Genomic DNA, 55882 nt, shown 5'->3' with positions numbered 1-55882 from the left:
CGAATAGGTGTTGACGTCGGTCTTTTTCTGCGACACCATTTTCTTAGTGATCGTTCCCCTTGAGGGGTTGGAAGTAACGAACGAACAAAGAAAGCGGCTCCCTTGTGGGCCGCTTTTCTTTTCTGCGTCCGAGCCAACCAGCAGCGTTGCGGTCATGGCTGCGAGAGCGAGTTGACGTCCTGGGCTCTTGCCTCTGCTGGTGTTAAAATCGTGCCAGAAGATGCCTGTCCGGCTCGTCCTGTCCGCAAGCGGCCCGTGGTTCGGCTATCGCCTGCACCCGCGCCAGCCACTTGCGCCCGTCTCGCCGGAAGGGCTGAAAGAGGCAGATTTTAACACCCAGCCGAGGAGGCTCACATGAACGGTTTCGCTACTGCCGCCCTGATCTGCGGGCTTCTGAATGTCGTCGGCTGGGCCGGCGCGCTCGCCTACGTCGGTATCCGCTACATCGGCGGCTTCTGACTTCCGAATCCAGCCAGTGACAAACAAGGCCCCTTGCGGGGGCCTTCTTCATTTCTTGCGGTCGGTGATACCGCCGATTGCAGGCTTCCCCTTGCCTCCGGACCCGTCATCTTTGGGGTCCGCCTTCGGTATGCTAGGAAGTCCTGGCATGCCCCGGCCTAGAACGGCAGCCAGCCCACCGGCTGTCGCCACGAACAACGACTTGTCGCTGAATCCGTGGGAGGGCGCCCCGAACCATGCCATTACCCGGTCGGGAATGTGGAAAATTTGCCCGAGGACATGCATGACGAGGTAGAGCGTCAGGAACGTTATCAGGACGTACCCGACGAGCAGCGCAGAGGGACCGATGAGTTGTCCGCCCGTCTGCCCGAAGAATGCTGTCGCCCACATGACCTCTAGTCCTCCCACGATGAGCGGGAGCAGGATGAACGCGGCTTCAAAAGCGAGCAGGCCGAGAACAGGCATCAGAAAAACCTGAAAGAGCAGCATCCCGCCCATTTTCGACTGCTGGGCAAGCAAGTCCTCGCCGTCCATCCGGATGAAGCCGAAGGCCCATACGATCAGGGAAATGGCCGCTTCTAGCACCGCGAGCAGCCACAGGCTCATGAAAACCCACACATAAACGAACGGCAAAATCGGCAGTACGTATGCGCGAACTGCCCCGATTATCCAGAGCGTCCCGAGGATGGGTGCCGACCATCCCATTGCCCAGAAAACCGCTCCCCACGCCCCGGTCACCATGCCGGGCGCGGACGAGGCGAGGGCGATGGGGGCAAGGGCGGCGAGGATGCCTGCTTCCGCGATCCCCATGAAGAAATGGCCGCTGGATATCTGGTCGCCGATCGGATCGCTTTTGAGCATCTTCTGGACCGTAGAGGCGTTGGGATCGCCGGAGGTGAGCGTCCATTCGCCCAGGTCGCGAAAGACCGGGGAGAGCAGCCGTGTGAAGATGCCCGCAGCCTCGTCACCCCCAGCCGCGAAATCGTTAGCGCTGAGTTGAATTTCGGCCTCCTCGCCTGCGACAAGGTTCCTCACCGTCGCCAGCGCGGCCTCGATATTTTTCTTACCCGCGCTGCCGTCTTTGCCAAGCCGGATGGCCGTGCGCTCATGCCTCGCCCCGGTGAGTGCCGATACCGCTCGCGATCGCTGTGAGATGTGCGCCCACCACATGCCTGCCGTCGCCACCCCTTGCTGACGAGCCGCATCCACGAGACGCTGCCGCCTCGCGGCAGCGTCCTTGTCCAGCGACATTTCCTTGGCCGTGGCTGCGGCAATAGCTTGGTCGTACTGCCGCCCGATCTGTCTGACTGCTTCCGAGAGCTGGGGTAGTCTGCCAGCGCGGATCGCGGTCAGCGCCTGTTCAGCTGACAGTGGTTCGTCGTGGACGCGGAAGACCTCCCCGAATTGCTGGGCGCCCGCGCGCACGGTCGCTACGATCTTCGCAACCGCCGCTTCCCGGTCGGCCGTGAAGCCAAGCTTATCGGGAATCACGGGCAGGGCGATGCGGCCGCAATCCGCCCCATAGTTCCACTCCGTGCGCTCGTTCACCGTGACCGGATTCCACCAGCCCAGAGTATCGCCCTTCCGCTGTCCGGAGGCGGGCGGGACCCGCGTCGTCGGCAGCCCCCACGGCTCCGCCATCCGGCTGTGCACGGCTGCGCAGATTTCCGATTCCAGGATGTCTAGGACGAGCGTTGAACCGCCCGGCGACAGCGGCGCAATTTTTACTTCCTTGCCCGCCGCATAATCGACGAACGCAGCCCAATTTGCGTCAGCCAGATTGATCGCGGCACGGCCGACAACGTCGCGCAGCAGGTAGTGCGCACTGGAAAAACTCATCGCGATCGGGACGAGGAGACCGAAGCCGATCACGAGCCGCAGCGGCGCATAAATCTGGTGGTACTTGTCGCCCAGGACCTTGCCCGAGGAAGCCGAGGAAACAATCGCTGTGATGAGGTGGAAGCCCAAAAACAGGGCTCCCGCAAACGTCAGCGTGGAGGAGAAAACCGCCATGGCGAAGCCCCACGGACTCGACGCATCCGAGGGCAGTAGGGCATTGAGCCAAGCCCAGAGAATGTTGTGCTCCGATGGCGTTGCGAGGAGATCGAGGGGCATGATTTCTCACTCCCTCGCATCTGTATCTGGCGCATCCGGCGGCACCGATTCCGTGCTCGCTCCAGTGACGGCCAGCGGTGACCCCTCGAACAATTTTTTGTCCCGGTCAGTGACGAAACGCGCCACCAGCATCCGTCCGATTCCAGACGGCGCCGCACCGGATTCCATCGCCGCAAGCAGCGCCCCGCCCAAGACGATTTTTCGCCTCGTGTCGTCGCGCCGAGCGGCGTTCTTTTCACGTGCCCGCAGCTTCGCTAGGTCCGACTCCAGCTTCGCCTTGCGCTGGAGCAGCCCCCTCTCCCGAGCCCTCAGTTTTCCCAGGTCGAGCATTCTGAATCCTCCTCCTCGAATCCGCCGGCGGCGCACGTGCAAACCGCCTTTCTTGCCGAATCCGCATCCCCAAAAAAGTTGAAGCCGCGAGCATTTTCGGCCCGAAACTTCACCTTCAAATAGCGACGTCAAAACAATCGTTTGGCGGGGCCTTGCTATAGTCAAGCCGTCACACAAACATCGTGTGAAGCCGCAGGCATGCCTCCCTGGCATGAAGGGCGCGCATAAGCAAACTGACGTTTGCAGCGCGCCCCACAGGGGCGGGAGCCTGGGCGGCAGGAGGAGGAGTGATGAATCAAGTCTGGCTCATGTGGCGCAGCCACCCCGGCGCCGAGATCCTGTCCGTCGAGGCAGGCGGTCTCAGCCGCGCGCAGCTTCGACATTACGCGCGACAGGCCGGGTTCCTGGACTTCAGGGATGACGACGGCGACCCCGTGATCGTCGGCACCCATGCACAGCGTAACGGACTCCGCTGCGCGCTGGAGGCCGCAGGTTACGAGATCACGGACGACGCGGTGCTGCTGTGACGGAGGAAATGACCATGAACGCTGAGGACTTCACCTACGAAAATTTCGGGGGCGAGCTTTCGTTGCCGCCTGAGCCGGAATGCCTCCCTTGCGACGAATACAAATACGTCGTGCCTGTCGTCACCGAGCACGAAGGCGAGAGGCTGACCGGACGCCTAGCAGTCACCCGCGACCCGTCAGGCTGGGAAGGCGCGCTCTTTTTCCGCCACCATCTGCGCATGGACATGGACCAGGTTTCGACGCCACACAACGGCGGCTTCTGGCACATGCCCCATGAGCGCTTCTTGCGCCACGTGCAGCTTGTTTTCAGCTTCTCCGGCGGCGCCGATTTCGAATTCGCCACGGACGATTTCGAGCCCTTCTTCGCCGACGAGGAGGACGGCCCCTTGTGGGTCAAGCACGCGGGCGCGGAGGCTCGTCACTGACATGCCTCCCGTTGTCACCTTTGGCCCCGACAGCCCGCAGTTCCGCGACGGCTGGGGCGCTTTCGTCGATTATGAACGCGCCTTGTCCGACATCGGTGTTCCCCCGATCCAGATTTACGAGATGGCCCGGAGCGTCACCGGGCGAAGCGCCCGCCGAGGCTTTCGTGCCCATGCAGCCGCTTACTACGCTTCATACCGCGCAGCCATGCGTCGGAGGCATCTGCCATGACCTCCCTGCCGGACGGATTCGCCCTCTACCACATGACCGCGAAAGTCTTCCAGCGGAGCAAGGGCCGCTCGTCCGTCGCCGCCGCTGCCTACCGTAGCGCCTCATGTCTCACCGACGAGCGCATCGGCGAGACTTTCGACTACACCCGCAAGCATTGCGTTGCCGCCTTCATCTTGGCTCCCGCCGACGCGCCCGACTGGACCCGCGACCGTGAGGCCCTATGGAACGCGTGCGAGGCCGTCGAGCGCGCCAATGGTGTCGTCGGCAGGGAGGTGGAAATCAGCATCCCGAGAGACATCCCGGAATCGGAATGGCAGGCCTTCGCCGAGGAAATCTGCCGTCGCTACGTCGAGGCTGGGGCAGTCGTGGACATCGCCATCCACGCCCCGACCGCAGCCGACCGAAACTTGAATCCGCACATCCACGGCATGCTCACCACGCGCGCGCTGGACGCATCGCGGCCCCACGGATTCGCGGCCGTGAAGAACGATTCCCTCACCCGGATTTTCGAGTCCGGAGGCCGCCACGGAGGCGGCAAGCGCGGCGATGCCCTGAAAGCCGAACGCGAGCGCATCGCTGGCATCGCCAACGCCTTTCTTGAGCGCGCCGGCTCCACCCGCCGGGTGACGCATAAGAGCTGGGCGGACCTCGGCATTGACCGCGTTGCGGAGCCGGACATCGGGGAGGGGCGCAAGCGCGCCGTCACGAAACGCAAGCACCACGACCGCAGGACGCAGCTTGTTTCAAGCATGCGCGCGGCGAGGATCGCAGAGAACGAGTTGCAGAACATCGAGGAGGAACTAATGAAAACGAACCCGAAATTCCAGGCCAGCAAGGGCATCCGACGGAAGCACCGCCAAGACTTCAAGCGCGGTCTGCTAGCCGATCGCTTCCCCGATGCTCGCGGCATCGACGCAGACAAGCTCTACATGATCGACGTTGCCCGGCCTCATATCGCCAGAATCCAGACCCGCGACGGCGGTTGGGTGGAGGTCGAGGGCCGCCGCATCCGGACCTACGGCAAGTACGGCTACGCCGATGAGGTCGCGAAGGCGATTTTCGACGCGGACTACGCGGACGACATCGAGCGCCTTGAAGAGCTCAAGAGCCTTCAGCGCCGGGGTTCCGGCATGCGCCAGCGCCGCAGACGCAACGAGGTTCCTGCCGTCCCCGCCGCCCAGGTCGAGTCCCTTGCCGATCGGTGGCGGTCGCGCGGATACCACCAGGTCACCGAGGCCCCTGACGGCGTGTGGGTGACGATCGGCTCCTGCCGACTCCAGGATCTCGGCGACGAGATCCGTGTTCATGGCCCGTCCGCGTCCGACGCAGCAGTCAGGGCGCTAGTGGAAAAGGCCGCAGCGGAATGGGGCAGCGAGGTTGAAGTTTTCGGCGACAGGGCATTCAAAGATTCGTGCTGGCTGGAGGCCCAACGTCAGGGTGTGCAGGTCTATGACCAGAGCACGGGCGAACTCTATCAGCCTTCCGAGGAGGTGCGTAGGAAGTTCGAGGCTGACCGCGCCCGAGCGCGGGACGAAGACGAGGAGATGGACGAGATCAAGCGCCGCAAGGCCATCGCGAGCCTCCTGTTGGAGGCGGCTGCCGGCGACCGCGAAGCGCTCACCCGGCTCCAGACGAACGATGAACAGCTTGCCGATTTCGTCACCCTTCACCTGGACGACGAGCAGCGCGGCAAGCTGGTCGGCAAGCCTCAGGCGGAAATCCTCGCCGCCCTCGACCATTTTCGTGAGTACGGCCGCGAGGCCCGCGAGGACGAGGACGAGAAGAACCGTGACCGCGCCGTTCGGCCCCCGCTCGTCTTCGAAGTGCCGGAGCCGGAGGCGTCATCAGCACCGAGGCCTGAATGATTTCGTCACGTCACGAAAATGCCGACGAGGCCCACGCCTTGCGCCGCTACGTCGCGGCCAGGGCGGCAGGCCGAACGTACCCGGAGTACAGCCGCTACGACGCTGCTTTGGGGTGCTGGGTCGCGTCCGACGCGGCCGAGGCGCGCGGCCGCTGCGACGGTAAGGCTTTCCGACAGATCCGCCGCCCCGGCCTGCCGTGGTGCGCATGGCTAGGGCAGGATGTCCGGATCGCCGAGGACCACGCCCTACAATCCTTCTTCGAGGCCTACGCGACCGAGGGGCACGACTGGCAGCGCCTTCTTCACGAGGTCTCCCGTAACCGCCACGCGGCTCTCCGCGACTGGCGTCGCAGCGGCCGCGAGGTCATCGCCCGCGTCAGCAAGCAGGCCAAGGTCGGGCCGGACGTGCGCCTACCATCTGCCCTGGCCGAAGAATTCCGAATCGCTGGAAAAGGCATGAGGAGTTTGAAGAAAGCTTAAGGAATGCGCTGTATATTTCGCGGCGGGTAAACTGGGGCTTGGGCAATGAACTTAAATCCTGAAATAACTACGGTATCTGGCGTTGTAGAAGAGATAGGGCCTACCATTGCAGGCAAGCAATTAGAGCGCGACTCCTGCTCTAAATATTCGTTCCTTCTGGTGAAGAAGGATGACGGGTCATTTATCAGAATAAATAATGCAGTGCTTGAGTCGGATATGTCAACCAAAATACAGCTCGGAAGCATGGTCACCTTCTACACAAGAAAATTCCGATACGCTTCGATGCCATGGAAAGGGAAAGACAACCTCATATTGGCCCTTGAAGATCATAGAGGAATACATGTTTCCTCATTTCCAACAAAGAAAAGCATAGCTTTGACGATCATAGGGTTAGTAATATTTTCTGCACTCTGGTATGGAGCCGCATCTATGTTTGGTGCGTTTCTTTATGACAAGGGTAATCGTGATCCGATTTGGGAATTTGGAATGGCGTTCTCAACCGGGCTCTTGGCGATCATGTCGTTGATGTTGCTATCAATCGCAGCAACTCTTTTTAGCCTTGTCCGTCTCAGGGCCGATACTGTCAGTCTTGGGGCGCAGCTTTCTCCCGCTTCCAGGTCGAGTTATGGGAACTCAAATCTGAAAGAGATTTGATGGAGATCGCGGTAGGGTCACGGTCACCTATCGGGGACTAGGGCAGCAGCCGCCACAGCAGGAATGCTCCCACTGCCGTCGCCGCCCCGGCGACGACGTATCGCCAGCGCTCCCATTGCCATGATAGGTACTCGCGCCACGTCAGCGAGGCTTTCCACTTCCGGAAAGCCCGCTCGCGTTCCTCCTCATACGCTTGATCCGCCCGCCCGCCCATATGTCCCTCTTACGCCTCGGCCTCTGTTTCCTCGCTTCTGGAAAGCCCTGCCAGCGACAGTCCTTTACGCTCTTCCTGCTGCACGCGCTCCATGAGGACATACCACGGCGCCTCCGGCGAAAAAGCCCCCTTGCGCCGCGCGTCCTCGACCTTGGCGACCACCGCCGCCAGCGGGGGCGGGGGCGCTCGAAATGACAAGGGTGGTGCTGGCCGGTTCGCTTCCCACTCCGCTTCCACGGCCTCGAAAACCGCTGTACACCATGCCTCCACGGCTTCCGCTTTAACCGCCAGCCGCTGACTGTAGTCGTACGCTAGCCGTGTCACGTCGGCTGACCGCAGCATTTTTTGCCCGGTTTCCAGCCCCGCATGGTCGAGCACGGCGGAAATCGCGTCCGGCCTCACCTTGCGATCGCTGCATACCGTCGCGAAAGTCCGCCGCAGATCGTGGGCGCTGAAATGCGGCACCCCTTCCAGGTGGTTGACCAGCCGCCCCTTGAGTTCTTGCGCCTTCCGCTTCGCGTCTTTCCGTTTCCGTCCCTTCGGCGATTTCGGCGGTACACCACGCAGCCGCGTCAGGTAGTCCCGTGTCGCCGTGGTCGAAATTGGCTTGTCGGCATCCCCTGCCTTCTGCGCCAACCGGGGGAAAACAAACTGCGATTCCCGGGGCGCGACGGCAATCGCCCGTTCCGTCAGCAGGACGAGGCGCGGCGGAATCGGCAGCGCGTGGAACCGCTTCGATTTCATCTGCGCTTCCTCCCACGCTGCTACTTTCCATCCTGCCGGACCTTCCGGCCACGGCAGGATTCTCGCCCGCTCTACCGCCATGGCCGCGCTGGACCGCTGGGCGGTCAGGATCAGCCACCACATCGCGCACACGGTCACTTCCGACGTTTCCCGCGCTGCCTTCCGCCCGCCTGCCACACGGTGCTTTTCGGCGACATACAGCACCCGCCCGATGTCCCGTAGGGACGGCATCCGGGTACGTGGCTGGGTTGCCGTTTCGTCCAGCGGCTGGACTTCCATCCACCAGCGTGTAACGCCGTGCAGACCTGATTTGCCCGCGTGCTTCCGCTTCGCGAAGGACAAGGCGGCTTTGGCATTTGCCACGAACGCCCGCGACGGAGTTTTCCCCCGCAGCGCGGCAGCGTCCCGAACTCCCTCAAGGTCAGGGATGTCCATTTCCGTCAGAAGCTTCTCCTTGAGCACGTCTGCTTCCGGAATCGACAGCGCGTCCCGCGCCGTGCGGACACTTCCTTCCGATGGCGGGCGCAGCGTCCCGCGCACGATTCGAGGCTTCGCGAGATAGCCGTCCGTGTACTCCGCTACGAGCGTTTCCCACGTCCATCCGCCAGCTGCGACCTTCGTCGCCTTCTCGGCTGCTGCCGTCGCCTCACCATCAGATTTACCGACTGCCTTCCCCGTCAGGAAAGCTTTCGGGTTCACGCCGTCGCGCAGCAGGTCGCGTACCTTCCGCGCCGTCTCCCTCGCAGCCTTCGCATTCTTGAGCTTGTCGAGCCCGCCGAGGCTTTTTGTTTTATTACCCCAATTCAGTTGCCAGCGGACGGAGTGCCCCTCGACAACAAGTCGCAAGCCCTTCTCAACCGTGTCAGAAAACACAAAGGGCTTTGCCTGTCCGGCCTTCGCCAATTCCTTTGCTCCTGCTACCTCTGAAGGCCCGATTTCCGTGCGAATCGTCGGCATTTTCTACCCCGCCTCAAATTGTTGACACGGGCGGTTTCTACCGACTTTCTACCGACCTGTAAACGGAATTTCTGGACTGGCAAATTGCCGATTGTAATGATTTCAATAACTTACGGTGATAAAAAATGTTGACAGAAAAATTCCTAATCTGAGGGTCACTGGTTCGAATCCAGTCGGGATCACCAATTAAATCAGGTCCGTTCGGGACACATAGGTTACGGTTTATACCGGAGACATGGGCAACACTTTCGGCCCGATATGGCTGGAGGCTGCGATCCCCACCCGAACAGGCGCCAACTTTCGATTTTCCAAATTATGATCAGAAACGTCTTGGCCTTTGGTATTATTGACCGCTTTGTATTATTTGCATGACAAAAGCTGCTCGCGGAAAGATACTCCCAAAAAACCGGGGAACGAATGAACCGCTGCTTCCTTTTGATCACGCGTTGATTTCAGCAGCCGGCTTGACTAAAGCAAGTCCCGGGAAAAAGCGGAAACTGCCTTTCCCATCCGACTTGCGTGAAAACAAAGACGCTTTCGAAGACGCTTAAAAACAGGGAGATTTTCATGCGTTCGATTGTATTGGCACTGCTCGCCGCTACCGTTCTTGCAACACCATCCGTAGCGCGCGACGTGACCGTGGCCGTGACGGCCATTGTCGAACATCCCGCTCTCGACGCCACCCGCGACGGCGTGAAGGAAGCCTTGGCCGAAGCCGGTTTCAAGGAAGGTGAAAATCTCAAATTCGTCTATGAATCCGCCCAGGGCAATGCCGGCACCGCTGCTCAGATCGCCCGGCAGTTCATCGGCGACAATCCGGATGTGATCGTGCCGATCTCCACACCGTCCGCTCAGGCAGTGGTCTCCGCGACACGTGACATACCTGTCGTGTTCACCGCCGTATCCGATCCCGTCGGCGCGCAGCTCGTGAAGGAATTCGACAAGCCGGGCGGCAATGTCACCGGTCTTTCCGATATGTCGCCGGTCGTCGACCACGTGGCGCTGATCAAGGAAATCTTCCCCGACGCCAAAACCATCGGCTTTCTCTATAATTCCGGCGAAACCAATTCGGTCTCGCTTCTCGCCGCTTTGAAGGAAGCCGCCGAGGCGGGCGGCCTTTCCGTGATTGAATCGACCGCGACCCGTTCCGCAGACGTACAGGGTGCGGCGCGTGCGCTTGTCGGACGTGCCGACATTATTTATGTCCCGACCGACAATACCATCGTTTCGGCGCTGGAAGGTGCGGTTGCCGTCGCGGAGGAAAACAAGATCCCGCTTTTCACCGCCGATACGGATTCCGTCAATCGTGGCGCGATTGCCGCCCTCGGCTTCAACTATCATGATGTCGGCAAGCAGACCGGCGCCATCGTCGCCCGTGTTCTGAACGGCGAAAAGCCGGGCGACATCCCGGTCAAGATCGCCGCTGGTACCGATCTCGTCGTCAATCTCGTCGCCGCGAAGAAGATGGGCGTGGAAATCCCGCAGGCCGTCGTCGATCGCGCCACCAAGGTCATCAAGTAAACGCGACACCTCCAGGGCCAGTCGACATTTGCAAGATCATTTTTCAAGAACGCGGCGGCGGATTTTCCGCTGCCGCGTTCTTGGATAACCGGACGCGGTCCGCTAAAAAGGACATGCTCGGGAGAGGCAGAAGCGATTTTCCGCCCGCATCCCGCCCTAACCCGTTGGAATCGATCGTTGATGATTTTGGATTGCTTCAAGCCAAAATCATCATGATCTAAGGAAACCATACCGTCTTGAAGGATCGTTCACTGTGAGCCAGATCGCCTTTTGGGGTGCGGTCGAGCTAGGCCTCGTCTTTTCCTTTGTCGCGCTCGGCGTTTATCTGGCGTTCCGCGTGCTTGATTTTCCTGATCTCACCGTCGACGGTTCATTCCCGCTCGGCGCCGCCGTCACGGCCGTTCTGATCCTCGCCGGTTTCAATGCCTGGCTTGCGGCTGGGATCGCCATGCTGGCAGGCGCCGCCGCCGGTCTCGTCACCGCCACGTTGAACGTTCGCTTCCGCATCCTCAATCTCCTCGCGTCGATCCTGACCATGATCGCGCTCTTCTCGGTCAATCTGCGGGTAATGGGCCGCCCGAACATCGCGCTGATCAATCAGGAGACGATGATCTCGCCCTTCTTTGGACAGGGCCTTGCGGATTTCTACGTGCGCCCGCTTTTCGTCGCTGTCCTTGTCGCAGTTGCGGTCGTTCTGGTGTGGCGCTTCCTGGAAAGCGACATGGGTCTCGCCATGCGCGCGACCGGCGCCAACCCGCGCATGGCCCGGGCCCAGGGCGTCAAGACCGATCGCCAGATCTATCTCGGCATGGCGCTTTCGAACGCCCTGGTCGCGCTCGGCGGATCGCTTTTCGCCCAGACCAACGGCTTTGCCGATGTCACCGCGGGCGTCGGGACGATCGTCGTCGGCCTGGCGGCGGTCATCATCGGCGAAACGCTGTTCCGCAGCCGTCTTCTCCTGATCGCACTGCTCGGGTGCGTCGGTGGATCGATCCTTTACCGCATCGCTATTCAATTCGCCTTGTCGAGCGATTTTCTCGGCCTCAAGGCATCGGATCTCAATCTGGTTACCGCCGTTCTCGTCACCATCGCGCTGATATTGCCGCGCCTTCGCCGTGGAGGAGCCGCCGCATGATCGAAATTTCGAAGCTTGGCGTCACCTTCGGGCGTGGCACGCCATTGGAAAAGCAGGCCCTCTCGGACGTCAATCTGACCATTGACGAAGGCGCCTTCGTCACCGTCATCGGTTCCAACGGCGCCGGCAAGTCGACATTGCTCGGCGTGTTGGCAGGCGATATCCTGCCGACGGAGGGCAAGGTCCTCATCGGCGGCAAGAACGTCACCCGCAAACCGACGGCAGATCGGGCGGGACTTGTCGCGCGCGTGTTCCAGGATCCGCTGACCGGCAGTTGCGGTGCGCTCACCATCGAAGAAAATCTGGCTCTGGCGGCAGCGCGCGGCAAAAGGCGTGGTCTGGCGCCGGCGCTCGGCGGAAAACGCCGCGCCAATTTCCGCGAGCGCGTCGCCGCACTCAATCTCGGTCTCGAAAACCGGATGCAGGATCGTATGGAACTGCTTTCCGGAGGGCAGCGGCAGGCGCTGTCGCTTGTCATGGCGACACTGGCAGGCTCGGAAGTCCTGCTTCTCGACGAGCATACGGCAGCACTCGATCCCGGAATGGCCGAATATGTCATGGAGCTGACGCAGTCGCTGGTCAACGAAAACAGGCTGACGACATTGATGGTGACCCATTCGATGCGCCAGGCGCTCGATTTCGGCACCCGCACGATCATGTTGCATGGCGGCAGCATCGTTCTCGATGTCGCCGGCGATAGCCGGAAGACACTCGGCGTCGAGGATCTCATCCAGATGTTCCGCCGTGTCCGCGGCCAGAATCTGGACGATGATGCGCTGCTGATGGAATGATCAGGAACCTCGCCAAGCCAGGCTTTCCGAGACCCGAAACGGTTCCATTCGACCGCGACTTGTTCTAAGCAGAAGCCATGGCGCAGAAGAAATCCCACGAAGTCGACGCTTTTCTCGGCCGGCCCGACAAATCGTCGGTGATCGTGCTTCTCTATGGACCCGACAAGGGGCTGGTCAGCGAGCGTGCCACCGTCTTCGCCCGGTCGACGGGCCTTGCGCTCGATGATCCCTTCGCCGTCATCCGGCTGGAAGCCGACGATGTCGATTCCGATCCGGCCAGGCTCTCCGACGAAGCGCGGACCATTTCCATGTTCGGCGGCGAGCGGCTGTTATGGGTACGCAATGCGGCGGGCCAGAAGGGATTGGCCGACGCGGTGAAGATACTGGCGGCGGAACCGCCAACGGATACCCGTATCCTGATCGAAGCAGGCGATCTGAAGAAAAGCGCCGCCCTTCGCACCATCGTTGAAGGCGCCCGCCCCGCCATGGCACTGCCCTGCTATAGCGACGACTCGCGTGGAATAGACGCCGTCATCGATGATGTCCTTTCACGCGAAAAGCTCCAGATCACGCTCGATGCGCGTCAGATGCTGCGTGACAGCCTCGGCGGCGACCGCCTGGCCACACGCGGCGAATTGGAAAAACTCTGCCTTTACGCGCACGGCAAGGAGCGCATAACCGCCGATGACGTCCGCGAAGCCGTAGGCGATGTCAGCGCGCTCTCCCATGACGAGATCGTTGATGCCATTCTCATCGGCGATATCGCACGCTTCAGCACCGCGTTCGATCGCGTCGTGAAGTCAGGTTCGCCGCCTTTTCTCATTCTCAATACGGCCATGCGCCAGTTCCAGCAGATGCAGATTTTGCGCTATGCGATCGAGCAGGAGCGTAAACCGATCGCCACGGCGGTTGCCTCGGCCAGGCCGCCGGTCTTCTTCAATCGCCGCAAACTCGTCGAGAACGCGCTCGGTCGCTGGACCGGCGAAAGTCTGGTTCGTGTCATGGAACGGCTGCAGCGGACGATCCTGGAAAGCCGCCGCAATGCCGCGCTTGCAATCCCGATCATCCGCCAGGCATTGCTTGCGTTCACCGTCGAAGCAGCCCGCGCCGGCCGCAATAAATAGACCTTCCGCTTCGGCGATCGATTTTCATTCCGGAATCGAATCGAAACAAGCTAGGTGTTCACTTTCAGACGGAAACGATACGTTCAGTCATTCCTCAATCTTGACGGTGGCAAACACCCTATTCCAACCGTAGCAACAGCGGCATCGGTGAGGCATGGATTCCTGTGACAAACACAGGCCCGGGCACAGGAATGACGGAGATGGAAATGATTTCGCCCCTGTAAGCTACCGTTCTGCGGGCGAAAACGCCCGCGATTGGCCGACAAATAGTCAATCTTCCGTCATTCCTGTGCTTGTCACAGGAATTCATGCCTCGTCATCTCCACAATTCCGACGGTGCAGAATGGTAAGGCTGGACGATTCCATCAAAACAGGAACCTCTCTAACCTATTCAATCAATTGGGATATTTGTCGGACAACAGCATCAGCTTTGCAGCCGGCGACAGACTTCGTCAAGCTGTTCCAGCGAAGCATAGCGGATACGCACTTCGCCGCCCTTCTCGCGGTGATTGATCTCGACCTTCATTCCCGTGACGTCCGACAGAAGTTTTTCCAGCGCCTTCGTATCGGCATCTTTCTCGACAGCCGGGGTCTTCTCGGCCCTGCGCTCGGAGCCGCCGTTCCCCTCGGACTGCGCCAGGGCTTCCGCCTGACGTACCGAGAGTCCGTCGCGAACGATCCGTTCGGCGAGGACAGCAGGATTGTCCGCCGTGACCAAGCAGCGGGCATGACCTGCCGACAATGCGCCGTCCGTAATCATACCCTGAACATTGTCGGGCAGTTTCAAGAGCCGGAGCGTGTTGGCGACATGGCTGCGGCTCTTGCCGATAACCTGCGCCAGATCGGCCTGTGTATAGTCATGGTCCTCGATGAGCTGCTGGTATCCTGCAGCTTCTTCGACCGGGTTGAGGTCGGCGCGCTGGACGTTCTCGATGATCGCCAGTTCCAGAGCGACCCGGTCATCGACATCCCGCAGGATGATCGGCAGGGTGGTCAGCCCCGCCCGCTGTGCGGCACGCCAGCGGCGCTCACCTGCGATCAGCTCGAAACGGTCTGGCAAACCGGGAGCCGGCCGCACGACGACCGGCTGCACGACGCCATGCTCGCGTATCGACTGCGCCAGATCTTCCAGCTCGATATCCTTGAAAGCCCGGCGCGGATTGCGCGGATTGCGGCTGATGAACTCGATGGGAACATGGCGCTCGAGCGGGATCGGCGCCTTCTTGCCTTCCGCCGGACGGTCCATCTCGCCGATCAAAGCCGCCAATCCACGGCCGAGGCGTTTTTTTGAGGGATCATCGTTCATCTGCAGTAACTTTCCACGATTGTTTCGTATTCGAATCGAATTCTCAGGCGGCTCTCAGCTGCCGCTCCCGCTGGATGACTTCCGAAGCAAGCTGGAGATAGGCCTGGCTGCCGGCACATTTCAGATCATAGAGGATCGCCGGCTTTCCGTGCGAGGGCGCCTCGGAAACACGCACATTGCGCGGAATGACGGTCCGATACACTTTTTCCCCCATAAACGACCTGACATCATCGACCACTTGCGAGGCCAGATTGTTGCGGCTGTCGAACATCGTCAGAACGATGCCTTGGATCGACAGGTCGGGGTTAAGCGAATTTCTCACCTGATCGACGGTCTCCAGAAGCTGGCTGAGCCCTTCCAGAGCAAAGAACTCACACTGTAACGGCACCAGAACGGAATCGGCGGCCGCCATGGCATTGAGCGTCAGCAGATTGAGCGATGGCGGGCAATCGACCAGGATATAGGTAAAATGCTCGGCAACCTCTGAATCGAAGCGCAGCGCATTGCGCAGCCGCCGCGTGCGGTCTGGCGCCTGCGCAATTTCCATTTCAATTCCCAGGAGATCGAGCGTCGAGGGGACGATAGAGAGATTGGGGACATCCGTCGCGACAGCCGCATCCATTACGGATGAAGCCTGGGTCAGAACGTCATAGGATGAATGCGCGCGGTTGCGCCGGTCGATCCCGAGGCCGGTGCTGGCATTGCCCTGCGGATCCAGATCGACGATCAGCACCATCTCGCCAATGGCCGCAAGAGCGGTCGCCAGGTTGATGGCGGTCGTCGTCTTGCCAACCCCGCCCTTCTGGTTTGCAATCGTTATGATACGGGTCTTATTCATCATCGCTGTCGCCTTGGCTACTGCTCTGCTTTCGGAAGTTCAGCGGAATTTGAACCGCTGCGCCGGGTATTCCTCAGATTTCTGATCTCGAGAATAACCGACTCTTCTCCGACAGCACTCGGATGTTCTACCAGATCGAATGCCCAACCGTCATGGCTTTCCTCAATTTCCCGCCGATAATCCCGTCCTTTTTGAAAAAGTGCGGTAGCGCCTGAGATCAACCAGGGTTCGGACAGCGAAAGCAGATCATTCAACGGAGCAAGTGCTCTTGCCGTGATGATATCGGGCGCCTTTATCTCGGACCACATCGATTCAATGCGCTGCGCATGCACGCGCCCTGAAGCCTTCGTCTGTGCGATGGCCGTCCGAAGAAATGCCGCTTTCTTCCCATTGCTTTCGACGAGATCGATGGAGGAATCCGCCCTCTCCTTGAGGAGAATCGCCAGAACCACGCCCGGAAATCCGCCACCGGACCCGAGATCGAGCCATTTCCGCGCTTCAGGAGCCAGCGGAAAAAGCTGCGCGCTGTCGAGGATATGGCGTTCCCACAGATGAGAAAGCGTCGAAGGCGATGCGAGGTTGATCGCTGACGACCATTTTCGAAACAGCGATTCGAATGCGTCAAGCGATTCGAATGTTTCACGTGAAACAACCGGAACGAGATTCCGCAACTGCAGGAAACGCTCTTCCCTCACGCGACGTCCCGCCCGCCTGGCGCGGTATCTTCCGCTACGGCTTCATTACGCCTCGGACCCTGGCGGCGAACCTGCGCTATAACAAGCGCCAGCGCCGCAGGGGTCATGCCGTCGATTCGCTGCGCTTCGGCTATGGATTTCGGCATCCTCTGGAGAAGCTTCTGCTTCAGCTCGTTCGACAATCCTGCCACAGAAGCGAATTCGATATCACCTGGGATCAGAAGACGCTCCTCACGCTCCATGATAGCGATATCGGATTGCTGCCGCTCCAGATAAACCGCATATTGCGCTTCGACCTCAAGCGCTTCCCGCGTTGCCGGATCGACTGCCCCCAGCTCCGGCCAGATCGCAACGAGCCTGTTGAGATCGATATCGGGATAGGCGAGCAAACCATAGGCCGAACGCCGAACGCCATCCTTGTTCAGATGTAACCCATGCCTTTCGGCCATATTGGGCGTCAGCGACAATTGCTGTGCCAGATCACGCGCGGCATCAAGCCTTGCCTGGCGCTCGGCAAAGCGGGTCCGGCGCGCCTCGCCAAGGATGCCAAGCTTGTCAGCCAGGGGTGTCAGGCGCTGGTCGGCATTGTCGGCACGCAGCGAAAGCCGAAACTCCGCCCGCGACGTGAACATGCGGTAAGGTTCGCTGACGCCGCGTGATGTCAGATCATCGACCATCACCCCAAGATAAGCTTCGGTGCGGTGGATAATGCTAGGTTCGGCATCGCCCGCCCGCCTGGCTGCATTCAGCCCCGCCAGAAGCCCCTGCGCCGCCGCTTCCTCATAACCGGTGGTTCCGTTGATCTGCCCGGCAAGGAACAGTCCGCGGATTCTCCGTGTTTCCAGACTGCGTTCAAGCTCGCGGGGATCGATGAAATCATACTCGATCGCATAGCCGGGCTGCAGCATGATTGCCTGCTCCAGGCCCGGAATGGTCTTCAGCAGCGCCAGCTGGACATCCTCAGGCAAGGACGTGGAGATGCCATTGGGATAGACCGTATGATCGTCGAGCCCTTCCGGCTCCAGAAAGATCTGGTGACCGTCACGATCGCCGAACTTGACGATCTTGTCCTCCACGGAAGGACAGTAGCGCGGGCCAATACCTTCTATGGATCCCGAATACATCGCCGAACGATGCAGATTGTCACGAATGATCGCGTGCGTCTCCGGCGTCGTACGGGTAATGCCGCAATCAATCTGCGGTGTGGTGATCCGATCTGTCATCAACGAAAACGGCACCGGCACCTCGTCCGGCTTCTGCACGTCGAGCCCTTTCCAATCGATGCTACCGCCGTCGAGCCGCGGAGGCGTGCCGGTCTTGAGACGACCGAGCGCAAAGCCCTGCGCCTTCAATGTGTCCGATAGACCAAGCGCCGGCTGCTCGCCCATCCGTCCCGCCGGTATCTTCCTTTCGCCAATATGGATGAGGCCGCGCAGAAAGGTTCCTGATGTCAGCACCACCGAACCGGCGGCAAGATTCCGTCCATCGGCCAGCTTGACGCCGGATACCGCTCCATTGTCGAGGATCAAGTCATTCACGCCGCCTTCGATGACGACGAGATTTTCCTGCGTGCGAATGAGATCCTGCATTGCCAGGCGATAAAGCTTGCGGTCGGCCTGGGCGCGTGGCCCACGTACTGCCGGACCCTTACGGCGGTTGAGCAGGCGGAATTGAATGCCGGCGGCATCCACCACCCGGCCCATCAGGCCGTCGAGCGCGTCGATCTCGCGGACCAGATGCCCCTTTCCGAGGCCGCCAATCGCCGGATTGCAAGACATGACCCCTATCGTATCGAAACGATGCGTAACCAGCGCCGTGCTGGCGCCCAGGCGAGCAGAAGCAGCAGCCGCTTCGCAGCCGGCATGCCCGCCTCCGACAATGATGACATCGAATTTCTGCATCACATTCTCACTTTCCTGGAGGCAGTGGTCATGAGCGTTTGACGGAGTCAAGTCAAGTCTGGAGATTCCACAGATGTTTCACGTGAAACATTCCATGCGCCAACAAGCCGTCAAGCGGAATGTTTCACGTGAATCATTTGCCGATGCAGAACTGCGAGAAGATTACATCCAGAATATCCTCGACATCGACATCGCCGGTGATGCGCCCGAGAAACTGTGACGCCCGGCGCAGATTCTCCGCCCGCAGCTCCAGTGGAAAATCCTCTCGCTCTATAGCCTCGTTGATTTCCTGTCGGGTGGCCTTGAGCAAATCCATATGCCGGTGTCGCGTCGGAACAACATCACCGATGCTGCCCGCCTTCTCCACGGCCGACCGGGTGATTGCCTCGATCAGATCATCCACACCTTCGCCGGAACGCGCGGAAATCTGATATGTCCATCGTTCTCCGTTTCCCGGGTCGGCAAGATCCTTCTTATTGCCCACCCGCCACATCGCTCCTTCAAAATCCGGCAGGTCGACAGATTCGGGTCGGCTCATATCTTCCAGCAACAGCACCAGATCGGCCGACGCCGCGCGGGCACGGGCGCGTTCGATGCCGATCCGCTCGACATGACCATCCGCCTCCCGCAATCCGGCCGTATCGGTGAGAAAGACGGGAATGCCGCCGAGGTCCAGTTTGACTTCGATCAGGTCACGCGTCGTGCCCGCTTCCTCCGATATGATCGCCACATCCCGCCCGGCAAGCATGTTCAACAGGCTGGATTTTCCGGCATTCGGCGCGCCGATGATGGCGACATGAAAACCGTCCCGGAAAACCGCCGCCCTTTCGCCATCTACCAGGTGCCGGCCGATCTGCTCGGAAAGGAAACGCATGGCCTGCCAGACCTTTGCCGAAACCGACCCCGGGACATCGGATTCATCGGCAAAATCCAGTTCCGCCTCGATCAACGCCCGCGCCTGGATCAACTCGCGGCGCCAATCCATATAGAGGTTCCGTTGCGCGCCTGATGCAACCTGCAAAGCCAGTCGCCTCTGACCTTCCGTCTCCGCAGAAACGAGGTCCGCCAAGCCCTCCGCCACCGTCAGATCCATCTTGCCATTGGCGAACGCCCTGCGCGTGAACTCACCGGGCTCGGCCATTCGGCAGCTTTCAAAGCTCGAGAGTTCACGCAGGAACCTGTCAACGACAGCGACGCCGCCGTGCAGATGGAATTCGGCGCAGTCCTCACCTGTAAAGCTATGTGGCCCAGGAAAGAACAAGAGTAATCCGCGATCCAGAACCTCGCCCGCAGGGGACCGGAACTGGCGATAGACGGCCTTCCTCGGTTCCGGCGTTTCACCCGATATCGTTTCGACTACGAATCGAACTTGGGCGCCGGATATACGGATAACGGCCACGCCGGAAGGCAGTCGCCCGCTCGACAAGGCAAAAATCGTATCGGGGAACCCCATTTGCGGTTTCATCATTATCATTCCAGACTATGGCCAGAGCATGGGCCAGATTGTATGGGTGTGATTACTCCCTCACGCCGGGGAAGGAAAGGTTGTTACCGATGACTCTTCTTGCTGAAAACCGCCTTGGCGAGCAATCCAGCGCCTATCTGCGCCAGCACGCCGACAATCCGGTCCATTGGCAGCCCTGGGGAAAACAGGCGCTCGATGAGGCAAAGCGGACCGACAGGCCGGTTCTCCTCTCCGTCGGCTACGCCGCCTGCCATTGGTGCCATGTCATGGCGCATGAGTGCTTCGAGGATGACGAAGTGGCCGAAATCATGAACCGCCTCTTCGTCAATGTGAAAGTCGATCGCGAGGAAAGACCCGATATCGACCAGATCTATATGGCGGCGCTGACCGCCATGGGCGAACAAGGCGGCTGGCCCTTGACCATGTTTTTGACGCCGGAGGGCCAGCCCTTCTGGGGCGGCACCTACTTTCCCAAACAGGCGCGCTACGGGCGTCCCGGTTTCATCGACGTCCTTCATTCGATCCGCCGCGTCTGGGAGCAGGATAAGGAAAGTATTAACCATAATGTCGCGGCGCTGTCGGCACACATCGCCACTCGTCTCGCCGGCACTGCCTCTGCATCCCTCCTGGACAAGGCGGTGTCCGATCGGTTCGTCGACCAGGTCTATTCGATGATGGATTTGCACAATGGCGGCTTGCGCGGTGCACCGAAATTCCCCAATGCACCTTTCATGGACGCGCTGTGGCTGTCATGGCTGCGCAATGGTAACACGGCCCATAGGGACGCATTCATCCTCAGTCTGGAAATCATGCTGCAGGGCGGCATCTATGATCATCTCGGCGGCGGCCTGGCCCGCTACAGCGTCGATGAGCGTTGGCTGGCGCCGCATTTCGAAAAGATGCTCTATGACAATGCGCAGATGATCCGCCATGCCTCATGGGCCCATGCACAGACGGACAATCCATTGTTTCGCCGCCGAATCGAAGATACGGTGGCCTGGCTCATCCGGGAAATGCGTCTGCCGAACGATACCTTTGCTTCCAGTCTCGATGCGGACAGCGAGGGAGAGGAAGGCAAATTCTATGTCTGGTCGGCCGATCAGATCAGCGCCATCCTGCCCGATGCCCAGTCCTTCAATGCGCAATATGATGTCACCCCTCGGGGAAACTGGGAAGGAAAGACGATCCTCAACCGGCTGAAGTCGCGCGCGTCGGATAATCTCGATGAGGAACGCGCCCTGGAAACCGACAGGCAGAAGCTTCTTGCAGAGCGTGAAAAGCGGATACGGCCCGGGCGCGACGACAAGGCGCTGACCGACTGGAACGGACTTCTGATCAGGGCGCTGGCGGAGGCCGCCGGTGTTCTCGATCGGCCGGACTGGGCCGATATCGCTCGAAAAGCCTATCGTTCCATATCCGAATCGATGCGCGAGGGTCGGCTTCCACACTCCGTGATGGGCGAATCCAGGCTCTATCCCGCCCTTTCGACCGATTATGCAGCGATGATCAACGCCGCGCTGTCGCTCTATCAGGTCGACTATGACAAAGCCTATATCGATGATGCCATGCATTTCCTTGCCCAACTCGACCGTTGGCATATCGCGGATGATGGCGGCTATAATCTCTCGGCCAGTGATACGGATGATGTCATTCTGCGGATTCGCGGCGATCAGGACGAAGCCATTCCCAGCGCGACGAGCCAGATCATCGAAGCGCTGATCCGGCTGGCAACTGCAACCGGCGAAGAGTATCTCCGGGAGCGTGCAGTCGCTGTGGCCGAGCATGCGCTGGGCCGCATCAAAAACCTGCATTACGGACAGGCGGGTATTCTCAATGCCGCCAGCCTCGCCATTGATCCGTGGAAACTGGTGATCGTCGCACCCGATGGCGATTACCCGCTCGTTGCGGAGGCGAATCGAATTCCGGATCCGCGCCGCACCGATTTGCTGATCCCGATCGGCAACGATCCGGCAGCTGTGACGCTGCCGCAGGGCCTCATCCCCGATACGAAAAAGCCCGCGGCCTATCTCTGCCGCGGGCTTGTCTGTCTGCCGCCTGTCGAAACCGCGGAAGAATTGCGTGCGCTTCTGACCGAAAGACTTTAGCAGCTCCGGCCAAAGCGCAGCGCTTCACTCTTGTCAGGTATTCATCGAATCGAAGAACTCGCCGTTGTTCTTCGTCTGTTTGAGCTTGTCGATCAGGAACTCGATCGCATCGGTGGTTCCCATCGGCGCAAGGATACGGCGAAGCACGAAGATCTTCTGCAGATCCTGGCGCGGCACCAAGAGGTCCTCCTTGCGCGTACCGGATTTGAGAATATCCATGGAAGGGAAAATCCGCTTGTCCGCAACCTTGCGGTCAAGGACGATTTCCGAATTGCCGGTGCCCTTGAACTCTTCGAAGATCACTTCATCCATGCGGCTGCCGGTATCGATCAGCGCGGTCGCGATAATCGTCAGCGAACCGCCTTCCTCGATATTACGTGCGGCACCGAAGAAACGCTTCGGGCGCTGCAGCGCATTGGCATCCACACCGCCCGTCAGGACCTTGCCCGATGACGGCACGACGGTGTTGTAGGCGCGGCCGAGGCGAGTGATCGAATCGAGCAGGATGACCACGTCGCGGCCATGCTCCACCAGGCGCTTGGCCTTCTCGATCACCATTTCCGCCACCGCGACATGGCGCGACGCCGGCTCATCGAAGGTCGAGGACACAACCTCGCCCTTTACCGAACGCTGCATGTCGGTGACTTCTTCGGGACGCTCGTCGATCAGGAGAACGATCAGATAGCATTCCGGGTGATTTGCCGTGATGGAATGCGCGATATTCTGAAGAAGAACGGTCTTACCCGTACGCGGCGGAGCGACGATCAGGCCGCGCTGGCCTTTGCCGAGCGGCGCCACGAGATCGATGACACGGGCGGAAAGATCCTTGGTCGTCGGATTTTCGAGTTCCATCTTGAAGCGCTCGTCGGGATAGAGCGGCGTCAGATTGTCGAAATGGATCTTGTGACGGATTTTCTCGGGGTCTTCGAAATTAATGGTATTGACCTTGAGAAGTGCGAAATAACGTTCGCCTTCCTTCGGTCCACGGATGGGTCCTTCGACCGTATCGCCGGTCTTCAGCGAAAAACGGCGGATCTGCGAGGGAGAAATATAGATATCGTCAGGACCTGGCAGATAATTGGCATTGGCCGAGCGCAGGAAGCCGAAACCATCCTGCAGCACTTCGACCACGCCTTCGCCGATGATCTCGACTTCCTGGGAAGCAAGCTTCTTCAGGATGGCGAACATCAGTTCCTGCTTGCGCATGACGCTGGCGTTTTCGACTTCCAGCGTTTCCGCAAAAGCCAGCAGATCCACCGGCGTTTTACTCTTTAATTCTTGTAGTTTCATTTCCTGCATGTGTGCGGAACTCATTCAAAATTGGGAAGGGAAAAGAGCAGTTGTTCGGAAGGATGGCCATGAAATTCACGGCTGGCATCGACAAGTCTGCATTTCCGGAGGGAAGAGGGTTTACACATAACCTCTCAAAAGCCCAAGGGCAAGTACCAACTTTGGCTCATGAGAGGCAAATTGAACTCAAAACGGTTTCACGATCACCATGATGACGATGATCACCATCAAAACGGTCGGAATCTCGTTGACCATGCGCCAATGACGCGCCGATTTCTCGTTTTTATCAGCCGCGAATAACCGGACCGCCTTGGAAAAATAGCCGTGAACGGCTGAAAGCAGGATGACCGCCACCAGCTTGACATGCAGCCAGCCGCCGGAAAAACCGAAGATCTTCCACGCCAGCCACAGCCCCATGATCCAGGTCACCACCATGGCGGGATTGATGATGAACCGCAAAAGCCGCTGCTCCATCACCTTGAAGGTTTCCGACTGCACCGAACCCGGTTCCGCGTCACAATGATAGACAAAAAGCCGCGGCAGATAGAGCATGCCCGCCATCCATGAGATGACGGCAATGACGTGAATGGCCTTGACCCAGGGATAGGCGACAGCGGGATTCACGTGAAACATCAGCGCCAGCCCGGCACCGACGATCGCGATCGCAACGACCGCGCGCAGTGCCACCTTTCCGCCTGAGGCAACAAAGTTTTTCTCCGGCTGGCTGCTCATCCCCCGCCTCCCCCGCCCTGAGCGCGAACCCGGGCGACCATGCGCTCGACATGCTCGATCGGTGCATTGGGCGTGATGCCATGCCCAAGATTGAAGATCAGCGGTCCGCTTCCCAATGTTTCCAGGATCGCGTCTACCCCTTCGTCGAGCGCTGCTCCGCCCGCTACGACCCGCAATGGATCGAGATTGCCCTGCACGGCTCCGTGCTGCTGCAGCTTTTCAGCAAACGACAGGGGAACCGACCAATCCAACCCGAGTACGTCGACGCCGGTCTTCTCGCGATAATGCGCGTAAAGTGCTCCAGCCCCTTTGGGAAAACCGATGATCAGCGCCTCTGGATGGACCGCGCGTACTTTTTCGACGATCCGCGCCACCGGTTTCACGCAAAACCGCTCGAAGCAGATCTCATCGAGAACCCCGGACCAGGAATCGAAGATCTGCACGGCATCCGCGCCGGCATCCAGTTGCCCGATCAGATATTCCGCCGAAACGTCGGCGAGATCATCGAGCAGCTTCTGAAAGGCATCGGGATGACGATAGGCGAACAATCGGGCCGGCGCCTGGTCCGGTGTCCCGTGACCAGCGATCATATAGGTCGCAACGGTCCAGGGCGCTCCGCAGAAGCCAAGCAGGGTCGTTTCATCGGGCAGCGCCGAGCGCAGGAGCCGAACCGTCTCATAGACCGGCTCCAGCCGTTTTGCGGCGCCCCCGCTTTCCAGCCAGAATATCTCTTCCGCATCGATCGGCGTCATGACAGGGCCACGTCCTTCCTCGAAACGGAGATCGCGGCCGAGCGCGTGCGGCACCACCAGAATATCGGAGAACAGGATCGCCGCATCGAAGCCAAACCGGCGAATGGGCTGCAAAGTCACCTCGACGGCGAGGTCGGGCGAATAGCAGAGCTCGAGGAAGCTTCCCGCCTGCTGCCTGACTTCCCGATATTCCGGCAGATACCGGCCGGCCTGCCGCATCATCCAGATCGGTGGTGGAAACACCGTCTCGCCACCGATCACCCTCAACACCTTGCGTGCCATCATCCCGTCCTACGCTGGCGCATGGGCTCGAAAACCGATTCTGGTTTTCGGAAAGCACGGTGCGCCGATTCAAAACCTCTAGCGTCCTTTGCCCGTCCTAAAGAACGCAAGGCGCTGTAGTATCCCCAGCCTCTTTCAAAAAAGAAATTTATGAATTTTGGATTCTTCTAATTCTTAGAGTCTGTTTGTTCAGGGGATTAACACATGACAGCCATTTCCCCACAGGAAGATGCGATTGCAGCTTCGTTCGGGATAAATTGCCCATCAAGCTTCAAAAAGCAATGACAAGCGAATTCAGTCAGCAAAATCATGAGCTTGTAACCATAAAATCTCGTGTCAATCTGTGGAAAAATCACGCATAAGCATCTAAGAACCCAAAATCAGAGGGTTCTTCCACATGCCTCCCGGGTAATTTCACACAAGGCTGCCCATTGTGGATGACTTGCCAAGTTTACCCATCGCTGTCATCCCTGTGCTCCGACAGGTGCGATTTACGCACAGCCATCAACAGGGATGACAAAAACCTGTGACCAGACCGCTTTCCTACTTTCATCTTCATCTGATTTCTGATGCGACCGGAGAGACTCTCCTGGCGGCGGGGCGTGCGGCAGCCGCCCAATATGCCAATGCACGGGCGATCGAGCATATCTATCCGCTGATCCGGACTGAGAAACAGCTGCGCAAGGTACTCGACGATATCGATGCGGAGCCGGGCATCGTGCTCTACACGATCGTCGATCAGAAGCTTGCCGCTATGATCGATGAATCCTGCGCTGCGATGGGTGTACCCTCGGTTTCCGTACTCGAACCGGTACTGACGACGTTTCAATCCTATCTCGGCGCGCCGGCGCATCGCCGCGCCAGCGCCCAGCATGTATTGAATGCCGATTATTTCCGCCGCATCGATGCGCTGAATTTCACGATGGAGCATGATGACGGGCAGCTTCCGCTCGACACGAACGAAGCCGATGTGATCCTCATCGGCATTTCGCGCACCTCCAAGACGCCGACGAGCATCTATCTCGCCAACCGCGGCGTCAAGACGGCCAATATCCCGATTATCCTGGGCATTCCCATTCCCGAGGCGCTGGCCGCCGCAACAAGGCCGTTGATCGTCGGATTGGTCGCCACGGCGGAACGTATCTCTCAAATCCGGCAAAACAGGATATTGGGATCGTCGCCCGGATATGACGTCGACCACTATACCGACCGCGCCAATATCGCTGAGGAACTTGCCTATGCACGCAATATCTGTACCCGCCATGGCTGGCCGATCATCGATGTGACGCGCCGTTCGATCGAAGAAACAGCCGCCGCCATTCTTGCCCTTCGCCCGCGCAGCCGGTAACTAGAGCGTAATCCCGAAAAATAAGACCCGATTTTCGGAAAAGATGACGCTTCAAAGAGCAATTTTGGTCGGTTTCCACGAGGGAATTGCAGGATATCATGACCACACCGATCATTTTGGCATCGAAAAGTCCGTTTCGCGCCGCCTTGTTGAAAAATGCCGGCATCACCTTTCTGGCCGAAGCAGCGGAGATCGACGAACGGGCGGTTGAAGCGGCACTGCACGACACCGGCGCCGCGCCGGAAGATATCGCGCTGGTCCTGGCCGAGGCAAAGGCCCTCAATGTCGGCGGCCATCATCCCGATGCCCTGGTCATCGGCTGCGACCAGACATTGTCGCTGGATGACGAGATATTCCACAAGCCTGCCGACATGGAAGCCGCGCGCCGGCATCTCCTGAAACTGTCGGGAAAAACCCATAATCTCAACAGCGCGGTGGTTCTGGTGCGCGGCGAAGAAACGATCTGGCGGCATGTCGGCGTGGCACGGATGACGATGCGCACCCTCGAGCCGGCCTTTATCGGCCGCCATCTGGCCAGCGTCGGGGATATCGCCCTTTCGAGCGTCGGTGCTTACCAGGTCGAGGGCGAAGGCCTGCAACTCTTCGAAGAGATCGACGGCGATTATTTCACCATCGTCGGATTGCCGATGCTGCCGCTTCTCGCCGAATTGCGCAAGCTGGGAGCGATCGATGGCTGAAACCATCAGGGCATTTGTCACCGGCTTCCCCATAAAGCATTCCCGTTCGCCGCTGATCCATGGCTTCTGGCTGAAGACCGATGGTCTGGAAGGATCCTATATGGCTGTCGAAACCACGCCCGAAGCCTTTCCGGCGTTTGTTTCCTCGCTGCAGGAGAACGGATATGCTGGCGGCAATGTCACCATCCCGCACAAGGAAACCGCCTTCGCTCTTTGCGAGGCTCATGACGGTGCCGCTGAGGCCATCGGCGCGGTCAATACGCTTTGGTTCGAGCGTGGCCGGCTCTATGGCGGCAACACGGATGCCTTTGGCTTTGCCGCAAATCTCGATGAATATGCCGGCGGATGGGACAATGCGGATACCGCACTCGTGCTTGGCGCCGGCGGCGCCAGCCGTGCCATCGTGCATGCCCTGAAAAGCCGCGGTTTCAGCCATATCCATATCGTCAACCGCACGCTGGCGCGTGCTCAGGCGATGGCCGACCATTTCGGTCCGGGCGTTTCGGCGCATGGCTGGAGCGCGGCGCAGGATCTGGTCGGGACATCGGGTGTCATCGTCAACACCACGCCGCTCGGCATGGAAGGCCATGGCAAAAGCGAACTTGCGCTCGACCTGTCGAAAGCCGATCCAAGCACGATCGTCACCGATATCGTCTATACCCCGCTCGAAACGCCCTTTCTCAAGCTCGCCCGGGATGCCGGTCTGAAGACCGTCGACGGTCTCGGCATGCTGCTGCATCAGGCGGTGCCGGGCTTCGAACATTGGTTCGGCGTGCGTCCTGAGGTGACGGGGGAATTGCGCGCGCATATTCTGGCCGATATGGCAAAGCCGTTGCCGACGCAGCAAGAGATCGCCAAGTGATCATTCTCGGCCTGACCGGTTCGATCGGCATGGGGAAATCGACGACGGCGCAGATGTTCGCGGACGCCGGCATTCCCGTCTATAGCGCCGACGAGGCCGTGCATCGGCTTTATTCGGGCCGCGCCGTTCCGTTGATCGAGGCCGCATTCCCCGGCACGACACGCGCCAACGAAGTCGACAGGGAAAAACTGTCGGCCGCCGTCCTGGGGCAACCAGACGCAATCGGGAAGCTCGAGACAATCGTGCATCCGCTCGTCCGCGAGGAAGAACGGGCATTTCTGGAAAATGCCAGGAACGCCGGTGCGGATATGGCGGTCCTCGACATTCCGCTTCTCTTCGAGACGGGAGGCGAGAACCGTGTCGACAAGGTGGTCGTCGTTTCCGCCCCGCTCGAGGTGCAGCGCCGGCGCGTCTTGGCAAGGCCGGGCATGACCGAAGCCAAGCTTGACGCCATCCTTGCCCGTCAAGTGCCGGACGCCGAAAAACGTGCCCGCGCCGATTTCATCGTCGATACCGGCAAGGGCCTGGATGCCGCGCGCGGTCAGGTGGTGGCGATTATCCGCCGGTTGAAGGCAGAGGCCGCTGGATAAACCATCATGGCGCTTGCGTGCAGCGCTACGTCAGGTGAATCTGGGCGCATTGATTCTTTTTGAAAGGCCCGAACATGCGGGAGATCGTTTTCGATACTGAAACGACCGGTCTCGACCGGCTCGAGGACCGCATTATCGAGATCGGCGGCGTCGAGCTCGTCAATCGTTTCCCGACGGGCCGCACCTTCCATGTCTTCATCAATCCGCAAGGCCGCGCCGTCCACCCCGAGGCTCTCGCGGTTCATGGCATCAGCAATGAGCAGCTCTCGGACAAGCCGACCTTTGCCGAAATCGCCAATGATTTTCTGGATTTTTTCGATGGCGCCAAGCTGATCGCCCATAACGCCACGTTCGATATGGGCTTCATCAACACCGAACTGGAGCGCATAGGCCAGCCCGCTATACCAAACGATCGGGTCGTGGATACGCTGTCGCTGGCCCGGCGCCGGCATCCGATGGGCCCCAATTCGCTCGATGCGCTTTGCCGGCGTTACGGCATAGACAACAGCCATCGCACGCTTCACGGCGCGCTTCTCGATTCGGAGATTCTGGCGGAAGTCTATATCGAGCTGATCGGAGGAAAGCAGGCCGCGCTCGGCTTGACCATCGCCAGCGACACGCGCGGTTCTGGACGTGGCGGCGGAGCGAGCGACGAAACCATCGTCATCATCGAGGCGAGGCCCGAGCCGCTGCCTTCTCGCCTTTCGCCGATACAGGAGGCTGCCCATGCCGCGCTCGTTGAGAAGATCGGGTCGAAAGCGATCTGGGTAAAATTCGACATTACGGAATAGAGCCTTTCACTTTCAAACTCTCGTTCCGTCGGTATGGTAATCATATTTTCACCATCTCCATTGCCTCAATGGTGCAGAACGGCTCCAGATCCAGCGTTCCATCAAAACAGCCGCCGCTCTAAATCCCATTTACGACAGTTTCCAATAGAAAAGCCCGGCATCGCCGGGCTTTTCTATGAGCTGGAATGGCAGCGGGCGGAAATCATCCCGCCTGCTTGAGTTGATCTCAGTGAGACGTCAGCTCTTCACCGCCGCCTTGGCCTGTTCCTCGGCCATGCGCTGCTGGAACATCTGCGCGAAATCGATGGGATCGATCATCAATGGCGGGAAACCGCCATTGCGCGTCGCCTCGGCAATGATCTGGCGCGCGAATGGGAAAAGCAGCCGCGGGCATTCGATGAAAAGCAAAGGCAGCATATGCTCCTGCGGGACGCCCTGGATGCGGAAGACGCCGCCATAGACGAGCTCGACATTGAACAGAACGTCCTTGTCCTCGCCCGCCTGTGCGTTCAGCGTCAGCACGACATCGAAATCGCCTTCAGCGATCGGATTGGTATTGACGTTGACATTGATGTTGATCGACGGGGCCTTATCGCGCGGACGCAGCGAAAGCGGCGCGCCGGGGCTCTCGAAGGAAAGATCCTTCACATACTGCGCCAGGATGTTCAGCGACGGTTCGCCGCCAGCGCCGTTGCCGTTCTTTGCTTCGCCACCCGTTGCTGTTGTTTCGCTTGGCGTTTTTGCCATTGTCGGAAGACCTTCTCTTTTGAATGACCGTCGCGGCCTTGAAGTGAATGCGGTTGGCTAGCATGTGTGGCCCGGCTAGGCAAGAAGTTACGAGGGTGTATTTTTAACGACATGCAACCAAAGGTTTATTCCTTATTGTCATCACCGCGCCACGGTGAGTTGGGGTCCGGCTTGTGCGAATAGTCTTCCGGATCAAGGTCGATGACCCGGTCGCCCTCCCGATTTTTCCCCTGATTACCTGGAGCCCGATCGCTTGGTTTCTTGCCTTCGTCATAGCCACGCCCGTATCGCGTCGAGCCGGTGCCGCCCGTCGTGACGATGACGCCGCTGCGCGAAAGCTGCCGCCACACGATATCGCGGAGCGGCGGGATAAACAGCAGAAGTCCGAAAATATCGCTGACGAAGCCGGGAATGATCAGTAATATCGCAGCAAGCACCAGCATCGCGCCATGCACCAGTTCCCGGTCGGGAACCCGGCCGGCCGCCGCTTCCGCCCTGATCCTCTGCAGCAGGCCGAACCCTTGCACGCGCAGAAGAAAGAAGCCGAGCATGGCGCTGAGCACCACCAATGCGAGGGTAGCAAGGACGCCGATATGACTGCCGACGATCACAAAACCCGCAATTTCCACGAATGGCATTGCCAGGAGGAGAAGCGGAATGAGAGAAGATGGCACGCGAAACCGACCTTTCGGTTGAAAAAATCCAATTTTTTCGAAGGCGAATCCTTCTTTTTCCTCTAGATATGAACTGGAGATCGGCATTTGAATGATTCACCTTGCCGAACTATATGTTTTTCAAGCTTAGTTGCAATTTCGATGATGAATCGCACGCATTGGTTCACATCCCCATGATTGGCAGATGGTATGGAATTCTTCGATTTCGGGACGATTTTTTTCTTCGTAGCGGCGGTGATCATCTTTCTCCAGCTACGCAATGTCCTCGGCCGCCGCACCGGGAGCGAGCGGCCGCCTTTTGATCCCTATTCCGCCCGTGGCAAGGACGCCCAAAAGCCGGCCGCCAACGGTGACAATGTCGTCGCCCTGCCACGGCGGGCAGATACGGCCGAAAAGGATTTTGGCAGCATCGATGCTGTCTCACCGGTGGGGACGCCGCTCAATGAGGGCTTGCGCGCGATTCGCGCCGCCGATCCGTCCTTCGAGCCGGTGGGCTTTGTCGATGGCGCCAAGATGGCCTATGAGATGATCGTCATGTCGTTTGCCGATGGCGACCGCAAGGCCCTGAAGACTCTCCTTTCAAAGGACGTCTATGACGGGTTTGTTTCCGCCATCACCGAACGCGAGGCCCGCGGCGAAAAGGTCAATTCCTCCTTCGTCGGAATAGACAAGGCCGATATCGTCGGTGCCGAGATGAAAGGCAGCGAGGCTCATGTCACGGCGCGTATCGTCAGCCAGCTGATCTCCGCCACGCTGGACAAGGACGGCAAGCTCATCGATGGCGATCCGGATACCGTGGCCGAGATCAAGGATGTCTGGACATTCGCGCGCGATACCCGCTCCCGCGATCCCAATTGGAGACTTGTGGCCACGGAAGCCGAGGATTGATCTCCATCGGGCATATGCGGCCCCGAACGGAAGCAGGCATTGACGATGCTGTCCAGGCTTTTCAGGCCCGTCACCTATGCGGATTGTCCCGGTTGGGCCGAGGACGATCATGCAGCCGCTTTCGCGGCATTCCGCCGTTCGGCGTCCAGGGTTCTGGAGAAGCCTTATCGCAGCGGCAGCCTGGGCATCACCTTCGAATCCTTGGCGCCGGTTTTCGCCGCCGCGCGTGAACGTTCTGCCGACGCGACAGGGGATGGGCGCGCTGCAAGGTATTTCTTCGAAACGCATTTCCTTGCCTGCCTGTTGCAGCCGGAAAGCGGTGAAAACGGCTTCGTAACAGGCTTTTACGAGCCGGAAATTGCCGCATCTCCGGTAAAAACGGATGGTTTTTGCATTCCCGTTCATCGAAAGCCCGACGATCTCATCGAACTGGATGATCGCAGCCGTCCGGCACATATCGATCCATCCTTCGCTTTTGCCCGTCAAAGCGAAAACGGATTGATGCAATATCATGACCGCCGCGCCATCGAGACCGGGGCGCTCGACGGTCAGAACCTCGAAATCGCTTATGTTGAGGACCGGGTCGATGCGTTCTTTGCCCATGTGCAGGGCGCGGCGCGGCTCAACATGCCGGATGGCACTCTCAGGCGCATCACCTATGCCGCCAAGTCGGGCCACCCCTTCACCGGCCCGGGCCGGATATTGATCGAACTGGGCGAATTGCCCGAGCGCGATGTGACCATGCAGTCGATCCGCGCCTGGTTCCGAAAAAATCCGCATCGCATCGACGAAATCCTCCGGCGCAACCGCTCCTATATCTTCTTTCGTGAGGCTCCCGTCGAGGAACCGGAACTCGGTCCGATCGCTGCCGCCAAGGTGCCGCTGACGCCGGGGCGCTCCATCGCCGTCGATCGTCTGCTCCACACATTCGGCACGCCGTTCTTCATCGATGCGCCGGACCTGCAGGCTTTCGATCGCGGCAGCACTGCCGGCTTTCGCCGTCTGATGATCGCCCAGGATACCGGCTCGGCTATCGTCGGACCCGCACGCGGCGATCTTTTCGCCGGTTCGGGCGATGCGGCGGGCGAGATTGCCGGCGTGATCCGCAACAGGGCTGATTTTTATGCGCTGGTGCCGCGTGCGCTGATAGAGGGGTGAGATCATGACGCCCCGCGACAAATCACCGAAAAATACGTCGAACGAATTGCCCGGCCCGGAGCGGGATCCGCTACGGCCGGAAGACCGCATTCTATGGGAAACCGTCGCACGCACAGCCCGAAAGCTGAAACCGCAGCGCCGCAATCCGCCCAGGACACCGGATGATTTCGATCTCTGGGAGGCGGAAATCGGCGATCGCGAGCCGACCACATCACCGAAAGTTCAAAAGACCGCCCCTGTCCTGACCTCCGGCTCGAGCGCGAAGCAGGCGCTAAAACCGCGCGAGCCGCTTCCGCTCCATCCGCTCGACCGGACCACACATCGCAAGATTGCCAAGGGCAGGCTCTATATCGAAGCGCGCATCGATCTGCATGGTTTGACGCAGCGCGAGGCGCATGACCTTCTCTACGGCTTTCTTCTCGATGCGCGGGGGCGTGGCCTGCGCCATGTGCTGGTGATCACGGGCAAGGGCGCTTCTTCACGTAGCGAGGGCATATTGCGCCAGGCGGTGCCGCACTGGTTTTCGACACCCGCTTTCCGCATCCTGGTCAGCGCCTATGAGGATGCCGCGCGGCATCATGGCGGGCATGGCGCGCTCTATGTCCGTCTCCGCCGTATAGTGATGGGGGATCTGGGGATGAAGGAGCCATGACGCTGTTATGACGCCGTTTGGAAAACGCCTGCGCGAATTGCGCGAGGAGCGCAATATCTCGCAAAAGCAGATGGCCGCGGAAATCGGCGTTTCGGCGGCCTACCTCTCCGCGCTGGAGCATGGCCGCCGTGGCCAGCCGACCTGGGATCTGCTGCAGCGGATCATCACCTATTTCAACATCATCTGGGACGACGCCGAGGAACTGCAGCAACTGGCGATGATTTCCCATCCGCGTGTGGTGATCGATACGGCCGGCCTGTCGCCGGAAGCCACCGAGCTCGCCAATCTCATCGCTTCCGGCATCCGCATGATCGACCGCGAGACGATCCTCTCCCTGACCGATCAGGTCAAGGCGGCGAAGAAGCGGCGCAAGAGCATTCGCCTCTAAAACAAGGTCTTCAATTCGTCGAGCCTGTCGTTCACCAACCAGCCATAATAGTTTTCCTGCGGCAGGAGCGGTTCCTCGCCGGCGGCCTTGCGGCTGGCGTTCTTTCTGGCGAGATCGCGCGCGCGGCTATCGGCACCACCGGTGTTGTAGAGCGTGGCGGTGATGCCGGGATTCTTCGAAATATCGAAATCGGCGATCTGCCGGTAGGCATCGACTGCATGCTTCAAGGTCGCGGCGACATAGGGCAGCGTCAGATCGGGATCCATGATTGTCTTGTAGACCACGTTACCGCCATCGGCATCGAGCTTGGGAAGGCCTGAAATGCGGTTCACCATGTCCGACATCTGCAATGCAGTCAGCGGATTGATCTGGCCGAGGCCGAAGGTCTGCCCGGCATAGAAGGGCTGGAAGAAGACGGCGCTGAAGCGATTGTTGGGATAGGACCTGCCATCCACCGTCTTGCCGCGGAATTTGGCGTTCCAGACATTCTCCCGGCAATCCCAGAGCGAATAGCTGTCCCTGAATTGCGAGCAGACCGAAAATTCAGGCTTTTTGACGAATGCGCCGATCGACTCGCCCTTGTAGTCGAAGCTCACGCCCTGGCGCACATAGGCCATCGCCTTGACGTAATATGTCTGCAGCCGGTCATAGACATCGACATTATAGGTGTGCTCGCCGACGATGGCGCCGGCGATATGGATCGGATCCAGGCCATAGGCGGCAGCGGTGCTTTTGATCTTCGTGCGGAGCCGCCCGTCGGTTTTCAAGAGATTGTAGATCTTGCGGTATTTGGCTTCGTAGGTGGTCTTCAGGGCACGCGTGCGTTTGGCGGATGCACCGGGAATGTTCGGCTGCTCCACATGCCTGTTGCCCGGCGGCACGAGAATGGCCGCGCTCGCCGTCTCGCAAAAGGCGATCGGAAAGATAGTCGCGGCAAGAAGGCCCATGCCGGCGATGACGTTCAGTCGGCTTCTCATGTTTGCGTGGTCAGCCCCAAGGAGTATGCCCGGTTTCGGCCCGGAATTCGGTTGCAGGAGGTTGTCGGAAAATAGAAAACCCCCTCGCGCGAGTCGAGGGGGTTTTGCAATTAGTTTCAAACGATGCCGGAAAGACACAGTTCAGTGCGATCGCAGAGGCATTGTCTGCTTCGCCCGCACCCGTTCTTCTTGTAGAACCGCTTCTTCTTACAGTATGAAACGCGATAGATCCGCATTCTTGGCGAGATCGCCGATCCTTTCGCGAACATATTTCGCGTCGACGGCGAACGAACTGCCCGTCTTGTCGGGGGCGGAGAACGAAATTTCGTCCAGCACCCGTTCCATCACGGTCTGCAGCCGCCGGGCACCGATATTCTCGATGCTGGAATTGAGATCGACCGCGATATCGGCGAGAGCGTCGATGGCGTCGTCGGTGATTTCGAGCGTCACCTCTTCCGTCGCCATCAGTGCGATATACTGCTTGATCAGGCTTGCTTCCGTTTCCGTCAGGATGCTGCGGAAATCCTCGCGTGTCAGGGCGCTGAGTTCGACGCGGATCGGCAGGCGGCCCTGAAGCTCGGGAAGAAGGTCCGAGGGTTTGGACACATGGAACGCGCCCGATGCGATGAACAGGATGTGATCCGTCTTGATCGGACCGTATTTCGTCGCGACCGTGGTGCCCTCGACCAGCGGCAGGAGATCGCGCTGCACGCCTTCGCGCGAGACGCCTGCACCTCCGCCGCCATCCCGCGCCGCGATCTTGTCGATCTCGTCGAGGAAGACGATGCCGTCATCTTCGGTGGAGCGCAACGCTTCCTGCACCACCTGTTCCTGATCGAGCAGCTTGTCGGATTCGTCGTTGATGAGCAGACCGTAGGATTCCTTTACCGTCGTCTTGCGCATCTTGGTGCGCCCGCCCATCGCCTTGCCCAGCATGTCGCCGAGATTGAGCACGCCGATATTGGCGCCCGGCATTCCCGGTATCTCGAAATTGGGGATGCCGGAACCGGTGTCGGCGACCTCGACCTCGATCTCCTTGTCGTCGAGCAGGCCGTCGCGCAGCTTCTTGCGGAACGAGTCGCGCGTGGCTGGGCTCGCCGTCTTGCCGACGAGCGCGTCGAGCACGCGATCTTCCGCGTTGAGATGCGCCTTGGCCTTGACCTCCTCGCGCTTCTTCTCGCGCACCAGGCCGATGGCGACCTCGACCAGATCGCGGATGATCTGTTCGACATCGCGGCCGACATAGCCGACTTCGGTGAATTTCGTCGCTTCGACCTTGATGAAGGGCGCGCCGGCGAGCTTGGCCAGGCGGCGGGATATCTCCGTCTTGCCGACGCCCGTCGGGCCGATCATCAGGATGTTCTTCGGCATGACCTCTTCGCGCATCTGCCCTTCGAGCTGCTGCCGGCGCCAGCGGTTGCGCAGCGCGATGGCCACGGCGCGCTTGGCGTCTTTTTGCCCGATGATGAAGCGGTCGAGTTCGGAAACGATCTCGCGGGGAGAAAATGTTGTCATGGTTTCAAAGTTCCAATTCGCTGCTGCCTCATGGTGTGGAACGGATGCAGCAGCATGATCAGGTTGAGAGTTTAGGCTATCGCGGATGATCTTGCCGACAAGGGTGCATAACCAACCATATAGGTAACCTTGCCGTGAGATGAAATCCTGTGAGGCGCGCCGGAAAGATCGGCTTGAGGTCAGCGCCGCACGCCGCAATCATTCGCGCCCGTCTTTCATGCCGATCATTCGGCATCAAGACTTTCGATGATGACGTTGCCGTTGGTGTAGACACAGATATCGGCCGCGATCTGCATCGCCTTGCGGGCGATCTCCTCGGCGCTCGTATCGGTATCGATGAGCGCGCGCGCCGCGGCGAGCGCATAATTGCCACCCGAGCCGATCGCCATCACCCCGTGTTCCGGTTCCAGGACATCGCCCGTGCCGGTCAGCGCCAGCGTCACCTGTTTGTCGGCGACGAGCATCATCGCCTCGAGGCGGCGCAGATAACGGTCGGTGCGCCAATCCTTGGCGAGTTCGACGGAGGCGCGCATCAGCTGGTCGGGATATTGTTCGAGCTTGGATTCAAGCCTTTCGAGAAGCGTGAAGGCATCGGCGGTGGCGCCTGCGAACCCGGCGATCACATTGTCCTTGCCGATGCGGCGCACCTTGCGGGCATTGCCCTTCATGATCGTCTGGCCGAGCGAAACCTGCCCGTCGCCCGCGATCACCACGCGGCCAGCCTTGCGGATGGTGACGATGGTCGTGCCGTAAATGGTGGTGGGATTGTGTTCGATCATATGAAAACTCCTTGTAGCAGGTCCCTCATGCCCCTTGAGCGGCGACAATGCGGACCCCTTATGCGCAATCCATGCCCGGTATTCGCAATTTATGTATGATCGGATGAACGAAATGCAAACTGCTGCCGTTCATCTTGCTCCATCAAAGCGTTTGGCAAAATCCGCGACCTGTTCTAGAACGCGGATCACTAGGTGAACTGGCAGCGGGAATGATCATGGCCTCGAGCAGCGACCGCGTTGCGTCGGTCGAACGGACGACCAAGGAAACCAGCATCGCCGTTTCGGTCGATCTGGACGGCACCGGTGCATTCGATATATCCACCGGCGTCGGCTTCTTCGACCATATGCTGGAGCAGCTTTCGCGCCATTCGCTGATCGATATGAAGATCGCCGCCAAGGGTGATTTGCATATCGACGATCACCACACGGTGGAAGATGCAGGCATCGCCATCGGGCAGGCCGTCGCCAAGGCGCTGGGCGAGCGGCGCGGCATCATGCGCTATGCCTCGATCGACCTTGCCATGGACGAGACGCTGACGCGCGCCGCACTCGATGTGTCGGGCCGGCCGTTTCTCGTCTGGCAGGTGGAGTTCTCGGCGCCCAAGATCGGCACGTTCGATACCGAACTGGTGCGTGAATTCTTCCATGCGCTGGCGCAGAACGCCGGTATCACGCTGCATGTGACCAATCATTATGGCGCCAACAACCACCATATCGCCGAAACATGCTTCAAGGCGGTGGCGCGCGCGCTCAGGGCGGCGATCGAGGCCGATCCGCGCCAGATGAACGTGATCCCCTCGACAAAGGGGACGCTGAAGGGCTGATCATGGCAAGCTTCATCATCATGGAACCGCCTGAAAAAGCCGGGACAAACCCGGCGGAACGCACGCTTTTCGTCCGCGACGGATTTTCTCTCCTGGCGTTCATCCTGCCTTTCATATGGCTCCTGATCCATCGCCTGTGGTTCGAGGCGGCGCTCGTTCTGGCTGTAGCCGTAGCGCTGGGCTTTGTCGGTGATTACTGGAATCTTGGCGGCGCCGTCGCCGTCCTGTCGCTTCTGGTTTCGATACTGGTCGCGCTGGAAGCCAGCAATTGGCGCGTCGCTGCGCTCCGCCGCCGTGGTTACGTCGAAAAAGGCGTGATCGAGGCGACCGACCGGGCCGAAGCCGAAATCCGCTATTTCGCGGAAAGCGGTTCCAGCAACGACGCACCGGCCGTGGTTCCTGCCGCTGGCAAGCCAGTGGAACGCAGAGCCATGCCCACCCCCCCACGGCCGGGCGGAACGGTCGGCCTCGTCGGCTATCCCAGGGGAAATTGAACCGTGCGTGTCGCCATCATCGATTACGGCTCCGGCAATCTGCGCTCCGCGACGAAGGCTTTCGAGCGCGCCGCGCGTGAAAGCGGCATCAGCGCGCAAATCGAGCTTACCGCCGATGCCGAACGGGTGCGGACGGCGGACCGCATCGTCCTGCCGGGTGTCGGCGCCTATGCCGATTGCCGCCGCGGGCTCGATGCCGTGCCGGATATGACGCAAGCGGTGCAGGAAGTCGCGATCGAAAGGGCCCGCCCCTTCCTCGGCATCTGCGTCGGAATGCAGCTGATGTCGTCACGCGGGCTGGAAAAGACGATCACCGAGGGCTTCGGCTGGATCAAGGGCGATGTCCGAGAGATGACGCCGTCGGACCCGACGCTGAAGATTCCGCAGATCGGCTGGAACACGATTTACGTGAAACATTCGCATCCGCTGTTCGACGGCATCAGGACCGGAGCGGACGGGCTGCACGCCTATTTCGTCCATTCCTACATGTTCGACGCCGAAAATCCTGATGATGTGCTGGCGACGGCCGACTACGGCAGCCCGATCACCGCTGCAGTCGCGCATAACAATCTGGCGGGGACGCAATTCCACCCCGAAAAGAGCCAGGCGCTCGGCCTGGCCCTGATCGCCAATTTCCTGAAGTGGAAACCATGATCCTCTTTCCTGCCATCGATTTGAAAGACGGCCAGTGCGTGCGCCTGAAGCTCGGCGATATGGAGCAGGCAACCGTCTACAACACTGACCCCGCGAGCCAAGCGAAGGCCTTCGAGGACCAGGGTTTCGAATGGCTGCATGTGGTCGATCTGAATGGCGCGTTTGCCGGAACGAGCGTCAATGGCGCGGCGGTCGAGGCGATCCTCAAGGCGACGAAGAACCCGGTGCAACTTGGCGGCGGCATCCGCACGCTTGCGCACATCGAGAGCTGGCTGTCGAAGGGGCTGGCGCGCGTCATCCTCGGCACCGTCGCCGTGCGCGATCCGGCGCTGGTCATCGAGGCCTGCAAGGCATTTCCCGGCAAGGTCGCCGTCGGCATAGACGCCAAGGGCGGCAAGGTCGCTGTCGAGGGTTGGGCTGAAGCCTCCGAACTCCGCGTCATCGAGCTTGCCAAGAAATTCGAGGGCGCAGGCGTCGCGGCGATCATCTATACCGATATCGACCGCGACGGCGTTCTGGCCGGCATCAACTGGGAATCGACCTTGGCGCTGGCCGATGCTGTTTCCATCCCCGTCATCGCCTCGGGCGGCCTCGCCTCGATCGAAGACATCAGGCGCATGACCATGCCCGATGCAAGGAAACTCGAAGGCGCCATCTCCGGCCGCGCCCTTTATGACGGGCGCATCGATCCTGAGGAAGCATTGACGGTGTTGCGCCAGGCGAAGGAGCGTGCGGCATGACCCTCAAGGCCCGCGTCATCCCCTGCCTTGATGTGAAGGACGGCCGCGTCGTCAAGGGCGTCAATTTCGTCGATCTGATCGATGCCGGTGACCCGGTCGAGGCGGCGAAGGCTTATGACGCCGCGGGCGCGGACGAACTTTGCTTTCTCGACATCACCGCCTCCTCCGACAATCGCGAAACGATCTTCGATGTGGTGGCGCGCACGGCGGAGCAATGTTTCATGCCGCTGACCGTCGGCGGTGGGGTACGCGCCGTTGCCGATATCCGCAAGCTGCTCCTGGCCGGCGCCGACAAGGTATCGATCAATACGGCGGCGGTGAAGAATCCGGAATTCGTCGCCGAGGCCGCGGACAAATTCGGCAATCAGTGCATCGTCGTGGCGATCGACGCCAAGAAGGTTTCGGGGCCCGGTGAGACGGACCGCTGGGAGATATTCACCCATGGCGGACGCCAGGCGACGGGTATCGACGCGATCGATTTTGCCCAAAGGGTTGTCGATCTCGGCGCGGGAGAGATCCTGCTGACCTCGATGGACCGCGACGGCACCAAGGCCGGCTACGATATCGCGCTGACGCGGGCCGTTGCCGATGCCGTCCGCGCGCCGGTCATCGCGTCCGGCGGTGTCGGCGGTCTCGATGATCTGGTAACAGGCATTCGCGACGGCCACGCTACGGCGGTTCTCGCCGCATCGATTTTTCACTTCGGCACCTATACGATCGGTGAGGCGAAGCGCTATATGGCGGAAGCCGGAATTCCAATGCGGCTCGATCCGGCCGTATGATCAATGCCTTAACCGAGCGCGGCCAGGCCCGGCCGGGAGGACAGATGACCGATTTCACCCTGAAGGATCTGGAGCGCATCGTGGCGGAGCGCGCCGCTGCAACGGACGGTTCGTCCTATACCGCGAGCCTGATCGCCAAGGGCATCGGCAAGGCCAGTCAAAAATTGGGCGAGGAAGCCGTCGAAACGGTGATCGCCGCGGTATCCGGCGATAAAAAGGGCGTCGTCACCGAAAGCGCTGATCTCCTCTATCACCTCATGGTCGTCTGGAAGATTTCCGGCGTCGACCTTTCGACCGTTCTGGCTGAACTGGAACGACGCACCGCGCAATCCGGCCTTGAGGAAAAGGCCGGACGAAAAGCCTCCTGAGAGGTTTGCGCGGCCTATGTGGGAATCCATGGATCAGCTTAGCCCCAGCAAATATTCGCCCTATCGCCTGTTTTCAGCGGAGGAATGGGCGGAATTTCGCGCCGACACGCCGCTGACGCTCACCTATGACGAGGTCAAGCGGCTGCGCTCGCTGGGCGATCCGATCGATCTCGACGAAGTACGGCGCATCTATCTCTCGCTGTCGCGGCTTCTTTCGGCGCATGTCGAGGCGAGCCAGCTTTTGTTCCGCCAGCGCCAGCAATTCCTCAATATGGACGACGCGGTGAAGACGCCGTTCATCATCGGCATCGCCGGATCGGTGGCGGTCGGAAAATCGACGACGGCGCGTGTCCTCAAGGAACTCCTCGCCCGTTGGCCCTCGAGCCCCAAGGTCGACCTGGTGACGACCGACGGCTTTCTCTATCCGAACGCCGTCCTGCGCGCCGAGAATTTGATGGAGCGCAAGGGTTTTCCCGATAGTTACGATGTCGGCGCCGTCCTGCGCTTCCTCTCCTCGATCAAGGCGGGGATGAGCAATGTCCGCGCGCCGGTCTATTCGCATCTGACCTATGACGTGGTGCCGGATGAATATGTCGTCATCGATCGCCCCGACATCCTGATTTTCGAAGGCATCAACGTTTTGCAGGTCCGTGATCTCCCTGAAGATGGAAAGACGGTGCCCTTCGTTTCCGATTTCTTCGATTTCTCGATCTATATCGATGCGGAAACCGCGCAGATCCGCAAATGGTATGCCGACCGTTTCATGCGGTTACGCGAAACCGCCTTCCGCGATCCGCAATCCTTCTTCCACCGCTATTCCCAGCTTTCCGAGGAAGCGGCGTTCTCCATCGCCGAAGGGCTGTGGAACAACATCAACCTGAAGAATTTGAAAGAGAACATCCTGCCGACCCGCCCGCGCGCCGACCTGATCCTGCGCAAAGGCAACGACCATCTGGTCGAGGAAGTGGCGTTGAGGAAAATTTAAGGCAGTTCATTTTCAGACGAAAACGATGCGTTCAGGCATTCCTCAATCTTGACGGTGGCGGCCTTACGATGGCAGCGTTCCAACTGTAGCAACAGCGGCCTCGTCATCTCCACAGTTCCGGCGGTGCGGGATGATTTAAGGCTAGATGATTCCATCAAAACAGGAACCGCCTAGGGCTTCGTCACCCGGCGCATGGTCAGATTGATCCGTCCGCCGTTTTTCAGCAAGGTCGAGGTGGAGGGATAGATGCGGTCGACGCCATGAAAGGCAAGCCGCGCCTCGCCGCCGAGCACGACGACATCGCCGCTCTTCAGCCGGAAGGATTGCGTTCCGTCTCCGCGTTTCGTGCCGCCCACCCGGAAAAGGCAGGTGTCGCCGAGCGAGACGGAAACCACCGGCGCATCGAATTCGCTTTCGTCGCTGTCCTGATGCAGACCCATCTTCGCGGAACCTGAATAGAAATTGATCAGGCAGGCTTCCGGCTGATGCGGATAATCGGCAACGTCGTGCCAGAGCGCCAGCAGCATATCAGGGATTTCAGGCCATGGCCGTCCGGTTACCGGATGCATTGACTGGTAGCGATAGCCGCGTTGCTTGTCCGTCACCCAGCCGAGCGGACCGCAATTGGTCATGCGAACGCTCATTTCCTTGCCGGTCTTCGGCATGGCCGGGATGAAGAGCGGAGCTTCCACAACGATTTTTCGGATCGCCTCGACCAGCGCTTCCTGCCCGGTTCGATCGAAATGATCCGGGAGATAACGCAGGCCGGTCGGCAAATCCGTCATGATGCGTAAAAGCTCACATGCCCGGTCGATGTTGGCGCGAATTACGGTGAATCCGCGCCAATTCGCCTATTGTCTATCTCAATCAGCTCAGCGGAGGAATGCGGAGCACCTGACCCGGATAAATTTTGTTCGGATCGGTCAGCATCGGCTTGTTGGCCTCGAAGATGAGATTGTTCTTCGCGCCATTGCCCTTGCCATACTCCGCTTCGGCGATTTTCCAGAGATTGTCGCCCCTCTTGACCGTATAGAGGACCGGCGTCTGAGCGGGCGCGCCGGCGCCGACTTTCAAATCAGATGCCTCGACCTTGGAAACACCGAGCGAGTTGCCGACCGCGACAACCGCTTTTTCAAAAGTCGACTGGTCCTTCACATCGCCTTTCAGGACCGCCTTGTCGCCGTCGACGCTCACCTGCACACCTTTGGTGCCGAGATCGTGCGAATCGAGTTCCTTCTTCAAATCGCCGGCCTGCGGTGCACCATCGCCCAAGCCCAGTTTGGTTCCAACAGATTTGACAAAGTCGAATATGCTCATCTTCCGATCTCCTTGGTCGTTGCAAATGAATCGCAGGTAATTTTCGCACTTAAATCCCCAAATGGGAAGAAGCAGCTACCCATAACATTAATCGCCCGTAACCCGTCCGCGCATCTTCTTGATATCGGAACGGCCGGATTTCGCCTTGAGACGCCGTTCGACGGAACCTTTTGAAGGTTTGGTCTTCCGACGCGGCGGCGGTGGCGGTTCGGCGGCTTCGGCGATCAGCGTGACGAGGCGTTTGCGCGCATCCTCGCGATTTCGCTCCTGCGTGCGGTAGCGGCTGGCCTCGATGAGGACGTCGCCGTCCTTGGTGGCGCGTTGCCCGGCAAGCTTGACAAGACGCTGAAAGATCTCGTCCGGCAGTCCCGCCTGCGTGGCCCTGAACCGCAATTGCACGGCGGTCGAGACCTTGTTGACGTTCTGCCCGCCGGGCCCCGCCGCACGAATGAACGTCTCCTCGAGGTCGTCCTCGTGGATGAAGATGCGTGCATTGATGCGGATCAGGCGGCGGTTTTGTTCCATGATGGCATCATATATAGCAGATCCGCCCGGAATATCTCTCTGTGCGGCAGGGCAAATCGGGGAAATAAAAGAACCCGGCGGTCTCCCGCCGGGCCTCCTCCTCCCCTGTTCCTGCCCCTATTCGGCGGCGAGCGCCAGGCCGGGGGCCGCTCCCCTCACCTCGCCGTCGACATGGCTTTCGAACTTCTCGAAATTGGCGACGAACATTGCGACCAGCTTTGCGGCCTGCGCATCATAGGCCGCCTTGTCGGACCAGGTGGAACGCGGGTCGAGAATGGCCGTATCGACGCCGGGTACGGAAACCGGCACGACGAAGCCGAAATTCGGATCGGTGCGGAATTCGGCGTTCTTCAGCGAGCCGTCGAGCGCGGCAGTCAGAAGCGCGCGCGTCGCCTTGATCGGCATGCGGCTGCCCGTGCCGTAAGTGCCGCCGGTCCAGCCGGTGTTGACCAGCCAGCAATCGACCTCGTGCTCGGCGATGAGCCGGCGCAGGAGATTGCCGTATTCGGATGGATGGCGCGGCATGAAGGGGGCGCCGAAACAGGTTGAAAAGGTCGCTTCGGGTTCAATGACGCCCTTTTCCGTTCCCGCCACCTTTGCGGTATAGCCGGACAGGAAGTGGTACATCGCCTGAGCCGGCGTCAGCCGCGCGATCGGCGGCAGTACGCCGAAGGCATCCGCCGTCAGCATGATGATGTTGCGGGGCTGGCCAGCCTTGCCTGTGGCGCTGGCGTTCGGGATGAAATCCAGGGGATAGGCGCAGCGTGTATTCTCGGTCAGTGACCCATCGTTGAAATCCGGCACACGGTTCTGGTCGAGCACGACATTTTCCAGCACCGTACCGAAATGCCGCGTCGTGGCGAAGATTTCCGGCTCCGCTTGCGCCGAGAGCCGGATGGTCTTGGCGTAGCAGCCGCCCTCGAAATTGAAGACGCCCTGCGCGCCCCAGCCATGCTCGTCATCGCCGATCAGCGTGCGTCTCGGATCGGCGGAAAGCGTCGTCTTGCCGGTGCCGGACAGACCGAAGAACACCGCCGTGTCACCATCCGCGCTCTCGTTGGCAGAGCAATGCATCGGCATGACACCCTTGGGCGGCAGGACGTAGTTGAGCGCAGTGAAAACGGATTTCTTCATTTCGCCCGCATAGGAGGTTCCGCCGATCAGCACGATCATGCGGGTGAGATCCACTGCGATGATTGTTTCACTGCGGCAGCCGTGGCGTGCCGGATCGGCGCGGAAGGACGGCAGGTCGATGATCGTCATTTCAGGCACGAATGAAACAAGCTCGCTTTCCCTGGGGCGGATCAGCAGATTGCGGATGAACAGGGAATGCCAGGCATATTCGGTAATGACACGGGTGCGCAGGCTATAATTCGCATCGGCCCCGCCGATCAGATCCTGCACGAAAAGCTCTTTGCCCCCGGTCTGCTCGACGAAATCGGCGTGAAGTGCCTCGAAAGCCTCGCGGCTCATCGCCTTGTTGTTGTCCCACCAGACATGAGGGTCGGTATCGGCGTCGCGCACGATGAACTTGTCTTGCGCCGAGCGGCCCGTATGCTGGCCGGTACGGGCGACGAGCGCGCCATGGGCGGTAAGCTCCGCCTCATTACGGCGGATCGATTCCTCGTAAAGCTGTGCTGGTCCGAGATTATAAAAGACCGCTGAGATATCCTTCAGCCCTGAACTTTTGATGGAAGCGGCCGCATTGCGGATACCGGTCTCTTTCATTGTCTCTCCGCCATTCTGTCGAAAAAATTGATGAAGGGCTGTCCTTTGAGGAACTGGAAATGTCCAAAATGACCAGCCTGGATTTTTGACAACAGAAAAGCCGAATGATTTCAAATAAATAATCGATTTAAAAATCCTCAAAAAAAATTAAATCGTTTAATAATACCTATAGCGGGAAGATAGTGTGGATCAGCAACCCTCGCGGGTATGTTGTCGCAAGATTTGTTTTCATGGCAGGAAAAATGCTATGCCACATTTTGTACCTAATTTGTCCTGCACAAGCGCGTCGACCGAAATCATATTGCCGACTGTTTGACGTTTAAGGAGAGGCGCCGCATGAGGGAGATACCAGCAATGCAGACGATTGCGCTCGTTGACGACGACCGCAACATTCTGACCTCGGTTTCCATTGCGCTGGAATCGGAGGGTTATCGGGTCGAGACATACACCGATGGCGCCTCGGCGCTGGACGGCCTGACGGCGCGTCCGCCCAATCTCGCGATCTTCGACATCAAGATGCCGCGCATGGACGGCATGGAGCTTCTGCGCCGCCTGCGCCAGAAATCCGACCTGCCCGTCATCTTCCTGACCTCCAAGGATGACGAGATCGACGAGCTTTTCGGGTTGAAGATGGGCGCCGACGATTTCATCACCAAACCGTTCTCGCAGCGGCTCCTCGTCGAACGCGTCAAGGCGGTTCTGCGCCGCGTTGCGGCACGCGACGGCACGGTGAAGCCGGTTGGCCAGCAGGCGAAATCGTTGGAACGCGGTCAACTCGTCATGGACCAGGAACGCCACACCTGCACCTGGAAGGGCGAGCCGGTGACGCTGACGGTCACCGAATTTCTCATCCTGCATTCCCTGGCGCAGCGCCCCGGTGTCGTGAAAAGCCGTGACGCGCTGATGGATGCAGCTTATGATGAACAGGTATATGTTGACGATCGTACCATCGATAGCCATATCAAGCGCCTTCGCAAGAAGTTCAAGGCGGTCGATGACAGCTTCGAGATGATCGAAACGCTTTATGGGGTTGGATACCGCTTCCGCGAGGCCTGATCGCTTCGCCTCAGGCGGAGCCGAAACAGGAATTACGATCCGCAATATGGTGGCAGAAGCCGAGAATAGTGCCGTCACAGACGTCAGCAGGGAACGCCGCGCCCGCCGGCAGCGTTCGCTGTTTTTGCGCCACCTGTTCTCGCCTGCGCACCATTTGCTGGACCATTATGTCTTTTCCAGCCTCACGCGCCGCATTTTGTTTCTCAATCTGGCGGCCTTGGCGGTGCTGGTTTCCGGCATCATGTATCTCAACCAGTTCCGCGATGGGCTGATCGACGCCAAGATCGAAAGCCTGATGACCCAGGGCGAGATCATCGCCGGCGCCATCGCGGCCTCGGCGACGGTCGATACCAATTCGATCGCCATCGATCCGGAAAAGCTGCTCGAGCTGCAGGCCGGGCAAAGCATCACCCCTTCCCCCGATTCGCCTGACAATTGGGAGTTCCCGATCAATCCGGAGCGGGTGGCGCCGCTCTTGCGGCGGCTGATCTCGCCAACCAGCACGCGCGCCCGCATCTATGACCGCGATACCAATCTGCTGCTCGATTCGAGCCGCCTCTACTCCTATTCGCGTGGGCAGGTGTTGCGCTACGATCTTCCGCCGCTCGAAGCCGACGAGCCTGGGCTTTTCGAACGCTTCAGCAACTGGTTCTGGCATTTCTTCCAGACAGGCGATTTGCCGCTCGACCAGGAGCAGCCGGGCGGTAGCGGCTCGGCCTTTCCGGAGGTTGTCAAGGCTTTGACCGGCTCTCCCGCCACGGCGCAGCGCCGCAACGAGCAGGGCGAATTGGTCGTGTCGGTCGCTGTTCCCGTTCAGCGCTTCCGGGCGGTTCTTGGTGTGCTGCTGCTCTCGACCGAGGGCGGCGACATCGACAAAATCGTGCAGGGCGAACGCCAGGCCATTTTCCGTGTGTTCGCGGTCGTATCCGTGGTCATGGTGATCCTGTCGCTGTTCCTGGCCTCGACGATCGCCAATCCGCTGCGCCGGTTGTCGGCCGCGGCTGACCGCGTTCGCTACGGCGTCAAGAAGCGCGTCGAAATACCGGATTTCTCCGACCGGCAGGATGAGGTCGGCCATCTCTCCACCTCGATCCGCGACATGACCAATGCGCTTTATGCCCGCATCGACGCTATCGAGAATTTCGCCGCCGATGTCAGCCATGAGCTGAAGAACCCGCTGACCTCGCTTAGAAGCGCGGTCGAGACGTTACCGCTCGCCAAGACGGAGGAGTCGCGCAACCGCCTGCTTGATATCATCCAGCATGATGTGCGACGCCTCGACCGGCTCATCACCGATATTTCCGACGCTTCGCGTCTTGATGCGGAGTTGGCGCGCGAGCATTCGGAAGGCGTCGATCTCAAAGCGCTCCTCACCAATCTGGTTTCGGCAGCGCAGGAGGTGCGGCGCAACAAATCCGGGACGAAGGTCGAACTGAAGGTCGGCAAGCTTCCGCCGGGGCGCAAGGGCTTTTTCGTTTCCGGACACGATTTGCGGCTTAGCCAGGTCGTCTCGAATCTCGTCGAGAATGCACGCTCCTTCGTGCCGGAGGATATGGGCAAGATCACCGTGTCCCTCAATTATTCCGGCAATCGGATTCACATCATTGTCGAGGACAACGGTCCGGGCATCAGTGCGGAGAACATCGAGCGCATTTTCGAACGCTTCTATACGGACAGGCCTTCAGCGGAAGCCTTCGGCCAGAATTCCGGTCTTGGCCTCTCCATCAGCCGCCAGATCGTCGAGGCGCATGGTGGCACGCTGACGGCGGAAAATACGGTCGATCCGGCCTCCCCTGAAAATTACCTCGGCGCGCGCTTCATCGTTGATCTCCCGGCCGAGGCGTGATGGCTGACGGTGTCGGCGAGAATGTTCATGCAACATCGCTTCTGGTCGCCGATCGCGGCGTTTTGATCACCGGCGCTTCGGGCGCCGGAAAATCGGCGCTGGCGCTTGCGCTGATCACGGCGCAGCGGGCGACTGGCCGCTTTGCCGCGCTCGTTTCGGACGACCGCACCATCCTGCGCGCGGTAAACGGCCGGCTTTTGGCATCTGCGCCGCGGACGCTCGCAGGCGGCATCGAGGTGCGCGGCGCGGGATTGTTCGCCATGGCTCACGAAAAGGCCGCCATCATCCATCTCCTGGTCGATCTCGTTCCTGCCGAAGCGGCGATGCGCTATCCCGATGGCGCTGAACGGACCCTCTGCGGGATAACACGTCCCCTGCTCGTGCTGCCATCCCTGGCCTTCGGACAGAGCGAATCGCTTACCTGCCGCGCTGTCGAAGCGGCACTTTTCATGCCGCCATGGCCGTCAGAGGCTATCTGAACCCGCCCAAAAACCACTTGAAGCACGCGGATACCGGCAAAGCCATGGAGAATCGGGCCCCTGTGTTGCTGCGCTGCGGCATATCGGCTAAATCAAGGCAAGCGGGAGATTTTTAACTTGATATCGCATTTTCGGCTGCCAAGATGTGCAACCTGCCGGGGATGGGTGTTGTTGGGTGGCCACAGGCGCTTGCGGGGTTTTGAATATTTCATGTCGGTGCAGGCGCATGACGGGAGCAGTTTGAGAATGATCGGACTCGTGCTTGTGACGCACGGAAGGCTGGCCGAAGAGTTTTATCATGCAGTCGAGCATGTTGTCGGCCCCCAGGAGAATTTCGAAACCGTTTGCATCGGCGCGGAAGACGACATGGAACAGCGTCGCCGCGATATCGTGGATGCCATAGGACGCGCCGATCAGGGGCAGGGTGTCATCATCCTGACCGATATGTTCGGCGGAACCCCCTCCAATCTGGCGATCTCGGTGATGAAGCCTGGAAAGGTCGAGGTGATTGCCGGCGTCAATCTCCCCATGCTGATCAAGCTTTCCAGCGTCCGCGTGGCCGGCGAGATGCAGACGGCCCTGCGCGAGGCGCAGGAAGCGGGCCGCAAATACATCAATGTCGCAAGCCAGGTTCTGACGGGGAAATAGCAAGCCGATGCATATCGCCAATCTTGCGACCGGAACCTATGACGATGCGGCAGCGCTCAGGCGATCTTTCGAGATATTGAACAAACGCGGTCTGCACGCACGCGCATCGGCGAAATTCGTTCAGCTCGTCGACAGTTTCGATGCACATGTCAGGGTCGAAAAGGACGGTGTGGTTGTCGGTGGCACGTCCATCATGGGGCTGATGATGCTCGCCGCCTCGCCCGGTTGCTGCATCGACGTCAGCGCATCAGGTGTCCAGGCGAAAGAGGTTCTGGATGCGCTGCAGGAACTGATCGAAAACAAGTTCGGCGAAGACGCCTGATCTCCCGCCTGACCGCCCGCGAATGTCGCGCATCCAATTCATATGCACGCATAAAGATTTCTTTATGTCCCATTGTGCGTTTCTCCCCGATCTGCTACGCAACAGCAAAATCAAGGCCGATAATCGTGGTGGCGCATAAGCGCCGTCCGACCGGCGCCGATCTGTTGAATCGCCTGTTGAACTGTTCGAATTGGAGCACGAGATGACCACCAAACACGATTTTGTCGTCAAGGACATGAGCCTTGCCGATTGGGGCCGCAAGGAAATCGAGATTGCCGAAACCGAAATGCCGGGCCTGATGGCCTCGCGCGAGGAATTCGGCACGTCGAAGCCACTCAAGGGAGCGCGCATCTCGGGCTCGCTACACATGACCATTCAGACCGCCGTGCTGATCGAGACGCTGCAGGCGCTGGGTGCGGAGGTGCGCTGGGCATCCTGCAATATCTTCTCGACGCAGGACCACGCGGCGGCTGCGATTGCCGCCGCCGGCACGCCGGTTTTCGCCATCAAAGGCGAGACGCTCGAGGAATACTGGACCTATACCGACCAGATCTTCCAATGGCCGGATGGCCAGCCTTCCAACATGATCCTCGATGATGGCGGTGACGCCACCATGTACATCCTGATCGGCGCGCGCGCCGAAGCGGGCGAGGACGTGCTCTCCAATCCGGGCAACGAGGAGGAGGAAATTCTCTTCGCGCAGATCAAGAAGCGCATGGCCGAGACGCCCGGCTTTTTCACCAAGCAGCGTGACGCGATCAAGGGCGTGACGGAGGAAACCACCACCGGCGTCAACCGTCTCTACCAGTTGCAGAAGAAGGGCCTGCTGCCCTTCCCGGCGATCAACGTCAATGACAGCGTCACCAAGTCGAAATTCGACAACAAATATGGCTGTAAGGAATCATTGGTCGATGGCATCCGCCGTGGCACCGATGTGATGATGGCCGGCAAGGTCGCCGTCGTCTGCGGCTATGGCGATGTCGGCAAGGGTTCGGCCCAGTCGCTGCTGGGCGCCGGCGCCCGCGTCAAGGTCACGGAAGTCGATCCGATCTGCGCGCTGCAGGCCGCCATGGATGGCTTCGAAGTGGTCACGCTCGACGATGTCGCGCCGACCGCCGATATCATCATCACCACGACCGGCAACAAGGACGTCATCACGCTTGAGCATATGCGCAAGTTCAAGGATATGGCGATCGTCGGCAATATCGGCCATTTCGACAATGAGATTCAGGTCGCGGCGCTCCGCAATCTGAAATGGACCAATGTCAAGCCGCAGGTCGATCTGATCGAGTTCGCGGACGGCAAGCGTCTCATTCTGCTTTCCGAGGGACGCCTGCTCAATCTCGGCAATGCTACCGGCCATCCGAGCTTTGTCATGTCCGCCTCATTCACCAATCAGGTGCTGGCGCAGATCGAGCTTTATACCCGCCGCGAGAACTACAAGAACGAGGTCTATGTCCTGCCGAAGCACCTCGACGAGAAGGTCGCGCGCCTGCATCTGGCCAAGCTCGGCGCCAAACTGACCGTGCTTTCCGACGATCAGGCGTCCTATATCGGCGTCACTCCACAGGGCCCATACAAGCCTGAGCACTACAGATATTAACCACGTTTTAAATATCTACAACATATTGATGTCGGGTGGTTGACAAGCCGCCCGGCATTTATTTTTGCCCCGTGCCCGCTTCACGGCGATTCGCCATGAGAGTATTTTGAAGTGATTCGAGGGATCGGCGGCACTGATGAACGTGTCAGCGGATGGGGATGATTCTGCAACGCCGTACGTTCAAAAGGACGCACGTAGGGTCGTTGTTGATCATTGGATCTGCGCATCGCGCTTCCGAAAGCCGCAACTGGTTTTCGGGCCGATACGCTGGTGTAAGTCAGAGCCGTCTTGGCTGGAACAAGGCGGCGGAGAGGACAGGACATGCCAGACGATTGCCCTTCACGGGGCGTTTGGAATCATATTTCCGCGTTTGCGAGGACACGCGGAGCCCATCTGGTTTCCACGCATGGCAAGGCACTGCGGCGGCAGGCCTTGCGGACGAGCGTCGCCGCATCCGTCCTGTTGCCCGCCACCGCCGGATGGACGCAGACCGCCGAAGCATTCGGCAAGATCTCCACCCCTTTTGGCGCTTCGCTCGGGGCATTCGAAGTCATCCAATTCGCCATGTTCCTCGGCGCCATGGGCGCCGCCCTGCTTTCGGCTGGCTGGCTCATTCGCGACCGTGGCAAGATCGCCGGTGAAAATGCTGCGCTGCGGGCCAAATTCGCCGATTTGAGCCACGCCGCCCAGCGCAGCGAGGCGCTTCTCAATCTGAAGGACCAGCGGATCGTCGTCTGGGACGGAACCGATAGGAAACCCGAGGTGGTCGGCGCGCTGCCGGTGGAAAGCGGAGCGCCGCAGGATCGTGCCAATTTTCTTGCTTTCGGCCGTTGGCTGCGCGCCGGTTCGGTGACGGCGCTCGATCGTGCGGTCACCGCTCTGCGTGAGCGGGCACAATCCTTCGATCTCGTCGTTGAGACGGTGAACGGAACGCCGCTCGACGTGCAGGGCCGCACCTCAGGGAGCTATGCGATCACCCGCTTTGTCAGCCTTGAAGGCGTCCAGGCGGAACGGGCCGTTCTGAAGACGGAAAACCGCCAGCTTTCCGAAGCGATCGCCACATTGCGCGGGCTTCTCGACGCGCTTGATCTGACCGTGTGGACCCGCGATGCGCAGGGCCACCTCACCTGGGTCAACAAAGCTTACACCAGGGCTGTGGATGCGGCGGATGCCGCTGAAGTCATTGCGCAAGGGCATGAGCTTTTCGGCACCCAGGCGCGCCAGCGCATCGACCGCGAACGGGCGACCCAGGCCGGCTTCCACGACCGGCTTTCCACCGTGATCGGCGGTAACAGGCATATGTTCGAAGTAACGGATGTGGCAGGTAGCGCGGGCTCCGCCGGCGTTGCCGCCGATGTCAGCGAAATCGAGCAGGTGCGCGAGGAACTTCAGCGTACCGTGCGCAGCCATGCAGAGACACTCGACCAGCTCAATACCGCCGTCGCCATTTTCGATCCCGATATGAAGCTGCAGTTCTTCAACCAGGCTTTCGCCAAGCTCTGGACGCTCGATACGGCATTTCTCGAAACGCATCCGAGCAACGCCATGCTGCTCGATCGGCTGCGCAGCGACGGCAAACTGCCGGAACAGCCGGAATGGCGGCGCTGGAAGGATTCGGTGCTTTCGACCTATCGCGCCGTCGATCCGCAGGAGCATTGGTGGCATCTGCCCGACGGGCGCACCTTGCGCGTCGTTGCCAATCCGCATCCGAAGGGTGGCGTCACCTGGGTGTTCGAGAACCTGACGGAAAAATTCGACCTCGAAAGCCGTTATAATACGCTGATCAGGGTACAGGGCGAAACGCTCGACCATCTGGCGGAGGGCGTGGCGGTCTTCGGCTCGGACGGGCGCATCCGTCTTTCCAATTCGGCTTTCGCCTCGCTTTGGTCGCTGCCTGCCAATCTGACGGTCGAGGGAACGCATATCTCGGCGATCCGCACCATCTGCGAGACTGCTTCGGACCCTGTGCTATGGGAAAATTTCGTCGCCACGGTAACCGGCTTCGCCGACAAGCGCGAAGGCGAAGCAGGCCATCTGGAACTCGCGGCGGGCGTCATTTTGTCCTTCGCGCTGGTACCGCTGCCCAAGGGACAGACCATGATGACCTTCGTCGACGTGACCGACACGGTTCGCGTCGAACGTGCGCTGAAGGACAAGAACGAGGCGCTTGAGCTTGCCGATCAGCTCAAGAATGATTTCGTCCAGCACGTATCCTATGAACTTCGCTCACCGCTCACCAATATCATCGGCTTCACCGAACTCCTGCAGACGCCGGCCTTCGGCGAATTGAACGAGCGTCAGCGCGAATATCTCGATCATATCGGCACGTCGTCTTCGGTGCTGCTGACCATCGTCAACGATATTCTCGATCTCGCCACCGTCGATGCCGGCATCATGGAGCTGGACATCGACGATGTGCCGGTTACCGATACGGTTGCCGCTGCCGCCGATCGTGTCGGCGACCGCCTGCGCGAGCACAATATCTTCCTCAAGGTCGATCTCGCCCGCAACATCGGCTCTTTCCGGGGCGACGCCAACCGTGTCCGCCAGGTGCTGTTCAACCTGTTGAGCAATGCTGCGAATTATGCGCCCGAGGGATCGACGGTCCTGCTCACGGGCACGCGTGAAAATACAGAAATCGTCTTTTCCGTCCATGATGATGGACCGGGGATGCCGAAGGACGTGCTCGATACGGTGTTCAAGCGCTTCGAGCCGCGCAACAATGGCGGACGCCGTCGCGGTGCCGGCCTCGGCCTTTCCATCGTCAAGAGTTTCGTCGAGCTGCATGGCGGTTCGGTCGAGATCGATACGGCGGCAAACAGGGGCACCACCGTCATCTGCCGCTTTCCCGTCGAAGCCCGGACCTTCCGCGCCGCGGCCGAGTAAGGCAACCGTAGCCGCATGAGCACTTCAAAAATTTCGCTGGCTAACGAAGATGAGGCAATCAGGTTCGGTGAAGATTTCGCGCTGGCCCTGGCCAAAGGTGATCTGGTCGCATTTTCAGGCGATTTGGGTGCTGGAAAGTCCACTTTGGCGCGCGCGATCATTCGTACGCTGGCTAATGATAGCGCACTCGACGTGCCGAGTCCGACCTTCACCCTGGTCCAATCCTATCCCGATCTGCGCCTGCCCGTCGCCCATGCCGATCTCTACCGCCTGTCATCGGGCGCCGAACTGGACGAGCTCGGCCTCGACGAGGCGCTGGAGGAGGGCGTCGTGTTGGTCGAATGGCCCGAGCAGGCGCAAGGCACTCTCCCGGCGTCGGCTTTCGCGGTGAAGCTCTATCATGAAGGGGAGGGGCGCAAGCTTGTCATCGAGGCTGATGGTGAGCCGCAAAGGCGATTGGCACGGTCGCTGGCAATCCGACGCTTCCTCGACCGCAGCGGGCGAAAGGACGCCGCGCGCCGCTATTTCCTCGGTGATGCCTCGCCGCGCGGCTACGAGACCGTCACCGGAGCGCATGGCATCGAAATGCTGATGAACGCGCCGCCGATGCCTTACGACCCGCCGGTCAAGAACGGCAGGCCCTATCGCCAGATCGCGCATCTGGCCGAAAACGTCTTCGCCTTCGTCGGCATGGACCGGCTGTTGCGGGCGAAAGGTTTCCATGCGCCCGAGATATTGGCCGAAGATCTCGATAACGGTCTTCTGCTGATCGAGCATATGGGAAGCAATGGCGTGCTCGACGCCGAGGGCCGGCCGATCGCCGAGCGCTATGAGGCCTGCGCGCGGCTCCTTGCGCATGTCCACCAGGCGGAATGGCCGCGGCAGACGCCGGTTGCGGAGGCGATCGTCCACACCATTCCCGATTTCGACCGCGACGCGATGATGATCGAGGTGGAGCTGCTGAGCGCATGGTATGCGCCGCGAATGACGGGAAGGCCGCTCGACGATGCCGGGAAAACCTCTTTCGAAGCGGCGTGGGATGAAGTGTTCGCGCATCTCGACGGTGCGGAAAAAAGCCTGACCTTAAGGGATTTCCATTCGCCCAATATCATCTGGCGCGATACCGCTGAGGGCTTCGACCGGATCGGCCTGATCGATTTTCAGGACGCGATGATCGGTCCCGCCGCCTATGATCTGGCTTCCTTGGCGCAGGATGCGCGGGTGGCGATCGAGCCCGAGCTGGAAGCCCGACTTTTCCAGGCCTATTGCGATGAGCGGCGGAAACTCGGCGGCACTTTCGATGAGGAAGAATTCCGTGCCGCCTATTCGATCATGTCGGCGCAGCGTAATTCCAAGATCCTCGGCATCTTCGTCCGGCTCGATCAACGCGACGGCAAGCCATATTATCTGAAGCACCTGCCGCGCATTCGCGCCTATCTCCAGCGTTCGCTCACCCATCCGGTGCTCGCCCCCGTGCGGATGTGGTATGAGGAAAACGGTCTGCTGCGCGACCCCGAATCAGGGCGCGGCTAAACAATATTGACGAGGTGAACATGACGGCTGGCACATCCATTCCGCAGGCAGCGATGGTTCTGGCGGCGGGGCTGGGCAAGCGTATGCGGC

Annotated in this window: 55 protein-coding genes and 1 pseudogene (1 of these 56 cut by a window edge); 36 read left to right on the top strand and 20 right to left on the bottom strand. The window is 59.9% G+C overall.

Features of this window, described 5'->3' with window-relative positions:
• Positions 1 to 507: 507 nt before the first annotated feature.
• Together C5748_RS07335 and C5748_RS07330 are read right to left on the bottom strand one after the other, a co-directional pair.
• Positions 508 to 2574 carry a DotA/TraY family protein gene (locus tag C5748_RS07335; protein WP_105741270.1) on the bottom strand — a complete coding sequence of 689 codons (2067 nt, stop codon included), beginning with the start codon at positions 2572 to 2574 and terminating at the stop codon, positions 508 to 510.
• A gap of 6 nt (positions 2575 to 2580) precedes the next feature.
• Positions 2581 to 2904, bottom strand: coding sequence for a hypothetical protein (locus C5748_RS07330; protein WP_199194731.1), 324 nt, complete (start codon positions 2902 to 2904; stop codon positions 2581 to 2583).
• Between the two features lie 290 nt (positions 2905 to 3194).
• On the opposite strand from C5748_RS07330, the gene C5748_RS07325 reads away from it, so the two are divergent.
• From C5748_RS07325 to C5748_RS07300, 6 genes are read left to right on the top strand one after another with little or no spacing between them, the layout of a single operon-like run.
• Positions 3195 to 3431, top strand: coding sequence for a hypothetical protein (locus C5748_RS07325; RefSeq protein WP_105741269.1), 237 nt, complete (start codon positions 3195 to 3197; stop codon positions 3429 to 3431).
• Positions 3432 to 3445: 14 nt separating this feature from the next.
• On the top strand, positions 3446 to 3856 hold the full coding sequence (locus C5748_RS07320) for a hypothetical protein (RefSeq protein WP_105741268.1): 411 nt from the start codon (positions 3446 to 3448) through the stop codon (positions 3854 to 3856).
• Between the two features lies 1 nt (position 3857).
• Positions 3858 to 4085: a hypothetical protein gene (locus C5748_RS07315; protein WP_105741267.1), complete on the top strand. Its 228-nt coding sequence runs from the start codon at positions 3858 to 3860 to the stop codon at positions 4083 to 4085.
• The gene (locus C5748_RS07310) at positions 4082 to 5950 is read left to right on the top strand and encodes a MobA/MobL family protein (RefSeq protein ID WP_105741266.1); all 1869 of its coding nucleotides are present in this window, start codon (positions 4082 to 4084) and stop codon (positions 5948 to 5950) included. Before C5748_RS07315 ends, C5748_RS07310 begins: the two co-directional genes overlap by 4 nt.
• The gene (locus C5748_RS07305) at positions 5947 to 6429 is read left to right on the top strand and encodes a hypothetical protein (protein WP_105741265.1); all 483 of its coding nucleotides are present in this window, start codon (positions 5947 to 5949) and stop codon (positions 6427 to 6429) included. The genes C5748_RS07310 and C5748_RS07305 overlap by 4 nt, the downstream gene beginning before the upstream one ends.
• A 45-nt stretch (positions 6430 to 6474) precedes the next feature.
• A complete protein-coding gene (locus C5748_RS07300; protein ID WP_105741264.1) occupies positions 6475 to 7083 on the top strand; it encodes a hypothetical protein in 609 nt (202 codons plus the stop codon).
• Between the two features lie 223 nt (positions 7084 to 7306).
• Here C5748_RS07300 and C5748_RS07295 read toward each other — a convergent pair whose 3' ends face one another.
• Positions 7307 to 8998: a site-specific integrase gene (locus C5748_RS07295; protein ID WP_105741263.1), complete on the bottom strand. Its 1692-nt coding sequence runs from the start codon at positions 8996 to 8998 to the stop codon at positions 7307 to 7309.
• Between the two features lie 567 nt (positions 8999 to 9565).
• On the opposite strand from C5748_RS07295, the gene C5748_RS07290 reads away from it, so the two are divergent.
• From C5748_RS07290 to holA, 4 genes are all read left to right on the top strand, one after another.
• Positions 9566 to 10519 (top strand): ABC transporter substrate-binding protein, encoded by a 954-nt coding sequence (locus C5748_RS07290; RefSeq protein WP_105741395.1) that lies wholly within the window; start codon positions 9566 to 9568, stop codon positions 10517 to 10519.
• A gap of 253 nt (positions 10520 to 10772) precedes the next feature.
• The gene (locus C5748_RS07285; protein ID WP_105741262.1) at positions 10773 to 11654 is read left to right on the top strand and encodes an ABC transporter permease; all 882 of its coding nucleotides are present in this window, start codon (positions 10773 to 10775) and stop codon (positions 11652 to 11654) included.
• On the top strand, positions 11651 to 12445 hold the full coding sequence (locus C5748_RS07280) for an ABC transporter ATP-binding protein (protein ID WP_105741261.1): 795 nt from the start codon (positions 11651 to 11653) through the stop codon (positions 12443 to 12445). The genes C5748_RS07285 and C5748_RS07280 overlap by 4 nt, the downstream gene beginning before the upstream one ends.
• 77 nt (positions 12446 to 12522) lie before the next feature.
• Entirely contained in the window at positions 12523 to 13569 is a 1047-nt protein-coding gene (gene holA / locus C5748_RS07275) for a DNA polymerase III subunit delta (protein ID WP_105741260.1), read from the top strand.
• 424 nt (positions 13570 to 13993) lie between these two features.
• On the opposite strand, the gene C5748_RS07270 is transcribed toward holA, so the two are convergent.
• The 5 genes from C5748_RS07270 to mnmE form a co-directional block, all read right to left on the bottom strand.
• Complete coding sequence (locus tag C5748_RS07270) at positions 13994 to 14875, bottom strand: ParB/RepB/Spo0J family partition protein (protein ID WP_105741259.1); 882 nt, start codon at positions 14873 to 14875, stop codon at positions 13994 to 13996.
• Between the two features lie 43 nt (positions 14876 to 14918).
• A complete protein-coding gene (locus tag C5748_RS07265; RefSeq protein ID WP_105741394.1) occupies positions 14919 to 15713 on the bottom strand; it encodes a ParA family protein in 795 nt (264 codons plus the stop codon).
• A 17-nt stretch (positions 15714 to 15730) separates the two neighbouring features.
• Entirely contained in the window at positions 15731 to 16408 is a 678-nt protein-coding gene (rsmG, locus tag C5748_RS07260; protein WP_105741258.1) for a 16S rRNA (guanine(527)-N(7))-methyltransferase RsmG, read from the bottom strand.
• Positions 16405 to 18309, bottom strand: a complete 1905-nt coding sequence (gene mnmG, locus C5748_RS07255) for a tRNA uridine-5-carboxymethylaminomethyl(34) synthesis enzyme MnmG (protein WP_105741257.1) — start codon at positions 18307 to 18309, stop codon at positions 16405 to 16407. Before mnmG ends, rsmG begins: the two co-directional genes overlap by 4 nt.
• A gap of 133 nt (positions 18310 to 18442) precedes the next feature.
• Positions 18443 to 19774, bottom strand: a complete 1332-nt coding sequence (gene mnmE, locus C5748_RS07250; protein WP_245428876.1) for a tRNA uridine-5-carboxymethylaminomethyl(34) synthesis GTPase MnmE — start codon at positions 19772 to 19774, stop codon at positions 18443 to 18445.
• Positions 19775 to 19863: 89 nt separating this feature from the next.
• On the opposite strand from mnmE, the gene C5748_RS07245 reads away from it, so the two are divergent.
• Positions 19864 to 21879, top strand: a complete 2016-nt coding sequence (locus tag C5748_RS07245) for a thioredoxin domain-containing protein (RefSeq protein ID WP_105741255.1) — start codon at positions 19864 to 19866, stop codon at positions 21877 to 21879.
• Positions 21880 to 21912: 33 nt separating this feature from the next.
• Here the strand turns inward: C5748_RS07245 and rho are convergent, their stop codons facing one another.
• The 3 genes from rho to hemE all read right to left on the bottom strand — a co-directional run bounded on the left by rho (position 21913) and on the right by hemE (position 24935).
• Complete coding sequence (gene rho / locus C5748_RS07240) at positions 21913 to 23178, bottom strand: transcription termination factor Rho (RefSeq protein WP_105741254.1); 1266 nt, start codon at positions 23176 to 23178, stop codon at positions 21913 to 21915.
• Positions 23179 to 23355: 177 nt separating this feature from the next.
• Entirely contained in the window at positions 23356 to 23901 is a 546-nt protein-coding gene (gene hemJ / locus C5748_RS07235) for a protoporphyrinogen oxidase HemJ (protein ID WP_105741253.1), read from the bottom strand.
• Positions 23898 to 24935 carry a uroporphyrinogen decarboxylase gene (hemE, locus tag C5748_RS07230; protein WP_105741393.1) on the bottom strand — a complete coding sequence of 346 codons (1038 nt, stop codon included), beginning with the start codon at positions 24933 to 24935 and terminating at the stop codon, positions 23898 to 23900. Before hemE ends, hemJ begins: the two co-directional genes overlap by 4 nt.
• A 526-nt stretch (positions 24936 to 25461) precedes the next feature.
• Here hemE and C5748_RS07225 point away from each other — a divergent pair.
• From C5748_RS07225 to dnaQ, 5 genes are all read left to right on the top strand, one after another.
• Positions 25462 to 26283 carry a pyruvate, water dikinase regulatory protein gene (locus tag C5748_RS07225; protein ID WP_105741252.1) on the top strand — a complete coding sequence of 274 codons (822 nt, stop codon included), beginning with the start codon at positions 25462 to 25464 and terminating at the stop codon, positions 26281 to 26283.
• Between the two features lie 98 nt (positions 26284 to 26381).
• Positions 26382 to 26981, top strand: coding sequence for a Maf-like protein (locus C5748_RS07220; protein ID WP_105741251.1), 600 nt, complete (start codon positions 26382 to 26384; stop codon positions 26979 to 26981).
• Complete coding sequence (locus tag C5748_RS07215; RefSeq protein WP_105741250.1) at positions 26974 to 27843, top strand: shikimate dehydrogenase; 870 nt, start codon at positions 26974 to 26976, stop codon at positions 27841 to 27843. The genes C5748_RS07220 and C5748_RS07215 overlap by 8 nt, the downstream gene beginning before the upstream one ends.
• Positions 27840 to 28433 (top strand): dephospho-CoA kinase, encoded by a 594-nt coding sequence (gene coaE, locus C5748_RS07210; protein ID WP_105741249.1) that lies wholly within the window; start codon positions 27840 to 27842, stop codon positions 28431 to 28433. The genes C5748_RS07215 and coaE overlap by 4 nt, the downstream gene beginning before the upstream one ends.
• A gap of 74 nt (positions 28434 to 28507) precedes the next feature.
• A complete protein-coding gene (gene dnaQ / locus C5748_RS07205) occupies positions 28508 to 29224 on the top strand; it encodes a DNA polymerase III subunit epsilon (protein WP_105741248.1) in 717 nt (238 codons plus the stop codon).
• Between the two features lie 237 nt (positions 29225 to 29461).
• Here the strand turns inward: dnaQ and secB are convergent, their stop codons facing one another.
• Together secB and C5748_RS07195 are read right to left on the bottom strand one after the other, a co-directional pair.
• Positions 29462 to 29971 carry a protein-export chaperone SecB gene (secB, locus tag C5748_RS07200; protein WP_105741247.1) on the bottom strand — a complete coding sequence of 170 codons (510 nt, stop codon included), beginning with the start codon at positions 29969 to 29971 and terminating at the stop codon, positions 29462 to 29464.
• A 125-nt stretch (positions 29972 to 30096) separates the two neighbouring features.
• A complete protein-coding gene (locus tag C5748_RS07195) occupies positions 30097 to 30645 on the bottom strand; it encodes an FxsA family protein (protein ID WP_105741392.1) in 549 nt (182 codons plus the stop codon).
• 189 nt (positions 30646 to 30834) lie between these two features.
• On the opposite strand from C5748_RS07195, the gene C5748_RS07190 reads away from it, so the two are divergent.
• The 4 genes and pseudogenes from C5748_RS07190 (at position 30835) to C5748_RS07175 (ending at position 33731) form a co-directional block, all read left to right on the top strand.
• Positions 30835 to 31533, top strand: a complete 699-nt coding sequence (locus C5748_RS07190; protein WP_105741246.1) for a Tim44/TimA family putative adaptor protein — start codon at positions 30835 to 30837, stop codon at positions 31531 to 31533.
• A 45-nt stretch (positions 31534 to 31578) separates the two neighbouring features.
• The gene (gene mltA / locus C5748_RS07185; RefSeq protein WP_105741245.1) at positions 31579 to 32691 is read left to right on the top strand and encodes a murein transglycosylase A; all 1113 of its coding nucleotides are present in this window, start codon (positions 31579 to 31581) and stop codon (positions 32689 to 32691) included.
• Between the two features lie 298 nt (positions 32692 to 32989).
• A pseudogene (locus C5748_RS29420) lies at positions 32990 to 33343 on the top strand (Smr/MutS family protein); the annotation flags it as partial.
• 7 nt (positions 33344 to 33350) lie between these two features.
• The gene (locus C5748_RS07175) at positions 33351 to 33731 is read left to right on the top strand and encodes a helix-turn-helix domain-containing protein (protein ID WP_105741243.1); all 381 of its coding nucleotides are present in this window, start codon (positions 33351 to 33353) and stop codon (positions 33729 to 33731) included.
• Here the strand turns inward: C5748_RS07175 and C5748_RS07170 are convergent.
• The 3 genes from C5748_RS07170 to hslV all read right to left on the bottom strand — a co-directional run bounded on the left by C5748_RS07170 (position 33728) and on the right by hslV (position 37002).
• Entirely contained in the window at positions 33728 to 34678 is a 951-nt protein-coding gene (locus C5748_RS07170) for a DUF1402 family protein (RefSeq protein WP_425350219.1), read from the bottom strand. The genes C5748_RS07175 and C5748_RS07170 overlap by 4 nt on opposite strands.
• 237 nt (positions 34679 to 34915) lie before the next feature.
• Positions 34916 to 36223: an ATP-dependent protease ATPase subunit HslU gene (gene hslU, locus C5748_RS07165; protein WP_105741241.1), complete on the bottom strand. Its 1308-nt coding sequence runs from the start codon at positions 36221 to 36223 to the stop codon at positions 34916 to 34918.
• Between the two features lie 224 nt (positions 36224 to 36447).
• Positions 36448 to 37002, bottom strand: coding sequence for an ATP-dependent protease subunit HslV (gene hslV, locus C5748_RS07160; protein WP_105741240.1), 555 nt, complete (start codon positions 37000 to 37002; stop codon positions 36448 to 36450).
• Between the two features lie 215 nt (positions 37003 to 37217).
• On the opposite strand from hslV, the gene hisB reads away from it, so the two are divergent.
• The 7 genes from hisB to coaA are packed head-to-tail and all read left to right on the top strand — an operon-like array spanning position 37218 to position 41849.
• Positions 37218 to 37826 (top strand): imidazoleglycerol-phosphate dehydratase HisB, encoded by a 609-nt coding sequence (hisB, locus tag C5748_RS07155; RefSeq protein ID WP_105741391.1) that lies wholly within the window; start codon positions 37218 to 37220, stop codon positions 37824 to 37826.
• 2 nt (positions 37827 to 37828) lie between these two features.
• Complete coding sequence (locus C5748_RS07150) at positions 37829 to 38320, top strand: DUF2628 domain-containing protein (RefSeq protein WP_158259822.1); 492 nt, start codon at positions 37829 to 37831, stop codon at positions 38318 to 38320.
• A 3-nt stretch (positions 38321 to 38323) separates the two neighbouring features.
• Positions 38324 to 38974, top strand: a complete 651-nt coding sequence (gene hisH / locus C5748_RS07145; RefSeq protein ID WP_105741238.1) for an imidazole glycerol phosphate synthase subunit HisH — start codon at positions 38324 to 38326, stop codon at positions 38972 to 38974.
• Positions 38971 to 39714, top strand: a complete 744-nt coding sequence (hisA, locus tag C5748_RS07140) for a 1-(5-phosphoribosyl)-5-[(5-phosphoribosylamino)methylideneamino]imidazole-4-carboxamide isomerase (RefSeq protein WP_105741237.1) — start codon at positions 38971 to 38973, stop codon at positions 39712 to 39714. The genes hisH and hisA overlap by 4 nt, the downstream gene beginning before the upstream one ends.
• On the top strand, positions 39711 to 40496 hold the full coding sequence (gene hisF / locus C5748_RS07135; RefSeq protein WP_105741236.1) for an imidazole glycerol phosphate synthase subunit HisF: 786 nt from the start codon (positions 39711 to 39713) through the stop codon (positions 40494 to 40496). The genes hisA and hisF overlap by 4 nt, the downstream gene beginning before the upstream one ends.
• 44 nt (positions 40497 to 40540) lie before the next feature.
• Entirely contained in the window at positions 40541 to 40864 is a 324-nt protein-coding gene (locus C5748_RS07130) for a phosphoribosyl-ATP diphosphatase (protein WP_105741390.1), read from the top strand.
• A gap of 16 nt (positions 40865 to 40880) precedes the next feature.
• Positions 40881 to 41849: a type I pantothenate kinase gene (gene coaA, locus C5748_RS07125; protein WP_199194730.1), complete on the top strand. Its 969-nt coding sequence runs from the start codon at positions 40881 to 40883 to the stop codon at positions 41847 to 41849.
• Positions 41850 to 42019: 170 nt separating this feature from the next.
• Here the strand turns inward: coaA and C5748_RS07120 are convergent, their stop codons facing one another.
• From C5748_RS07120 to C5748_RS07105, 4 genes are all read right to left on the bottom strand, one after another.
• The gene (locus tag C5748_RS07120; RefSeq protein WP_105741235.1) at positions 42020 to 42634 is read right to left on the bottom strand and encodes an alpha-ketoglutarate-dependent dioxygenase AlkB family protein; all 615 of its coding nucleotides are present in this window, start codon (positions 42632 to 42634) and stop codon (positions 42020 to 42022) included.
• An 82-nt stretch (positions 42635 to 42716) separates the two neighbouring features.
• Complete coding sequence (gene lysM / locus C5748_RS07115; protein ID WP_105741234.1) at positions 42717 to 43166, bottom strand: peptidoglycan-binding protein LysM; 450 nt, start codon at positions 43164 to 43166, stop codon at positions 42717 to 42719.
• 87 nt (positions 43167 to 43253) lie between these two features.
• A complete protein-coding gene (arfB, locus tag C5748_RS07110; protein WP_105741233.1) occupies positions 43254 to 43691 on the bottom strand; it encodes an alternative ribosome rescue aminoacyl-tRNA hydrolase ArfB in 438 nt (145 codons plus the stop codon).
• Positions 43692 to 43808: 117 nt separating this feature from the next.
• Positions 43809 to 45419 (bottom strand): phosphoenolpyruvate carboxykinase, encoded by a 1611-nt coding sequence (locus tag C5748_RS07105; RefSeq protein WP_105741232.1) that lies wholly within the window; start codon positions 45417 to 45419, stop codon positions 43809 to 43811.
• A gap of 336 nt (positions 45420 to 45755) precedes the next feature.
• Here C5748_RS07105 and C5748_RS07100 point away from each other — a divergent pair, with 336 nt between their 5' ends.
• From C5748_RS07100 to C5748_RS07060, 9 genes are all read left to right on the top strand, one after another.
• A complete protein-coding gene (locus C5748_RS07100; protein ID WP_199194729.1) occupies positions 45756 to 46475 on the top strand; it encodes a response regulator transcription factor in 720 nt (239 codons plus the stop codon).
• Positions 46476 to 46521: 46 nt separating this feature from the next.
• Positions 46522 to 48321, top strand: coding sequence for a sensor histidine kinase (locus C5748_RS07095; RefSeq protein WP_105741388.1), 1800 nt, complete (start codon positions 46522 to 46524; stop codon positions 48319 to 48321).
• A complete protein-coding gene (locus tag C5748_RS07090; protein ID WP_105741230.1) occupies positions 48321 to 48800 on the top strand; it encodes an HPr kinase/phosphorylase in 480 nt (159 codons plus the stop codon). Before C5748_RS07095 ends, C5748_RS07090 begins: the two co-directional genes overlap by 1 nt.
• Before the next feature lie 246 nt (positions 48801 to 49046).
• Positions 49047 to 49448 (top strand): PTS sugar transporter subunit IIA, encoded by a 402-nt coding sequence (locus tag C5748_RS07085; protein WP_105741229.1) that lies wholly within the window; start codon positions 49047 to 49049, stop codon positions 49446 to 49448.
• 7 nt (positions 49449 to 49455) lie between these two features.
• Positions 49456 to 49770, top strand: coding sequence for an HPr family phosphocarrier protein (locus C5748_RS07080; RefSeq protein WP_105741228.1), 315 nt, complete (start codon positions 49456 to 49458; stop codon positions 49768 to 49770).
• Between the two features lie 202 nt (positions 49771 to 49972).
• Complete coding sequence (gene ahcY, locus C5748_RS07075) at positions 49973 to 51373, top strand: adenosylhomocysteinase (protein WP_105741227.1); 1401 nt, start codon at positions 49973 to 49975, stop codon at positions 51371 to 51373.
• Positions 51374 to 51694: 321 nt separating this feature from the next.
• Positions 51695 to 54259: a PAS domain-containing sensor histidine kinase gene (locus C5748_RS07070; protein ID WP_105741226.1), complete on the top strand. Its 2565-nt coding sequence runs from the start codon at positions 51695 to 51697 to the stop codon at positions 54257 to 54259.
• 15 nt (positions 54260 to 54274) lie between these two features.
• Positions 54275 to 55792, top strand: coding sequence for a tRNA (adenosine(37)-N6)-threonylcarbamoyltransferase complex ATPase subunit type 1 TsaE (tsaE, locus tag C5748_RS07065; RefSeq protein WP_105741225.1), 1518 nt, complete (start codon positions 54275 to 54277; stop codon positions 55790 to 55792).
• Positions 55793 to 55812: 20 nt separating this feature from the next.
• On the top strand, positions 55813 to 55882 hold the 5' portion of the coding sequence (locus C5748_RS07060) for a nucleotidyltransferase family protein (RefSeq protein ID WP_245428852.1). The gene runs 683 nt beyond the window's last position; the window shows 70 of its 753 coding nt (coding positions 1-70); the start codon lies at positions 55813 to 55815; the stop codon falls past the right edge of the window.

The organism is Phyllobacterium phragmitis, assembly GCF_002980495.1.
Lineage (GTDB): Bacteria > Pseudomonadota > Alphaproteobacteria > Rhizobiales > Rhizobiaceae > Paramesorhizobium > Paramesorhizobium phragmitis.
This window is presented reverse-complemented; position numbering and strand designations above follow the sequence as displayed.

What these genes read in the sequence shown, in the direction of transcription:
- C5748_RS07335 (WP_105741270.1), bottom strand. Translation starts at nt 2,574, where the DNA reads ATGCCCCTCGATCTCCTCGCAACGCCATCGGAGCACAACATTCTCTGG.
- C5748_RS07330 (WP_199194731.1), bottom strand. Translation starts at nt 2,904, where the DNA reads ATGCTCGACCTGGGAAAACTGAGGGCTCGGGAGAGGGGGCTGCTCCAG.
- C5748_RS07325 (WP_105741269.1), top strand. Translation starts at nt 3,195, where the DNA reads ATGAATCAAGTCTGGCTCATGTGGCGCAGCCACCCCGGCGCCGAGATC.
- C5748_RS07320 (WP_105741268.1), top strand. Translation starts at nt 3,446, where the DNA reads ATGAACGCTGAGGACTTCACCTACGAAAATTTCGGGGGCGAGCTTTCG.
- C5748_RS07315 (WP_105741267.1), top strand. Translation starts at nt 3,858, where the DNA reads ATGCCTCCCGTTGTCACCTTTGGCCCCGACAGCCCGCAGTTCCGCGAC.
- C5748_RS07310 (WP_105741266.1), top strand. Translation starts at nt 4,082, where the DNA reads ATGACCTCCCTGCCGGACGGATTCGCCCTCTACCACATGACCGCGAAA.
- C5748_RS07305 (WP_105741265.1), top strand. Translation starts at nt 5,947, where the DNA reads ATGATTTCGTCACGTCACGAAAATGCCGACGAGGCCCACGCCTTGCGC.
- C5748_RS07300 (WP_105741264.1), top strand. Translation starts at nt 6,475, where the DNA reads ATGAACTTAAATCCTGAAATAACTACGGTATCTGGCGTTGTAGAAGAG.
- C5748_RS07295 (WP_105741263.1), bottom strand. Translation starts at nt 8,998, where the DNA reads ATGCCGACGATTCGCACGGAAATCGGGCCTTCAGAGGTAGCAGGAGCA.
- C5748_RS07290 (WP_105741395.1), top strand. Translation starts at nt 9,566, where the DNA reads ATGCGTTCGATTGTATTGGCACTGCTCGCCGCTACCGTTCTTGCAACA.
- C5748_RS07280 (WP_105741261.1), top strand. Translation starts at nt 11,651, where the DNA reads ATGATCGAAATTTCGAAGCTTGGCGTCACCTTCGGGCGTGGCACGCCA.
- holA (WP_105741260.1), top strand. Translation starts at nt 12,523, where the DNA reads ATGGCGCAGAAGAAATCCCACGAAGTCGACGCTTTTCTCGGCCGGCCC.
- C5748_RS07270 (WP_105741259.1), bottom strand. Translation starts at nt 14,875, where the DNA reads ATGAACGATGATCCCTCAAAAAAACGCCTCGGCCGTGGATTGGCGGCT.
- C5748_RS07265 (WP_105741394.1), bottom strand. Translation starts at nt 15,713, where the DNA reads ATGAATAAGACCCGTATCATAACGATTGCAAACCAGAAGGGCGGGGTT.
- mnmG (WP_105741257.1), bottom strand. Translation starts at nt 18,309, where the DNA reads ATGCAGAAATTCGATGTCATCATTGTCGGAGGCGGGCATGCCGGCTGC.
- mnmE (WP_245428876.1), bottom strand. Translation starts at nt 19,774, where the DNA reads ATGAAACCGCAAATGGGGTTCCCCGATACGATTTTTGCCTTGTCGAGC.
- C5748_RS07245 (WP_105741255.1), top strand. Translation starts at nt 19,864, where the DNA reads ATGACTCTTCTTGCTGAAAACCGCCTTGGCGAGCAATCCAGCGCCTAT.
- rho (WP_105741254.1), bottom strand. Translation starts at nt 23,178, where the DNA reads ATGCAGGAAATGAAACTACAAGAATTAAAGAGTAAAACGCCGGTGGAT.
- hemJ (WP_105741253.1), bottom strand. Translation starts at nt 23,901, where the DNA reads ATGAGCAGCCAGCCGGAGAAAAACTTTGTTGCCTCAGGCGGAAAGGTG.
- hemE (WP_105741393.1), bottom strand. Translation starts at nt 24,935, where the DNA reads ATGGCACGCAAGGTGTTGAGGGTGATCGGTGGCGAGACGGTGTTTCCA.
- C5748_RS07220 (WP_105741251.1), top strand. Translation starts at nt 26,382, where the DNA reads ATGACCACACCGATCATTTTGGCATCGAAAAGTCCGTTTCGCGCCGCC.
- C5748_RS07215 (WP_105741250.1), top strand. Translation starts at nt 26,974, where the DNA reads ATGGCTGAAACCATCAGGGCATTTGTCACCGGCTTCCCCATAAAGCAT.
- dnaQ (WP_105741248.1), top strand. Translation starts at nt 28,508, where the DNA reads ATGCGGGAGATCGTTTTCGATACTGAAACGACCGGTCTCGACCGGCTC.
- secB (WP_105741247.1), bottom strand. Translation starts at nt 29,971, where the DNA reads ATGGCAAAAACGCCAAGCGAAACAACAGCAACGGGTGGCGAAGCAAAG.
- C5748_RS07190 (WP_105741246.1), top strand. Translation starts at nt 30,835, where the DNA reads ATGGAATTCTTCGATTTCGGGACGATTTTTTTCTTCGTAGCGGCGGTG.
- mltA (WP_105741245.1), top strand. Translation starts at nt 31,579, where the DNA reads ATGCTGTCCAGGCTTTTCAGGCCCGTCACCTATGCGGATTGTCCCGGT.
- C5748_RS07175 (WP_105741243.1), top strand. Translation starts at nt 33,351, where the DNA reads ATGACGCCGTTTGGAAAACGCCTGCGCGAATTGCGCGAGGAGCGCAAT.
- C5748_RS07170 (WP_425350219.1), bottom strand. Translation starts at nt 34,678, where the DNA reads ATGGGCCTTCTTGCCGCGACTATCTTTCCGATCGCCTTTTGCGAGACG.
- hslU (WP_105741241.1), bottom strand. Translation starts at nt 36,223, where the DNA reads ATGACAACATTTTCTCCCCGCGAGATCGTTTCCGAACTCGACCGCTTC.
- hslV (WP_105741240.1), bottom strand. Translation starts at nt 37,002, where the DNA reads ATGATCGAACACAATCCCACCACCATTTACGGCACGACCATCGTCACC.
- hisB (WP_105741391.1), top strand. Translation starts at nt 37,218, where the DNA reads ATGGCCTCGAGCAGCGACCGCGTTGCGTCGGTCGAACGGACGACCAAG.
- C5748_RS07150 (WP_158259822.1), top strand. Translation starts at nt 37,829, where the DNA reads ATGGCAAGCTTCATCATCATGGAACCGCCTGAAAAAGCCGGGACAAAC.
- hisA (WP_105741237.1), top strand. Translation starts at nt 38,971, where the DNA reads ATGATCCTCTTTCCTGCCATCGATTTGAAAGACGGCCAGTGCGTGCGC.
- hisF (WP_105741236.1), top strand. Translation starts at nt 39,711, where the DNA reads ATGACCCTCAAGGCCCGCGTCATCCCCTGCCTTGATGTGAAGGACGGC.
- C5748_RS07130 (WP_105741390.1), top strand. Translation starts at nt 40,541, where the DNA reads ATGACCGATTTCACCCTGAAGGATCTGGAGCGCATCGTGGCGGAGCGC.
- coaA (WP_199194730.1), top strand. Translation starts at nt 40,881, where the DNA reads ATGTGGGAATCCATGGATCAGCTTAGCCCCAGCAAATATTCGCCCTAT.
- C5748_RS07120 (WP_105741235.1), bottom strand. Translation starts at nt 42,634, where the DNA reads ATGACGGATTTGCCGACCGGCCTGCGTTATCTCCCGGATCATTTCGAT.
- lysM (WP_105741234.1), bottom strand. Translation starts at nt 43,166, where the DNA reads ATGAGCATATTCGACTTTGTCAAATCTGTTGGAACCAAACTGGGCTTG.
- arfB (WP_105741233.1), bottom strand. Translation starts at nt 43,691, where the DNA reads ATGGAACAAAACCGCCGCCTGATCCGCATCAATGCACGCATCTTCATC.
- C5748_RS07105 (WP_105741232.1), bottom strand. Translation starts at nt 45,419, where the DNA reads ATGAAAGAGACCGGTATCCGCAATGCGGCCGCTTCCATCAAAAGTTCA.
- C5748_RS07100 (WP_199194729.1), top strand. Translation starts at nt 45,756, where the DNA reads ATGAGGGAGATACCAGCAATGCAGACGATTGCGCTCGTTGACGACGAC.
- C5748_RS07095 (WP_105741388.1), top strand. Translation starts at nt 46,522, where the DNA reads ATGGTGGCAGAAGCCGAGAATAGTGCCGTCACAGACGTCAGCAGGGAA.
- C5748_RS07090 (WP_105741230.1), top strand. Translation starts at nt 48,321, where the DNA reads ATGGCTGACGGTGTCGGCGAGAATGTTCATGCAACATCGCTTCTGGTC.
- C5748_RS07085 (WP_105741229.1), top strand. Translation starts at nt 49,047, where the DNA reads ATGATCGGACTCGTGCTTGTGACGCACGGAAGGCTGGCCGAAGAGTTT.
- C5748_RS07080 (WP_105741228.1), top strand. Translation starts at nt 49,456, where the DNA reads ATGCATATCGCCAATCTTGCGACCGGAACCTATGACGATGCGGCAGCG.
- ahcY (WP_105741227.1), top strand. Translation starts at nt 49,973, where the DNA reads ATGACCACCAAACACGATTTTGTCGTCAAGGACATGAGCCTTGCCGAT.
- C5748_RS07070 (WP_105741226.1), top strand. Translation starts at nt 51,695, where the DNA reads ATGCCAGACGATTGCCCTTCACGGGGCGTTTGGAATCATATTTCCGCG.
- tsaE (WP_105741225.1), top strand. Translation starts at nt 54,275, where the DNA reads ATGAGCACTTCAAAAATTTCGCTGGCTAACGAAGATGAGGCAATCAGG.